Below are 57,671 nucleotides of genomic sequence, written 5' to 3'. Positions count from 1 at the left end.
TCATGACGCCGCCAAGCATGTCGGCGACGAGCCGCTGCTTCTGGCCGAACACGCGCCGGTGGCGGTGACGGCGAACCGCGCCGCCGGCGCGAAACTGCTGATCGAGGGGCATGGCTGCGACTTCCTGATCATGGACGACGGCTTCCAGTCGGCGCGCATCCATATCGACTATGCGCTGGTCGTGGTCGATGCCCGCTTCGGCGTTGGCAACGGCCGCGTCATTCCAGGCGGACCGCTCCGCGCCAAAATCGTCGACCAGCTGGTCTTCACCAGCGGCCTGCTGAAGATGGGCGAGGGGGCCGCCGCCGACGCCGTCGTGCGCCAGGCGGCGCGCGCCGGCCGGCCGATCTTCCTGGCCCATGTCGAGCCGGCGGATCCGTCACGCTTCGCCGGTGGCCGCTTCCTTGCCTTCGCCGGCATCGGCCATCCGGAGAAATTCTTCGACACGGTGCGGGGCGCGGGCGGCGAAGTCGCGCTTTCGCGCGCCTTTCCGGACCATCATTTCTACGCTCAGGACGAGCTTGCCGACCTTCTGGCGCTCGCCCGGCAGGAGGGGCTGCGCCTCGTTACCACGGCGAAGGACGCCGCGCGACTGCGCCACGGCGAAGTGCCCGCCGGTTTCCTCGATCAACTGGACGTGCTCGATATCGAGGCCGTGTTCGAACTTGATCACGTGCCCGAGCGCATCATCGACGAGACCCTCGACGCCTGGCGTCAGCGCAAGATGCGTGGCTGAGTTTTGCGCCGCCCTGGTTGAGCCTTGTCAGCGCTGGCAACGCCTCGCCAGGCGCCTTCGACACCACCCGATCGCGCAGCCGCGCACGGGCCACGAGCGGCAATCGAACCAAGCTCCTCAAGGATTTCTTGAAGCTCTTCAACGGCTGCTCTCGCCGCTGGCGAGACCGGGCGTGAAGGCGGGCCATGGACTCGCATGGCCTATCCCCGCTTGCGCAGTTCCGGGTGCATCTCGATCTCGCGGGCAAGCGAGACCGCCGCGTTCACATAGGGCTCCTGCCGGGCGACGCTCCAATATTTGAGTTCGTCGAGCGGAATGTTCTCGCCCGTCACCGCGCAGCGCACGAAAGAGCCTGGGCTGGTGACCTGGAAGTCGCCGTCGAGATAGCGAATCCGGGCTTCCCTGCCGCCCGGGCCTTCGAAACGGTTCATCATGAAAGGACGCTTGCGTTCATAGGGTTTCAATCGCCACAAATCGCTGGCAACGTCAAGCTTGACGCAATGCTCACGCAGTATGGCTCAGCGTCAAAATGGTTTCCGGAAGCCGGCATGGACATCACCTCCACCCGCTTGAACGCACTGATCGGCGAAGCGCTCACCCCGCAGCCGGTGCCGTCGCCCAAGGCCGATCCGGCGGTGGCGGCTTTGATCAAGACGATGGTCCAGCCGCAGGCGCCCTCGACAGGGCAGGCGGCGCAAATCGCGGCCCAGTCGCTGCAGAGCGCGCAGCCGCGCCCCGCCGCCCAGGTGCCGCAGCGCCTGTGGTCCTCCGAGGTCGAGGATGCTTACCGTGCCGTGATGGAGCCCGATGCCGTTGCCGACGATTCGCCGGCAAGACCCTCGACGGGGAGGACGGCGACGGATACCGATCAGGCCCCGCGCGGCTTCGGCTCACCGCAGGCAGCGGTTACAGACAATATTTCCAGGCCCGGGGTTGCGCCGGCGCCGTCCACTTTTGCGCCGGCCGTCGCTTCCGCCGCGGTGCTGGTGGCGGCCAACGCCAACGCACTTCAGCCGCGCGGCGCCTCCACACGTCCGGCAGGACACGCCCCGCGATCGGAACCCGCTCCGATATCCCTCTGGACGATCTCGGTGGTCACTGCCATCGTCTCGGCGGTGACGGCAACGATCATGGTGCTGCTGCTTCGCTGACATCGTCATGAAGGAAGGCTTCGAGCTTTTCCGGGGCAAGCCCCGCCTGTTCGGCAATGCGCCTGGCTAGGTCTGCCGCGGCGGCGCGCGGCCGGCCGACCGGGCGGTCCATCCAATAGGATACCGGATTGAGCGCGGCGCGCTCGTCGACGGCAACGATACGGCCGGATCCAAGCTGGTCGGCTGTCAGCGGCGGCCGCGCCAGCGCGATGCCCAGCCCATACGCCGCCGCGTCGAGCACCAGATTATAGTCTTCGAAACGCCTATCCTGCGGACGGGGGCGATAGTCTATATCCTGTGCCGCGAACCAGGCGCGCCAGGCGGAAGCATCGGAATCGTGGATCAGCGGGAATTTCAACAGTCGGGCAGGGTCGCCACGCCCGATCTCCTTCGCCAATTCCGGCGAGGCTATCGGGAAAATATGCTCCTCGAAGAGTTGCACCGAGACGCGGCCGGGGATGCGCCCGCGCCCGCAGCGCACGGACAGGTCGATGCCTTCGTCGGCGAGATCGGCCTGGCGGTTGTCGACATCGAGCACGATGCGCAGCCTGGTCGGATGGTTTTCCAGTGCCGCCATGCGCGGCATCAGCCACAGCCCGCTCACCGACGGGATCGAGGCCAGCCGCACCACGGCAGTGCCGCGCGGCTCGACCCAGCGGTCGGAATTGACCGAAATCAGCGCGAAAGCCTCTGTGGTTCGAAGATGCAGGCGATTGCCCTCAATGGTCAGTGTCACGCCGCGCGCATTGCGCTCGAACCCTTTCAGCCCCAGCCAGTCCTCGAGCTTGGCAATTTGGCGACTCACCGCGCCATGGGTGAGGTTGAGTTTCTCCGCCGCCGCAGAAAAACTCCCCGTACGCGCCGCGGCATCGAAGGCCCGCAAGGTTTCCAACGGCAATAGCTGGTCCAAGCTGTGATCCATGCTCACACCTGATCCTCGAATTGCTCGTTTGTCAATTTGCCGGCAATGGCGTTTTCTGCATCCATGGCACAAGAGGACGAGGTCACGGCAATGAGCGCTTACACCGGCACGTTGAATGAGACACAGCGCATGGACGGCACGGCGGTCATCGCCGTCGCGCTGACGGTGCTTGGCTGGGCCTCGGCTTTCCCCGCGATCCGTGCCGGCCTTGCCGCTTTCCAGCCGCTGGAACTCGGCGCGCTGCGCTTTGCCATCGCGGCGGTTCCGGCCGGCATATTTCTCGCGGTGAAGCGCCCGGCGCTGCCCAGGATTGACGAGCTGTGGCGGTTTGCCTTTGGCGGCGCCATCTTCGTCGCGCTCTACACCGCCATGCTCAATTTCGGCGAGCTGACCGTCTCGGCGGGCGCGGCCGGCTTCATCATCAATGTCAGCCCGATCTTCACGGCAATCATGGCCATGGCCCTGCTCGGCGAGCGCTTTTCCGGCATCGCCTGGCTGGGCACCGTCATCTCCTTCGCCGGCATTGGCATCATCGCGGTGGCCGACGGGCACGGCCTGCATTTCAACAACGGCGCGTTGCTGGTGCTGGGCTCCGCGCTCTGTTCTGCCGTCAACACCATCGTGCAAAAGCCGCTCTTCGCCCGCCATCATCCGCTGACGATCTCCGCTTCCAACATGGTGCTCGGCGCGCTTTGCCTGTCGCCGTTCCTGCCGGAAGCCTTTTCGCAGGCGGCTGTCGCCGACACTGCCGGGCTTGGCGCGGTCATCTATCTCGGCATCGTGCCCTCGTTGATCGCCTATGCCGCCTGGGCAACCGCCCTCTCGCGCCTGCCGGCCGCCCGCGCCTCGAACTTCCTCTATCTGGTCTCGCCGACCTCCGCGCTGATCGGTTTCTTCTGGCTGGGCGAAGTGCCGAGCCTGCTCGGTATCCTTGGCGGCGCGCTGGCGCTGGGCGGCGTGATCGTGGTGAATCTGAAGCGATAGATTGGCACCCGGCGCAGTTTCTCACCGCCGCCCGAACAACCTTTCGATATCGGCGAGCTTGAGCTCGATATAGGTCGGGCGGCCGTGGTTGCAGGTGCCGGAGCCGGGCGTCGCTTCCATCTGGCGCAGGAGCGCGTTCATCTCCTCGGCCTTGAGCAGCCGGCCCGAGCGGACGGAACCATGGCAGGCCATGGTCGCGGCGATCTTGTCCAGCCGCTCTTTGAGCGTCTCGACGGTGTCGTTGTCGGCGAGCTCGTCGGCAAGGTCGCGCACCAGTTGCTGCACGTTGGTTTCGCCGAGCATCGACGGCGTCTCGCGCACCGCCACCGCGCCGGGGCCGAAGCGTTCCAGGCCAAGCCCGAATTTCGCAAGCGTCTCGGAGTGCATCGCCAGCCGCTCGGCATCTTCTTCCGGCAGGTCGACGATCTCAGGCAGCAGAAGCATTTGTGAAGGCACGGCGCGCGAATGCAGCGCATTTTTCAGCGCCTCATAGACCAGCCGCTCATGCGCGGCATGCTGGTCCACGATGACGAGCGAATCCCTGGTCTGCGCGACGATATAATTCTCATGCACCTGCGCGCGTGCCGCGCCCAGCACCATGCCGAGCAGCGCTTCGGCCGGTTCGGCCATGCCGGCGCGGGCATCGGCGCTGGCGAGTTGGCCGGTGTTGAAGGCGGCTTGCTCCGTTTCCGCGAAGCCATTGAACCGCGGCCCCGGTTCACCATAGGTCATGTCGAGTGGCCGCTGACCCGAGCGCGACAGGTCGAAACCCGCCGAGGCCCGGTAGGCGGCTTCGTAACTGCGGTGGCCTCCGGCTGGACCCGGATGCGAATAGGGCGCCGCGCCCGGCCTGAAGGCCGCCATCATGCCGGCGGCGCCGGTGGTTGCGGCGCGGATACCGGCGCCGGCCAGCGCCTCGCGTATGGCCCCGACGATCAGGCCCCGCACCAGCCCGGGATCGCGGAACCGCACATCCGCCTTGGCCGGGTGGACATTGACGTCGACGGTCGAAGGATCGAGCGACAGGAAGAGCACGGTGACTGCGTGCCGGTCGCGCGGCAGCACGTCGGCGAAGGCGCCGCGGATCGCGCCGGCGATCAGCTTATCGCGCACCGGCCGTCCGTTGACATAGGCATATTGCTGGAGCGCGTTGGCCCGCGTGTAGGATGGGATCGAGACATGGCCGGCAAGATGCACGCCATCGCGCATGGCATCGATGGCGATGGCATTGTCCGGGAAGTCTTTACCCATCACCTGCGCGACCCGGGCGAGCCGGCCTTCCGGTGTGTCGCTGGTTGCCGGCAGTTCCAAGGTCGATCGATCTGAGCCGGTCAGCGTGAAGCGCACCGCCGGGAAGGCGATCGCGATCCGCTTCACGACGTCGCTGGTGGCCGAACTCTCGGCGCGCTCGCCTTTCATGAATTTGAGCCTGGCCGGCGTGGCGAAGAAGAGGTCGCGCACCTCGATCGTTGTGCCGCGGTTGGCCGCCGCCGGCTTCACCGCCGAGACCCTGCCGCCGTCGATGCCGATCTCTGCCGCGCTGTCGCCGAACGCCGTGCGCGAGCGGATAGACAGCCGTGCCACCGAACCGATCGAGGACAGCGCCTCGCCGCGGAAGCCGAGCGAACGGATATCGTGGATGTCGTCGGAGAGCTTCGAGGTGCAGTGCCGCGCGACCGCCAGAGCGAGTTCCTGTTCGGGAATTCCCGAGCCGTCATCGGTGACGCGGATGAGATTCAGCCCGCCGCCGGCGGTGACGATCTCCACGCGGGACGCACCGGCATCGAGCGCATTCTCGACCAGTTCCTTCACCACGCTCGCCGGACGTTCGATGACCTCGCCGGCGGCGATCTGGTTGATCATCGTTTCGGAAAGCTGACGAATGGGCATCCGGCGATTATAGGCGGATTCGAACGGGGTGGGGGAGGGGTAAGTTCACGCCTGGGCCACCAGCCAGTCCCTTACCCTGCGCGCATTGTCGCTGAGGTCGCGGTTCTTCGGCCAGATCACATGGAAGCCGATGCCGGTCCTCATCACATGATCCGTCACCGGCACCAGCAGTCCTGACGCCACAAGACGCTCGACCAGGTGCCGCCAGCCGAGCGAGATGCCTTGTCCTTCCATCACCGCCTGGATCACCAGCGCATAGTCGTTGATGCGCAGGCCGCGCTCGGCATTGCGCAGGCTGGTTCCGGCCGATGCGAACCATTCGTCCCAGGTCGGCGCCTCGCGATAAGGTTCTTCCAGATGGATCAGCCGGTGCGTCGCCAACTCCTCGACCGTCCGCGGCTTGCCGAATTTGGCGAGATAGCTCGGCCCCGCGACCGGAAAGATCTCTTCGTCGGAGAGCGATAGAGAATGATAGTCCGGCCAGTCGCGCGGCACGCCGCCGCGCACGCCGAGCGGAATCCCCTCGGCGATGATGTCGAGGTCGCGGTCGGCGGTCTGGATGCGCAGGTCGACGCCCGGCAGTTCGTCGCGGAACTGCTGCAGGCGCGGCATCATCCAGAACGAGCCGAAGGCTGTCGAGGCGGCCAAGGTCACATGACCCCCCGTCGCCTGCAGGCGAAGGTCCTCAGCGGACTTGCGGATATGCGAAAGACCGAGCGAAACATCCGCGTGGAAGCGTTCGCCGGCTTCCGTCAGAAGCACCTGCCGGTGGCGGCGCTGGAAGAGCTTTGCGCCAAGCTGCTCCTCCAGCCCGCGCACGGCGTAGGAGACGGCGGCCTGCGTCATGCCGAGCTCGCGTCCGGCGGCGGTGAAGCTGGACAGCCGGCCCGCAGCCTCGAAGACGATGAGGCTGCCAGCGGAGGGCAGGAGATGGCGCAGGTTTCGCATAAGCTGACCTTATACAAGAGATCAGGATTTTCCAGCATCACATCCATATTTCGTCTCGCTAAGTTGGTCGGGCGGGAAGAAGGAGCCTCCATGAACGCACCGGCCGTTGAACTGACCGAACAGACTCACCGCCGCGGCGGTGGTCGCCTTGGCCGGAAGGCATTGAGAAGCGCGCCGATCGCGTCTTTCCCAACCCTTGTGCGGAAGATCCCCGCCTATGAGATCGTGCCCGACGAGGCGGTGGAACTGATCCACGAGGAATCGCTGAAGATTCTCGAGGAAGTGGGCTGCGAATTCCGCGACGACGGCGCGATCGAGCTCTGGAAGGCGGCCGGCGCCGATGTCAGGCAAACGCGCGTCCGCATCGACCGCGCGCTGCTGATGGAGCTGGTCTCGAAGGTTCCGGCGGAATTCACGCTCCATGCGCGCAATCCCGAGCGCACCGTGCGGGTCGGCGGCAAGAATTCGATCTTCGTGCCGATGTATGGCGCGCCCTATGTCCGCGACCTCGACAACAAGCGCCGCTACGGCACGCTCGCCGACCTCAACAATTTCCACAAGATGGCCTACATGGCGCCGGCGCTGCATTCCTCGAGCTCGGTCATCTGCGAGCCGATGGAAATCGCGGTGCCGAAGCGGCACCTCCACATCATCCATTCGGCGCTGAAGCATTCCGACAAGCCCTTCATGGGCATCGTCACGTCCAAGGAGCGCGCCGAGGACACGATGGCGATGGCTGGCATCGTCTTCGGCGAGGAGTTCGTGCGCGACAACCCGGTGCTGGTTGCGATCACCAACTGCAATTCGCCGCTGGTGTGGGATGCCACCATGATCGACGCCATGCGGGTCTATGCGAGCCACAATCAGCCGCTGATCCTGGCGCCTTTCGCGCTGTGCGGCGCCTCGACCTCGGCCTCCGCCGTCGGCGCGGTGGCGCAGGTCAACGCCGAAGCGCTCGCCGGCGTGGCGCTGACCCAGCTCATCCGGCCCGGCTCGCCGCAGCTCTACGGTCAGTTCATGGTGACAGTCGACATGAAGACCGGCGCGCCGATGGGCGGCACGCCCGAGGCGGCACAGATGATGTATCTGATGGGGGCGCTGGCCAGGAAGTACAAGCTGCCATGGCGCACGTCCGGCTTCCATGTCGGCTCGAAGCTCAACGACGCGCAGGCGGGCTATGAGGCGAATATGCTGATGCATGCCGCGATCCTCTCCGGCGCCAACTACATCTGGCATTCGGCCGGTTGGCTGGAGGCGGGACTGACCTGCGGCTATTCGAAATTCGCCACCGACTGCGAGCAACTGGTCGGCTGGTACAAATATGCCGGCGGTGTGTCCTTCGACGATTTCAAGGATGCTATGGCGGCGATCCGCGAGGTCGGCCCGCAGGGTCATTTCCTCGGCACGCAGCACACGCTCGAGCATTTCGAGAGTGCCTTCTTTATGCCCACAATCATGGATTTCAATTCCTTCGAGCAATGGAGCGCCGAGGGCGCCAAGGACCACGATACGCGCGGACTCGAAAAGGCGCGCGCCATGCTGGCCGACTATCAGGAGCCGAAGCTCGATGAGGGCATCGCCGAGGGTCTCAAGGATTTGATCGCGCGGCGTGAGGAAAAACTGCCGGACAGCGTTACTTGATAGACCACAGTTCAAGCAGACGGGCGAAAAGACCCGATCAAACCAATGGGAGAAAGAAAATGACAATCTTCAGAAGCAATGGTGACCGGGTCCCGGCCGCGATCGAGGCGATGGCCGAGGAAGCGCGCGCGGGCCGTGTCGACCGCCGTGAATTCCTGGCGTTGGCCAGCGCCTTCGGCGCATCGACGGCTTTCGCCTATGGCATGCTCGGCCTTGCCGCGCCGACTAGGGCGCTGGCCGACGAGCCGAAGAAGGGCGGAACGCTGCATGTCGCGATGTCGGTCAAGGCGCAGAAGGATCCGCGCACCTATGACTGGACCGAGATGGCGAACGTCACCCGCTGCTGGCTGGAGCCCCTGGTTCGCTACACGCACCAGTTCACCTTTGAGCCCGTGCTGCTCGAAAGCTGGGACGTGAATGACGACGCCACCGAATACACGCTGCATCTGCGCAAGGGCGTCACCTGGAACAATGGCGATGCCTTCAATGCCGACGACGTGGTCGCCAATCTGAACCGCTGGTGCGACAAGGCGGCTTCCGGCAATTCCATGGCCGCCCGTGTCGGCGCGCTGATCGACACCAAGACCGGCAAGGCCAAGGATGGCGCAATCACCAAGGTCGACGACCACACGGTCAAGCTGAAGCTCGTCGAAGCCGACATCGCCATCATCCCGGGCCTCACCGACTATCCGGCGCTGGTCGTGCATCGCGACTTCGACAAGGACGGCGCCGACCCGATCAAGAAGCCGATCGGTACCGGAGCGTTCGAGCTTGTGTCCTATGCGGTCGGGTCGAAGGCGGTCGTCAAGCGTCGCGAGAACGGCAAGTGGTGGGGCGGTGAAGCGCCGCTCGACGGGGTGGAGTTCATCGACTACGGCACCGACTTCAACGCGACGCTGAACGCCTTCGATTCGGGCGAGATCGACCTCGATTTCGAGACGCCGGCCGATTTCATCGACCCGCTGGACAAGATGAATCTGGTGAAATCGGAGGTCGCGACGGCGACAACCCTCGTCGCCCGCACCAACATCACGCATAAGCCGTATGACGACAAACGGGTGCGCAACGCGTTGCAGATGGCGGTCGACAACAACCAGGTCATGCAACTCGGATACAACGGGCGCGGCACGGTCGGCGAGAACCATCACGTCGCCCCGATCCACCCCGAATACTATCCGCTGCCCAAGAAGCAGCGCGACGCCGCCGGCGCCAAGAAGCTGATGGCGGAGGCAGGCCAGGCCGATTTCGAGCATGAGCTGATCACCGTCGAGGACGAATGGCAGAAGAACACCGGCGACGCCATCGCCGGCCAGCTGCGCGACGCCGGCATCAAGGTGAAGCGCACTGTGCTGCCGGGTTCGACCTTCTGGAACGACTGGACGAAATATCCCTATTCCATGACCATCTGGTACATGCGCCCGCTCGGCGTCCAGGTGCTGGCGCTTGGCTACCGCACCGGTGAGGCCTGGAACGAGACGGCCTATTCCAATCCGGAGTTCGACGCCAAGCTCAAGGAGGCGCTGTCGCTCATCGACGTCGCCAAGCGCAAGGAGGTAATGAAGGACGTCGAGACGATCCTGCAGGACTCCGGCGTCATCATTCAGCCCTTCTGGCAGAAGCTTTACTGCCACATGAACAAGAAGGTGAAGAACTATTCGATGCACCAGACCTATGAAATGGACTTCCAGAACGTCTGGCTGGATGCCTGAGCACGCCTGGACTTCATGAGCCGCAAAAAAGGCGATATGCAGGATGCGTGGTGGCAAGCGTGCCGCCACGCACCGAACCCCGGAGATCCTGCATGAAGCTGATAGTGCTTGCCGCTGTCTTCTCGATCGCCTTGCCCGGCGCCGTGCTCGCCGGGCCAGCCTCCAACGCCGTGAAGTTCTTCTACGTGCCTTCGGTGAAGTTCGAGGGAGACGCCAAATTCCGCGACCGCTTCACCGAGCCGGTGACAAAGCTGTTCGAAGCCAACGACAAGGCGCAGAAGGAGAAGCCTGACGAGGTGTCCTGCATCGATTTCGATCCCGGCCTCGACGCTCAGGATTTCGACCAGAAGACCCTGTCGAAGACGCTGAAGCTCACAGAGGCCGTCAATGGCGACACCGCCGAGGTGACGGCTAACTTCAATCTTTTCCCGGAAGGCGATGACTCCAAACGCGAAATGGTGTGGTCGCTGAAGAAAGTGGACGGCAAGTGGAAGATCGCCGACATCAGCTCCAAGACCAGCGACTGGAAGCTCAGCGCGCTGGAATGTGGCGCCTCGACGGAGTGATGCCGTGCTTCGCCGTCTCGTCCTCGCGCTGGCGAGCTTGTCGATGCTGGCCGCGGGGCTGAGCGGCGGCGCCAATGCGCAGGGGCTCTTCGGCTCGCCGCCGCCGAAAGCCTCATCCGGCGACAACACGTCGTCGCCTGCGGTCGACACCTCGCCGCCTGCGGCGACAGCGCCGGACAGCAGCCCGGCCGAACCGGCGCCTGCCGCCCCTGTTCTGGCCGGGTCGCCGACGGCGGTGGTGAAGCCGTTCTACGATCATCTCGGGTTGGAGCTCGATCCGGCGCAGCGCAAGAACTTCACCGATCCGGCGAAAACCGTGCTCGACAAGAGCGATGCGCTGCGCGCCTCGGGCCAGGGCGAATGTCTCGACCCCAACATGGCGCTCGACAATGCCGACTATGACAAGCTCGCCATCGACAAGAGCCTGCGCACCATCGAGGCCGTCAACGGCGACGAGGCCAAGGTGGTCGTCGCCTTCGTCGTCGAGGGCCACCAGCACCGCCTGGAATGGAAGCTGAAGAAGGTCGGTGGCACCTGGAAGGTCTCCGACCTCCTGTCCGTCACCGGCGAATGGGCGCTGAGTCAGTATCAGTGCGAATGAAAGTGACTAAAGATCAGCGTCGGCGATCCTTCGCGCCCCCCTCTGGCCTGCCGGCCATCTCCCCCACTAGGGGGGAGATCAGATGTCACGCCGGCTTTCGCCAGTCTCCGACGTTGCAGGATAAGCGGGACACCGAAGCTGCCAATCTCCCTCCTCGTGGGGGAGATGTCCGGCAGGACAGAGAGGGGCGCTGTCCTGCCAGCCTTTTGCGAAAAATTTCAACCTCTCCCGCGATAGGGCGCGACGCCCGTGTCGGGCAGCCATACGTCCTTGGGCGGGGCGCCGGTCTGCCAAAAGACATCGATCGGGATGCCGCCGCGCGGGAACCAGTAGCCGCCGACGCGCAGCCAGAGCGGCTTCGTCGCTTCCACGATGCGGCGGCCGATCATCACGGTGCATTCCTCATGGAAGGCGCCATGATTGCGGAACGAGGTCATGAACAGCTTCAGCGACTTCGATTCGACCAGCGTCTTGTCGGGCGCGTAGTCGATGACGATGTGGGCGAAGTCGGGCTGGCCGGTGACCGGGCAGAGCGAGGTGAATTCGGGGCAGGTGAAGCGCACGATCGCCGGCGGGCCGTCGCCGCGCTGGAACGGCACGGTCTCCAGGACCGCCTGTTCGGGGCTCTGTGGCGTCTCGACGTGCTTGCCGAGCTGGGTGAGGTTCTTGGCATCGGTCATGGGCGGCTCCTTGCTGCCGTCCAAGGTCCGGACGGCAGCCAAACAAAGCGGAAATTGCGCCGCAACCTTTCGGAAGCGGCGGGTTTGGGTCGCTCAATAGCATCGGACCGAAAAGTGCGCAGCGGTTTTTGGACGAATCCGACGCGTGAAATGGAAGCGGGAGCGGCGCGCGACGCTCCCGTGCAATGTGAAACGACAGGAAGACGATGACCAGCAACGACCCGCTTCTCCAACCCTACCAGCTCAAGCACCTGACGCTGAAGAACCGGGTGATGTCGACCAGCCATGAGCCGGCCTATTCTGAGGACGGCATGCCGAAGGAGCGCTACCGGCTCTACCATGCCGAGAAGGCCAAGGGCGGCATGGCGCTCACCATGACGGCGGGCTCGGCTATCGTCTCGCGCGACAGCCCGGCCGCCTTCGGCAATCTGCATGTTTATGACGACCGTATCGTGCCCTGGCTCGCCGAACTGGCGGATGCCTGCCACGAGCATGACTGCAAGGTGATGATCCAGATTACCCATCTCGGCCGCCGCACCGGATGGAACAAGGCCGACTGGCTGCCGGTGCTGTCGGCTTCGCCCGTGCGCGAGCCGGCGCATCGCGCGTTTCCGAAGACTATCGAGGAGTGGGATATCGAGCGCATCGTCGCAGACTACGCCTCGGCCGCGCAGCGCTGTCAGGCGGCCGGCCTCGACGGCATCGAATTCGAATCCTACGGGCATCTGATGGATGGTTTCTGGTCGCCCTTGACCAATCATCGCGACGACGAGTTCGGCGGCTCGCTCGAGAACCGGCTGCGCTTCACCGACATGGTGCTCGACGCCGTGCGCGCGGCGGTCGGCAAAGAATTCATCGTCGGCATCCGCATGGTCGCCGACGAGGATCTCGAGAACGGCATCTCGAAGGAAGTCGGTGTCGAGATCGCCAGGCGGCTTGCCAATTCCGGCAAGGTCGACTTCCTCAACATTATCCGCGGCACGATCGAGACCGATGCGTCGCTGACCAAGGTCATCCCCGTGACCGGCATGCGGTCCTCGCCGCATCTCGATTTCGCCGGCGAGGTGAGGGCGGCGACCAAGTTCCCGACCTTCCATGCCGCGCGCATTTCCGATGTCGCCACTGCGCGCCATGCCATCGCCACCGGCAAGCTCGACATGGTCGGCATGACGCGCGCCCATATCGCCGATCCGCACATTGTGAAGAAGGTGATGGAAGGCCGCGAGCACGAGATCCGGCCATGCGTCGGCGCCACCTATTGCCTCGACCGCATCTATGAGGGCGGCGAGGCGCTGTGCGTTCACAACGCCGCGACCGGCCGCGAAGCGACCATTCCGCACATCATTGCCAAGAGCGAAGGACCGAAGAAGAAAGTCGTGGTGGTGGGCGCCGGCGCGGGTGGCCTTGAAGCCGCGCGCGTCGCGGCCGAACGCGGCCACCGAGTGACGGTGCTCGAAGCCTCCAGTCTGGCGGGCGGCCAGGTGAGGCTGGCGACCCAGAACCCACGCCGCAAGGAGCTGATCGGCATTATCGACTGGCGGTTGGCCGAGCTCGACCGCCTCGGCGTCGAGATCCGCTACGACACCTGGGCCGAGAAGGACGATGTGCTTGCGCTGGGACCGGATGTTGTGATCGTTGCGACCGGCGGCATGCCGCAGAACCCGCCGCTGACGGCCGGCGACAATCTCGTCACATCGAGCTGGGACATCATGGCAGGCTCCGTCAAGCCGGCCGAGAACGTGCTGCTCTATGACGACAATGGTGGCCATCAGGGCATGGGCGCCGCCGAGCTCATCGCCAACAGTGGCTCCAGGCTGGAACTGGTCTCGCCGGAGCGCTTCTTCGCGCCGGAAATGGGCGGCATGAACCACGTTCCTTATATGCGTTCCTTCCACGAGAAAGGCGTCACCGTCACTATCAACACAAGGCTGCGTTCGGTGCGGCGCGAGGGCAACCAGCTCGTCGCCGAGCTCGCCTCGGATTTCGCCGACGGCTGGCGCGGGGAAAGGCGTGTCGACCAGGTGGTGGTTGAGCATGGCACAGCACCGCTAGACGACCTCTATCTTGCGCTGAAACCACTGTCGAAGAATGGCGGCGCGGTCGACTATGAGCGTCTGGTGAAGGGCGGCGACATCTTCCCCGCGCGCAATGCTGAAGGCGGTTTCGTGCTGTTTCGCATCGGCGACGCGGTCGCCTCGCGCAACATCCACGCCGCCATCTATGACGGCATCCGGTTCGGGATAAGGATCTGACTGACAGGCCGCGGCGCGAAATCGCGGCGGCGGCAAAAGCGGCGGACAGGATCGCGGTATCGCTGCGGGGTAGGCACCCCAGCCAATCCTGCTGCGGCGCTCAAAATTCATTTGTATATGCTTGTATGTATAACCAATGATCGGTTAGTCTCGCGGGCGAGGGCAGGCCGGCAAGGCCAAGGAAGGATCGACATGCGCAATGCTTCCCTCTTCGACCTGTCGGGCAGGAAGGCGCTCGTCACCGGCGCCAGCCGCGGCATCGGGCGCGGCATCGCCGAGGCGCTGAGCGCCGCTGGTGCCGCTGTCGCCGTCACGGCGCGCAGCCTTGATTCTCTGGAGGAGACGACGGCGGCGATCCGGGCTGCCGGCGGGGTGGCGCATGCCATCGCCCTTGACGTCACAGACGTCGCCTGCTGCCGCGCCGCAACCGCCGAGGCCGCCAACCTGCTTGGCGGTCTCGATATCCTGGTCAACAATGCCGGCATGGAAGAGGTCAGGCCTTCGCTCGATGTCGATGAAGCGCTCTGGGACCGGATCGTCGACACCAACCTCAAGGGGGCTTTCTTCTGTGCCCAGGCCGGTGCCCGCCACATGCGCGATGCCAGACGGCCCGGCGCCATCATCAACCTGTGCTCGCTGACCTCGGAAGTCGGCATCCCCACGGCCGTGCCCTACGGTTCGTCGAAGTCGGGCCTGCTCGGCATGACACGGGCGCTGGCGGCGGAATGGGCGGGTCTCGGAATCAGGGTCAATGCGATTGCTCCAGGCTATTTCAGGACGGCGATGACCGAGGTGTTCTACGCCGACGAGGCGTGGCAGCAGTCGATGCTCGCCAAGATCCCGCAGCATCGCTTCGGCGACCTTTCGGATCTGCATGGCATCGCGGTGTTCCTGGCCTCGGACGCGTCGGCCTACATCACCGGGCAGTGCTTTCCGGTGGATGGCGGCTTTCTTGCCTCGATCTGAGGCAGTCTGCCGTGGCCGGCCCGCCGGAGGATGCAGAAAAATGCTGGCGAGCATTATACATACATGTATATACTTTTCTCGCATATCTGAGGAGCAGCCATGTCCGAAGTCAGCTTCCACGACCTCTCATCCGCCAGCGCCGAACAGCGGGCGAGCCTGCTGAAGCGCGCCGAAGCCGACCTTTCCGTTTTCGTCGAGCAAGTCCGCCCGATCCTCGAGGCGGTCAGGACAGAAGGCGACGCGGCCTTGCTCCGTTTCGTCAGGGATCTGGACAAGGCCGATGTGGCCGCGGGCAATCTTAAGGTTCCAGAAGGGGAGTTCGACGCTGCCTTCGGCAAGGTCGACAAGGATGTCGTCGACAGCATCCGCTTCGGTATCGCAAACATCAGGCATTTCCATGAGGAGCAGCGTCCCGAGACGATGTGGCTCAAGGAGGTCCGCCCCGGCGCCTATGCCGGCGACCGCTACACGCCGATCGCCTCCGTCGCGCTGTACGTCCCGCGGGGCAAGGGCGCCTTTCCGTCGGTGACCATGATGACCTCGGTTCCGGCCGTCATCGCCGGCGTGCCGCAGATCGCCATCGTGACGCCGCCGACCGCGGACGGTTCCGTCGATGCAGCGACGCTCGTCGCCGCCCGCCTAGCCGGGGTCGAGACCGTCTACAAATGTGGCGGGGCGCATGCCGTTGCGGCCGTCGCGTACGGCACCGAGACGGTGAAGCCCGCGCTCAAGATCGTCGGACCGGGCAGTCCCTGGGTGGTTGCGGCAAAGAGCCTGCTGTCCTCGATCATCGACACCGGTCTTCCAGCCGGTCCGTCGGAAGCGATCATATTCGCAGACGACAGCGTCGACGGCGGCCTCGCCGCGCTCGACCTTTTGATCGAGGCCGAGCACGGACCGGATTCCTCTGCCTATCTCGTGACGCACAGCCGCAAGGTCGCCGACGCCGCCGTGGCGGCACTTCCCGACCACTGGTCCCGTATGAGCGAGCAGCGGGTCGAGTTTTCGCGCGCGGTGCTGACCGGCAAGCGCGGCGGCATCGTGCTGACCGCCTCGTTGGAGGACAGCTACCGCTTCATCAACGACTATGCGCCCGAGCATCTGGAGATCCTGTCCAAGGAGCCGTTCGCGCATCTCGGCCACATTACCGAGGCGGCCGAGATCCTCATGGGGCCGCACACGCCGGTGACGCTCGCCAATTTCGTCCTCGGGCCGAATGCGGTGCTGCCGACCAGCCGCTGGGCACGCACTTACGGACCGCTTTCGGTGACGGATTTCCTCAAGCGCTCGTCGGTCGGCTATGTGACCTCGGCCGCCTATCCGGAGCTTGCCGGCCATGCCCGCAGGCTTGCCCGCTACGAGGGGTTCAGCTCGCATGAGAACGCGGTCTCGGAAATCCGCGACCGCTATCTCGGCGCCTGACGGGCCGGAGCGATGAAGGCCGCCAGACTTCATGGACCCGGCGACCTGCGTGTCGAGGATATCGCCGCGCCAGGCGCCCCCGAGGCGGGCTGGGTGAAGCTCAATGTCGACGCCGCCGGCATCTGCGGCTCCGACCTCCACAATTTCCGCACCGGACAATGGATAAGCCGCGCGCCGTCCACGGCCGGCCATGAGCTGACCGGCACGGTGGTGGCGGTCGGCGCGGGCGTCGACGCCGTCAGCCTGGGAGACCGGGTCGTCGCCGATTCCCGTTTCTGGTGCGGAGAATGCGTGCAATGCCGCGCAGGCAGGCGTCATCTGTGTGCCTCGCTGGGCTTCGTCGGCGAAGTATGCGACGGCGGCTTTGCCGAGGAGGCGGTGCTGCCGGCGCGCCTGCTGCATGTCATCGACGCCGCGCTCGACGAAAGGGTGGCGGCGATGGCCGAGCCGCTCGCAGTCGCACTGCACGCCGTGCGTCGCTTGCCGAAGACCGCGGGTTCGGTGCTTGTCGTCGGCTGCGGTACTATCGGCGGCCTGGCGGCACTGCTCTTGTCGCGGACGTTCTCAGGCAGGGTCCTGATCGCCGACCGTAACAAGGCCCGCTGCGAGCGTGTCGCCCGGGTGACCGGCGCCACCATCGTCGATCTCGACCGCGAGGTCATCGCCGCCGGAACCGCCGATGCGCCTTTGCTTGCGGCCGTCGAGGCGACCGGCAGCATCGCTGCGCTCAACCAGTTGCTGGGTGTTCTGGGCTCCGGCGCCACCGTGGCGCTGGTCGGCATTTTCCACGGCCGCCTCGACATCGACCCCAACATGCTGGTCGAGCGTGAGATCGCGTTGCTAGGATGCCACGCCTTTGCCGACGAGCTGCCCGACGCCATCGGGATGCTGGCGGAGCTGTCCGGATCGCTGATCAGCCTGATCGATCGCGAGATCGGCCTGGACGATATTCCCGCCGCTTATCAGCGTCTTTTGGCGGGGCAGGGCGATGGCTTGAAGACCATTATCCGGCTGCGGCAGCCTGCCGGCACCTGATTTCCGATGTTTGCCGGAAAGGACTTTTGAAATGAGTGCATTGCCCGATACGGCCAGCCCCCTCTACGAAAAGGTCAAGGAATATATCCTGACCAACATCGGAACCGGCAAGTGGAGCAAGGACCGCAAGCTGCCGTCCGAGAATGAATTCGTTGCGGCGCTCGGTGTGTCGCGCATGACCGTCCATCGCGCCTTACGGGAGTTGACATCGGCCGGCTTCCTGATCCGGCTGCAGGGCGTGGGGACGTTCATCGCGCCGCCCCGGCCGCAATCGACGCTGATCGAGATCAACAACATCGCGGCCGAGATCGTCGCGCGCGGCAACAGGCATCGCTCCGAGGTTCTCGTCCTCGAAAGGATCACTCCGACCAAGGAGCTCTCGCTGTCCTTCGAATTCGCCAGGCGCGCGTCGCTTTATCATTCGGTGGTCGTCAACTTCGAGAACGACCTGCCCGTGCAACTGGAAGAGCGCTTCGTCAATCCGAGCCTGATACCGGACTATGACAAGCAGGATTTCTCGAAAACGGCGACCTACGACTACTTAATGCAGAAGACCCCGGTGACCGAGGTCGAACATATCATTTCCGCGGTCCCGGCCGATGCCGAGACAGCGCGGCACCTCGCCATCGACATCGGCAGTTGCTGCCTTCTCCTGCATCGCCGGACATGGACGGGCGCGATCGTCGCCACCATCAGCAAGCTCACCTATGTCGGCAGCCGCTACTCGCTCGGCAGCCGCTATTCTCCGTCGCGCAGGGCCTGAAGCGGCCGGGACTATTCCCCTCGGCGCCAGTTGTGAGTGGAGCCCGCCCAGATGCTGCCAAGAACGCGGAAATCAGCCTCTCGAACTTGTATATGCATGTATGTATTTTAGCCTTGACATCCATCATCGCCGACGTTGAATATCGTTTCACTTCCGTCGACGTGGCAGGTAAGACGCCGAGGCACAGTGCCGCAAGAAGCAGAAGCCGCATTCTCACCGGACGGGACGTTTGGTTCAAAAAAGCGGTCTGAATCATCAAGGGGAACAAAGATGATGCGTAACCTCACAGGACAATTCCGTGCGCTGGTGTTGGCGGCCACCGTCGGCTTCGCCCCGCTGGCGCAAGCCGCCGATAAGGCGATTCCCACGACGCCCGAGGCTGGATCGTTCAAGATCGGCATCGAGCCGTGGCTGGGCTACGGCCAGTGGCATGTCGCCGAAGCCAAGGGCCTGTTCAAGGCAAGCGGTCTGTCGGACGTCCAGATCGTCAACTTCACCGAGGACAAGGACATCAACGCCGCCCTGGCGAGCGGCCAGCTCGACGCAGCGAACATCGCCACCCACACCGCCATGGGCATGGTTGCGGCCGGCCTGCCGGTCAAGATCGTGCTGCTGCTCGATGTCTCGATGACCGCCGACGCCATGATCGCCGGCAAGGACGTCAACTCTGTCGCCGATCTCAAGGGCAAGCAGGTCGCCTTCGAGGAAGGCACGACCAGTGACATCCTGCTGAAATACGCGCTGGCCAAGAACGGCATGTCGATCGCCGACGTCCAGCCGGTGCCGATGCCGGCCGCGGATGCCGGCAGCGCGCTGATCGCCGGCCGCGTCCCGGTCGCGGTCACCTACGAGCCTTATCTCACCACGGCCAGGGCGCAGAACAAGGACGTCAAGCTTCTCTTCACCGCCGGCGAGGATCCCGGCCTGATCAGCGACGTGTTGGTGGTGCGCGACGAGGTGATCAAGTCGCGTCCCGGCCAGGTGCTTGCCATGATCAAGGCCTGGGATGCGGCGCTCAAGGACTACAATGCCGACACGCCCGGCGGCCGCGCCATTATCTCCAAGGCGGTCGGCTCGAGCGTCGAGGACCTCAACACCGCCTTCGACGGCGTGCGCTACTATTCGCTTGCCGAGAACAAGGGCGCGCTGACGGGCGACTTTTCCACCAAGACGTTCGCCGACGTCGAGGCCGCCGCCAAGAATGCCGGACTGCTTCAGGCCGACGTGACGCCGGAGCAGATGATCGATCCGGCCTTCGTCAAGGCTGCGAAGTAGGCCGGGCGGTGGCGGTCGCCGAGATGCCTGACGAGCCTGCCGTCAAAGCGAGCCCGTCCGGCACGGCATCTGGGCCGGCAATGCGCCGCCGCCGATCCTCCGGGATCGGCGCGCCGATCGCGCGGTCCCGTTTCCTGATGATTGCGGTGGCCGTCTTCGCCGGTCTCGGCCTCGCCTGGTGGGCGGCGACAGGGCTCGACCTGGTCAAGCCGATCTTCCTGCCGTCCCCCGCCAGCGTGGCGACGCAACTCGGCAAGCTCTGGGCCGACGGCACGCTGTTCACCGACCTCGAGGCCTCGATCTACCGCATTTCGGTCGGCTTTCTCATCGCCTCGGTGCTCGCCATTCCAATCGGCGTGCTGATCGGCAGCTTCCGGACCTGGGAAGCGGCCATCGAGCCGCTGGTCGATTTCATTCGCTATATGCCGGTCGTCGCCTTCGTGCCGCTCTCCATCTTGTGGGCGGGGACAAGCGACGTCCAGAAATTCTTGATCATCTTCATCGGCACTTTCTTCCAGCAGGTGCTGATGATCATGGATAACGTCAAGCGCGTGCCGGCTGACTTCGTTGGCCTCGGCAGGACTCTCGGCCTGCCGGACCGCAAGATCCTGACGCGCATCGTGGTGCCCAGCGCCTTGCCGGGCATCTGGGATACGCTGCGCATCAGCCTGGGCTGGGCCTGGACCTGGCTCGTGCTGGCCGAACTCGTCGCGGCGACATCCGGCCTCGGCTATCGCATCACCGTCTCGCAGCGCTATTTCCAGACCAACACCATCATCGGCTACATCCTTCTGCTCGGCATTCTCGGCCTGATCACCGATCAGGTCATGAAAGCGCTTGGCAAGGTGCTGTTCCGCCAGGACAGCCGTTCATGACGAGGTCCGGCCGATGAATTCCCCCAAACTGCGGATCAAGGGGCTCCACAAGAGTTTCGGCACCGGAGCGCGGCGCACCGAAGTGCTACGCGACATCAACCTCGACCTCGCCGACAACGAGTTCGTGTCGCTGGTCGGCACGTCGGGCTGCGGCAAGAGCACGCTGCTGTCGATCGTCGCCGGACTGCAGGATTTCGACTCGGGCGAGCTTGACATCGACGGGTCGCCGATCCTGAAGCCAGGTCTCGATCGCGGCGTCGTCTTCCAGTCCTATACGCTGTTGCCCTGGCTGACGGCGCAGCAGAACATCGAGTTCGCGCTCAAGGCCGCCGGCCATGACCGCGCCACCTGCCGCAGGATCGCGCTCGAGCATCTCGACCTGGTCAAGCTTCCGCACTCGGCCAATCTCTATCCATCCGAACTTTCGGGTGGCATGAAGCAGCGCGTCGCCATTGCGCGCGCGCTTTCCTACCGCCCAAAGATGCTCTTGATGGACGAGCCCTTCGGTGCGCTCGATGCCCTGACCAGACATCAGATGCAGGAACTCCTGACCCAGATCTGGGAGGAGCACAGGCTGACCGTGCTTTTCGTCACCCACGACGTCGAAGAGGCTGTTTATCTGTCGGACCGCATTGTCGTGATGGGCATCGGCCCGGGGCGCATCATGCGGACTTTTGACGTCGACATCGAGCGCCCGCGCCGCGAAGAAGTCATGGAGAGCGCCGCCTTCATGGATCTGCAGCGCAATGTCCACAAGGCTATTCGCGAGGCGTCCAGGCGACCCGAAATGGTCTAGACCAGGCAATTGCTCTCGTCGTCCAGTCCGCCGGCCATGTGGGCGCGACGGACCGTTGCAAGGAGAGCCACCTGCCGCTTCGGTCCGTCGCGCGCCGCGCCCGGTCGGTTTCGCCGGCCGTGCGATGTCAAAACAGCTTGGCGGTGGCCATGCAAAACACGGTGACGACCAGCAATCCGCCCGCAATGCGTTCGCCTCGGGTCATCTTCGCCCGCAACTGGACCTGCGTCGCTTGATCGGCACTAGCCAACTGCCTGCTGGCGGAGGCCACAAGCGCGCCCTGCACGCCGGCCGCGATCAGCGCCGTCAAAATGCCGAGCGCCAGCGCCTTCTCCATCGGGCCGAACGCGCCCTGATGGAAGAAATACCAGAGCAGCAAGCCGGTCAGGAACACCAGGCCGGAGGCGCCGAGTTGTGGCCGGATGAAGCGCTCCGCCTTGATGTCGGGATCGCGGGCAACCGCAATGGTCGTGCCGGCCCAGAAAACGCCGGCCATCACGTGCAGGCCGATGACGACGATATAGAGATATTGCATGACCGTATTCCTCTCTGCCGCCCGCCACACGTCGCTGCCATGTCGCGACGCCATCAATTAGACAAAGTTAGATATCTAATGATTAGATGTCAATTCATGGAGCCGAGTTTCACCTTCTCATTGCATGCTCTACTGTCACGTCATGACACCGTTTGACCGCCCGCCCGTCGGCATGAATCTCGCCCGCACCTCGAAAGTGGTGGCGCAGGCCTTCGATGCCGCGCTGGTCGATGCTGGCGGCACGCTGCCGGTCTGGCTGACCCTGCTGTCGGTCAAGTCGAAGGAACTGGCCAACCAGCGCGAGCTTGCCGGCATGATCGGCATCCAGGGCGCGACGCTGACGCATCACCTAAACGCCATGGAAGCGCAGGGATTGCTGACGCGCCGCCGCGATCCCGAAAACCGCAGGGTCCACCAGGTGGCGCTGACCGAAGCCGGCGAGGCGCTGTTCGAAAAGCTCCGCCTTGCTGCCATCGCCTTTGACATGCGGCTGCGGGCCGGCATTCCCGATGATAGGCTGGCCGAATTCGCCGAGGTGCTTGCGATGCTCAGGCGGAACGCCGAGGCGCCTCAGTCGTAGCCCGCAATCGCGCCGAAGGCGTAGTGGCGCAGCCTGAGCGGCTCGATCAGCGCCGTCAGCTTCGCCTTGCCGTCGAAGGCGTCCTGGACCATTTCGTCATGCATGAGCAGGATCAGCTTGTTCGGCCTGGCGAAATGCGAACAGATGGTCGAGCTCGCTGACCAGATGGTCCACGCTCTGCACCGGCTTGCCGCTGTCCTCATGCATCCATTCGTGATCCCATCCGTATAGCCAGAATCCCGATGCTGCGACGAATCCGCAGTCCGGATCCTCTCGCCCAGCCTCCGCCAGCCCGAGCGAATTGTCGTCCTTCGAGTAATTGGGCAGCCGGAACACGTTGCGACCGGGCAGCCGTGCATAAACGGCCGGTTTCAGCCCTAGCACAACATAGGCCCGCAGCATGTCGGCGACCACGCCTTCGGTGTCGCCGTAGAAATGCCGGTAGTGATTATAGGCGTGGCTGTAGCTGTGGTTGCCGATCGTCACCAGCGGCATCGATTTCGCCCGCTGCAGCAGCGCCCGGCCGGTGCCGTCGCCTCGGCATGCATGCCGACCATGAACAAAGTCGCCGGCACCTGCTCGGCCTGGAGAACGTCGAGAATGTTGGCCGTACCGTTCTGCGGACCGTCGTCGAAAGTGAGGTAAATCGTATGATCGGCGGCAAAGGCGGGCCATGCGACAAGCAGCATGATCGGCAGGATATAACGAAGTGGCATTCGCAAAACCCGGTTGCGATCACGATAGGCCGCCTGGTTGGTTTGTTGGCGAAAGTGTTAGCCCAAGCTGCCCTGCAGCACTTTGAGCTTCGCCTTCTTCGGGCTGCGTGCCGCCAGCCATTCGCGCGCCTTGTCTTGCGGCATCGGGAAGGCGATGGAATAGCCCTGCACCTGGTCGCAGCCGATCGCCATCAGCGAGTCGAGCTCGGCCTCGGTCTCGGCGCCCTCGGCGACGATCGAGATGCCCAGCCCCCGGGCAAGCTCCGTGATGGCGCGCACGATCTTGCTGTTGTCACCGTTCTCGTTGATGTTCTGGACGAAGCGGCGGTCGATCTTCAGCCGGTCGATCTCGTTGGGGTTGACATGGCTTAGCGAAGCATAGCCCGTGCCGAAATCGTCCAGCTCCAGATGCACGCCGGCGGCGCGGATGTGGCGGAGCTTGGCGGCGATGCCCGTCTTCTCGTCGTCAAGGATGACGGACTCGACGATCTCCAGCGAAAGCTTCTGTGGCGCCAGTCCGGCGCGCTCCAGCGTGCCGAACAGGAACGTGTCGAAATCAGGCTCGCGCAGCTCCGTGCCCGAGACATTGACGGCGATGCGCCCGAAATCGATGCCGGCGCGGTCCCATTCGGCCGCCTCGTTGATCGCTTTGCTGATGACGATGCGGCCGATATCCGGCATGAAGCCGCATTTCTCGGCGACGGGAATGAACTCGCCGGGCGAGATCATGCCGCGGGTGGCGTGCTTCCAGCGCACCAGCGCCTCGATGCCGCCGATCTTGCCGCTGGTCAGCGACACCTGCGGCTGGAAATAGACCTCGAAGCTCCGGTCGGCGATCGCCGTGCGGATGTCCTGTTCGAGTTGCTTGCGGTAGTCGAGCTCGCGCCGCAGCTCCTCCGAGAAGAAGGAGAAATTGCCGCCGCCAAGCTTCTTGGCGGAATAGAGAGCTAGGTCGGCATGGACGAGCAGGTCCTGCGCATTATCGGCATCGACCGGATAGACCGCTATGCCGGCGCTGGCGCCAGGCATGATGGTCGTGCCCTGGAACGTGATAGGCTCGTTGATTTCGCCAAGGATGCGCTTGGCCAGCGCATGGATGTCCTCGGTGGTGCCGGCCCCGTTGAGGATCATGACGAACTCGTCGCCGCCGAGCCGCGCGCAGAGGTCCGACGCCCGGCAGGAATCGCGCATACGCTGCGCCGTTACCACCAGCACATAGTCGCCGGCGGCGTGTCCGAGCGTATCATTGATCTGCTTGAAGCGGTCGAGATCGAACTGGATCACCGCCAGGCGCTCCCGGCGCCGGTGCGCCCCCTTGATCAGGGTGTCGAAATGGTCGGTGAGGAAGGTGCGGTTGTGAAGACCGGTCAAGCCGTCATGCACGGCGATGAAGGCCATGGAATTGCGCGCGTCGACCAGCTCGCGCGTCTTGCGCAGGATGGCGTTGGACATAGGCCGGAAGATGAACAACGCCACCAGCACGATGACGCCGAGGGTGGCGAAGAACAGCGTGCGGTGCAGGTCGAGGATCTTGCTGGACTGCGCGTCGGCGAAGGCGCTGATGCGCTGGCCGAGCGCGGCGTAGCCCGACAGTGTCGCATTGGCGACGGCAGCATCGAGGCCGGCGCGTTCACCGCCGGCCTTGTAGCCGTCGCTCTGCATGCCGAGCTGCGACTCGAAGGACGAGACCAGCCGGTCGCCATTTGCGACGAGCCCGACCGAGAAATAATCGAGGTGGAACGGCTTGTTGAACAGCACATATTCGATCGACTTCGGATCGTTGCGTGCCGGCGACAACGGATCGGCGCCGGTCTCCTTGAGCAGCCGGTCGTAACTGGTTTCAAATTCGCCGGTCGCCTGCTTGAGCGCGGTGACCAGCGCCGGCTGCTTGTCGCGCGAGGCGGCGCCCGTAGCGCTTGCCAGGAAGACGATGCGCTGCGACAGCGCCTTCTGCGTCGAAACGATGTCGAGCAGGGCATCATTGTGCTGCTGCTGCGCCATCAACTGCTGCAGAAGAATGAAGGAGGCCACCACCATGGCGGCAATGATGGCGAGCGCCAGCCAGTAGCCGGTCTTGATGAGCAGGATCAGCTTGCGCGAAACGCTCTGCACTGGCTGCTGCGACATAATTTAAATGACCCTCCGGTCGACGGATTCCTGCCTTGGATGCGTGGCGGGAAAACGCTTGCCTTGAAAGGGTTAACAGCTCGGCAAGAGAGGCTGGACGCCATGATGGCGGCGCGACAAAGCTCGCAAGATGGTTATCATGTCCTTTCCGGCGCACAGCTTTTTGATCGCATTGCCGTCGCGCCGTTGCGAAGGATTGCCGTCCGGCTTTGGCGACGCCACAGAAGCGGTCGCTTTTGCGATGGATTTTTTGCAGCCATAGCGCGACAGTCCGGCCTCGAACCGAACAGGGCCGGACCCATGAGCAAAGCATTCCTTTCCCACATCGACAGCGAGCTCCAGGGCCTGAAATCGGCCGGGCTCTACAAATCCGAGCGGGTGATTTCCTCCATGCAGTCCGCCGAGATCGAGGTCGGCGGCGAAAAGGTGCTGAACTTCTGCGCCAACAACTATCTCGGCCTTGCCGACAGCCTGGACCTGCGCGACGCGGCAAAGCATGCGCTCGACCGCTACGGATACGGCATGGCTTCGGTGCGCTTCATCTGCGGCACGCAGGAAGAGCACAAGGAGCTCGAGGCGACGATCTCGTCCTTCCTCGGCATGGAGGACACCATCCTCTACTCTTCCTGTTTCGACGCCAATGGGGGCTTGTTCGAGACGCTGCTTGGAGAGGAGGACGCCATCATCTCCGACGCCTTGAACCACGCTTCTATCATTGACGGGGTCAGGCTCTCCAAGGCGAAACGCTTCCGCTACGCCAACAACGACATGGCCGATCTCGAGGCGCGGCTGAAGGAGGCGAAGGACTGCCGTTTCCGGCTGATCGCCACCGACGGCGTGTTCTCGATGGACGGCATCATCGCCAATTTGCGAGGCGTCTGCGATCTTGCCGAAAAGTACGACGCGATGGTCATGGTCGACGACAGCCACGCGGTCGGTTTCGTCGGCAGGAACGGCCGCGGCTCGGCCGAGCATTGCGGTGTCGAGGGCAGGGTGGACATCATCACCGGCACCCTAGGCAAGGCGCTGGGCGGGGCCTCCGGTGGCTACACGTCCGGCAAGAGGCAGGTGGTCGACTGGCTGCGCCAGCGCTCGCGGCCCTATCTCTTCTCCAACACGCTGATGCCGGCCATCGCCGGCGCTTCGATCAAGGTGTTCGACCTGGTCCGCAATGGCGACGCGCTGCGCCAGCGCCTATATGCCAATGCGGATCGCTTCCGCTCCAAGATGGGCAAGCTGGGCTTCACCCTGGCCGGCGCCGATCACCCGATCATCCCGGTGATGCTGGGCGACGCCGCCTTGGCGCAGGAGATGGCCGCGCGCATGCTGAAGCGCGGCATCTATGTCATTGGCTTCTCCTTCCCGGTGGTGCCGAAGGGCCAGGCGCGCATCCGCACGCAGATGTCGGCCGCCCATTCCAGCACCGACATCGATCGGGCGGTCGAGGCGTTTGGCGAGGTCGGCAGGGAGCTGGGTGTGATTTCGTGAACGGCTGGGGCTGAAAAACGGTCCCGGATCAAGCGATTCGAGGAAGAAAAGAATGTCCAACATGATGAAGGCGCTGGTGAAGGCCAAGGCCGAGCCGGGCATCTGGATGGAAGAGGTGCCGGTGCCGGAGATCGGTCCCAACGACGTGCTGATCAAGGTCAGGAAGACCGCGATCTGCGGCACCGACGTCCATATCTACAATTGGGATCAGTGGGCGCAAAAGACGGTGCCGGTGCCGATGGTGACCGGCCATGAATTCGTCGGCACCGTCGCCGACTACGGCGCCGCGGTCACCGAATATAAGGTCGGCCAGCGCGTCTCGGGCGAGGGCCACATCGTCTGCGGCCATTGCCGCAACTGCCGCGCGGGCAGGGGCCATCTTTGCCGCAACACCCTGGGCGTTGGCGTCAACCGCCCCGGTGCCTTCGGCGAATATATGGTTATCCCGCAGCACAATGTCGTACCGATCCCCGACGACGTTCCGGACGAGATCGCCGCCATCTTCGATCCGCTGGGAAATGCGGTTCACACCGCCCTGTCCTTCGACCTCGTCGGCGAGGACGTGCTGGTCACCGGCGCCGGCCCGATCGGCATCATGGGCGCGCTGGTGGCGCAATGCGTCGGCGCGCGAAAAGTCGTCATCACCGACATCAATCCGGTCCGGCTGGATCTGGCGCGCAAGCTTGGCGTGCAGCATGTGATCGACGCCTCGAAGGAGAAGCTGCGTGACGTCATGCCCTCGATCGGCATGAGCGAAGGGTTCGATGTCGGGCTGGAGATGTCGGGCGCCGCACCCGCCTTCCGCGACATGATCGACACCATGAACAATGGCGGCAAGATCGCCATTTTGGGCATCGCGCCCACCGGTTTCGAGATCGACTGGAACAAGGTCATCTTCAAGATGCTGCATCTGAAAGGCATCTACGGCCGCGAGATGTTCGAGACCTGGTACAAGATGATCGCGCTTGTGCAGGGACCATTGGACGTTTCCGGGCTGATCACGCACCGGATCGGCATCGACGATTTCCAGGTCGGTTTCGACGCGATGCGGAGCGGCAGCTCGGGCAAGGTGGTGATGGATTGGTAGGCTAGGAAGCGCCGCGATTCTTGACGCCCCTATCTGTCCCGCCCGCCTGTCAGCCTACTATCCTTCCAATGCCCTCTCCAGCGCCGTCACTCCGCGGACGATCGCTACGCGCTGTTCTTTGCCGAGTTTCGCCAGCAGTTCCCTTTCGAACGCCTTGGCCAGCGGTACCATCTCGCGATAGGCGGCGAGCCCCGCCTTGGTCAGCGCCAAGTGCTCGACCCGCCGATCTTTCTCGTCCGGCGTGCGCGTCAGCCAGCGGCGGCGCTCCAGCTCGGCCACGGCGCGCGAAACCTTGGTCTTGTGCATGGCTGACTGCTCGCCGAGCTCCGTCGCCGTCATCGTGCCGCGCTGAGCCAGCCCGGAGAGTGTGCGCCATTCCGGCCGCGTCAGGCCGTGTCGCTCCTTGTAGATCTTCGAAAATTCGCGGCTGACGGTATCGGCCAGCCGGTAGAGCCGGTACGGCAGGAAGCTTTCAAGATCGAGGATTTCGTATTCCATGGGCGCAGCGTCGTTGATAGTTACATTTTCGATGGTTACAAATGAAACCAGTTTGGTCAACATCGTCGGCGAGCCTTTGCCTAGCAGGGCCGAACCGGGATCAGGGAGGATCGGATGGGCTTTTCCTACATGCCGGGGTTCGGCAATGATTTCGAGACCGAGACGCTGCCCGGCTCGCTGCCGCAGGGCCGCAACTCCCCGCAGCGCCCGGCCTATGGGCTTTATGCCGAGCAGCTGTCCGGATCGCCTTTCACCGCGCCGCGCGGTACCAATGAGCGTTCCTGGCTCTACCGCATCCGCCCGAGCGTGAAACACACCGGCCGCTTCAAGGGCGCTAGCTACCCTTTGTGGAAGACAGGCCCCAATATCGGCGATCATGAGTTGGCGCTCGGCCAATACCGCTGGAACCCGACGCCGATGCCGAGCGAGCCGACGGACTTCATTTCCGGGATGCGCACCTTCACCACGGCCGGCGACGCGGTCGGCCAGTCCGGCATGGCCGCGCATGTCTATGTCGCCAACCGCTCGATGGTCGACGACCATTTCTTCAACGCAGACGGCGAATTGCTGATCGTGCCGCAGGTCGGCGCGCTGCGCTTCGTCACCGAGATGGGCGTGATCGAGCTTCGGCCCGGCGAGATCGCCGTGCTGCCGCGCGGACTCGTCTTCAAGGTCGAGCTCGCCGACAAGGAGGCGCGCGGCTATGTCTGCGAGAATTACGGCGCCAAGTTCACCATGCCGAACCGCGGCCCGATCGGCGCAAATTGCCTCGCTAATCCGCGCGACTTCAAGACGCCCTGCGCCTGGTTCGAGGAGAAGGAGACGCCGTGCCGGCTGATCGTCAAATGGTGCGGCACCTTCCATGTCACCGATCTCGGCCATTCGCCGCTCGACGTCGTCGCGTGGCACGGCAATTACGCGCCCTACAAATATGATCTGGCGACGTTTTCGCCGGTCGGCGCCATCCTGTTCGACCATCCCGATCCGTCGATCTTCACCGTGCTGACGGCCCCAAGCGGCGAGGAGGGCACCGCCAATGTCGACTTCGTCATCTTCCCGCCGCGCTGGCTGGTGGCGGAAAACACCTTTCGGCCGCCCTGGTACCACCGCAACATCATGAGCGAGTTCATGGGCCTGATTCACGGCCAGTACGACGCCAAGGAAGAAGGTTTTGTCCCCGGCGGGATCAGCCTGCACAACCAGATGCTGGCGCATGGGCCGGACGCGTCGGGTTTCGAGAAGGCGACGCGGGCCGACCTGAAGCCCGTCAAGCTCGACAACACCATGGCCTTCATGTTTGAGACGCGCTTTCCCCAGATGCTGACGCGCTATGCCGCCGAGCTCGGCACCTTGCAGGAGAACTACGTCGACTGCTGGGCCGACCTGAAGAAGCGCTTCAATGGCACGCCGGAGGGCGATTGGTCTTGAGCGCCGGCAAGGTGGTGGAACGTCTCGTCCTGCTCGGCTCCAAGGGCGGTCCGGCGATCCGGCCGGGCGGACCATGGCCGAGCTCCTCGCTGCTCGAGATCGGCGGACGAACCATTGTTGTCGATTGCGGGCTCGGCGTCACGCGCGCTCTGACCGATGCCGGGATCAGCCTCAAGGCGCTTGACCTGGTCTTCGTCACCCATCTCCACTCCGATCATGTGCTGGAGCTTGGACCGCTGATCCACACGGCTTGGACGGCGGGCCTCGCCACGCCGGTGACCGTCTATGGCCCCCCCGGCACCGGCCGTTATTGGCGGCATTTCTGCGAGGCGATGGAATTCGACATCGACATCCGTATCGTCGACGAGGGCCGGCCGGATATCAGGGGGTTGGTCTCAGTCGAGGAATTCGGCGAAGGATCGGTTGTGGAAGAGGGCGGCCTTACGGTGACGGCGTTGCGCGTTGACCATCCGCCGGTGACCGACTGTTTTGCGCTGCGTTTCGAGCATGGCGGCACAAGCGTGGCGTTCTCGGCCGACACGGCCTTCTTCCCGCCGCTGGCAGAGTTCGCGCGTAGCGCCGATATCCTCGTCCACGAAGCCATGCTGGAAGAAGGGGTGGAAAGGCTGGTCGCCCGGACCGGCAATGGCGCGCGGCTTCGCGAGCACCTCTTCGCCAGCCACAGCCTCGCCGAGGAAGCCGGTCGCATCGCCAGCGATGCTGGGGTGAAGAGACTGGTGCTCAATCACCTCATTCCCGCCGACGATCCAGCGATCGGCGACGCCGATTGGGTCGCCGCTGTCAGGAAAACTTGGCCGGGTGACTTGACGATCGCCCGCGACGGCCTTGTTGTACAACTAAGCGGCGCCAAAGCCGCGCGAGGAGAGGAAACCGCATGAAGCTTGCCACCTTGAAGAACGGGACGCGCGACGGGAAGCTGGTCGTGGTCTCGCGCGATCTGACGCGGTTCACCGATGCCTCCTTCCTGGTGTCGACGCTGCAGGCCGCGCTCGACGACTGGCGCCGCATTGCCCCGCATCTGGCGACGTTGGCGGAATCGCTCGAGACCAACGCGGTACCATCGGAGCGCTTCCATGAACACAATGCGCATTCGCCGCTGCCGCGGGCCTATCAGTGGGCGGACGGCTCTGCCTATGTGAACCATGTCGAGCTGGTGCGGAAGGCGCGCGGCGCCGAGATGCCGGCAAGCTTCTGGACCGATCCGCTGATCTACCAGGGCGGCTCGGATAGTTTTGTTCCGCCGCGCGATCCGATTCGCATGGCCGACGAAGCCTTCGGCATGGACATGGAGGCCGAGGTCGCCGTGATTATCGACGATGTGCCGATGGGCGCGAGCCTGGAAGAGGCGAGGGAGGCGATCCGCCTCGTCATGCTGGTCAACGACGTGACGCTGCGCGCCATCACCGGGCCGGAGCTGGCGAAAGGCTTCGGCTTCTTCCAGTCGAAACCGTCCTCGGCTTTCTCGCCGGTCGCGGTCACGCCCGACGAACTGGGCGATGCCTGGGATGGCGGCAAGGTCAGCTTGCCGCTGCTCGCCGATCTCAACGGCAAGCCCTTCGGCCGCGCTAACGCCGGCATTGACATGACCTTCGACTTCCCGGCGCTTATCACGCATGCCGCGAAGACCCGGACGCTCGCCGCCGGCACAATCATCGGCTCCGGCACCGTCTCCAACAAGCTGAATGGTGGCCCGGGCAAACCCGTCTCGGCCGGCGGCGCCGGCTATTCCTGCATCGCCGAATTGCGCATGATCGAGACCATCGAGAGCGGCGAACCGAAGACGCCCTTCCTGCGTTTCGGCGACACGGTGCGTATCGAGATGAAGGACAAAGCGGGCCATTCGATCTTCGGCGCCATCGAGCAGAAAGTCGAGAAATACGTCAAATAGACGCGAGCCGGGAGAGGAGGCCGAAACGGTGACCCTGCTCGAGCATCTGCGCCGCATGGCGCGCAACAATCTGTGGTCGAACGACCGGGTCTACCGCGCCGTGCTCGCGCTGCAGCCCGGCGAATTCGAGGCCGGGCGCGTCGGCTTTTTCCCATCGATCAGGGAGACGCTCAATCACATCCTCGCGGTCGATCTTCTCTATCTCGATTTCCTGACCGGTGGCGGTCTCGGCGCGGCGGCCTATGACGACTTCGCGCCGTTCGGCGATGCGGCAAGTCTGGTGGCTGCGCAGGCCGATTTCGACCGCAAGCTTGTCGCCTTCTGCGACGGTCTGTCGGAAGCCGATCTCGACCGCCGCGTCATCACCGACCGGCGCGACGACGGCAAGATCCCCGAACGCGTCGGCGACATCCTCGCCCACGTCTTCCTGCACGACATCCACCATCGCGGCCAGGTGCATGCGATGCTCTCCGGCACCTCGGTGGCGCCGCCGCAATTGGATGAGTTTCTGCTCGACTACGACATCAAGCTGAGAAAGGACGAGGTCGAGCGGCTGCGGCTGGAAAGTTAACCTAGCGCAACGTTGTACCTAGCAAAATGCGAGTCAGATGTCAGGATCGTCAGGTTCTCCATCTGGGCCTGTGCAATCAGCAGCCTATCGAACGGATCGCCATGGTGAGAAGGTAGATCGCCGACGGCGTGTGCATGCTGCAAGGTAACGGCGAGGGGCTGAAACCGCATTCTCGGAAGCAATGCCGGCAGGTCATCTGGCGCCTGAAGTTTTCCAATTGATCGTTTGAGGGCGATTTCCCAAACGCTTGCCGCGCTCGCGAACACCATGGCTTCCGAGTTCAGGATGGCGCGGTGTTGTTCGCTGAGACGTCTATCGTCCGAAATCGACCAGAGGATAATATGCGTATCGGCGAGAAACGGGCCTGTCGTCATTTGACGTACTCGTCCCATTCGGGACCGAGTTCGTCAAAGTCGTCCGCAATCCAGATCTTGCCCTTCAGGGCGCCGATACGCGGAAGCGGCTCGACCACCTCCGGAGGTACAATACGCGCGGCAACCTTGCCATGGCGCGTAAGCACGATCTCCTCGCCGGCTTCCGCGCGGCTTACGAGTTCCGACAATTTGGCCTTGGCTTCGGCGATGGAGACATTCATGGATGCGATCCAGTATGACCATAATTTAGGTCATAATTGTTCGTATCGCAAGCTATCCGAATCGGATTGTCTACGCCGCCTTGCCGCCCAGCTTGATCACGCCGCGCTTGATCTGGTCCTGCTCGATCGACTCGAACAGGGCGCGGAAATTGCCTTCGCCAAAGCCTTCGTCGCCTTTGCGCTGGATGAACTCGAAGAAGATCGGGCCGATCACGGTTTTCGAGAAGATCTGCAGCAGGATCTTGGTCATGCCGCCGTCGACCACGCCTTCGCCATCGATCAGGATGCCGTGCTTCTTCATGCGCTCGATCGGTTCGTCATGGCCATGCACGCGCTCATGCGACATCTCGTAATAGGTGTCGGGCGGGCCGGGCATGAACTTCAGCCCATTGTCTGCAAGCTTGTCGGTGGCCTCGTAGATCGCGTCCGTGCCGACGGCGATGTGCTGGATGCCCTCGCCGTTGTACCTCTTGAGGTACTCGGCGATCTGACTGGTCTCGTCCTTGGATTCGTTCAGCGGAATGCGGATCTTGCCGCAGGGCGAGGTAATGGCGCGGCTGACCAGGCCGGTGATCTTGCCGTCGATGTCGAAGAAATGGATCTGCTTGAAGCCGAACAGGTCGCGGTAGAAATCCCACCACTTGTCCATGTTGCCGCGATAGACATTGTGGGTGAGGTGATCCAGGAAATAGAAGCCGACGCCTTCGGGCTTGGGGTCGCGCTTGCCCAGCCACTCGAATTCGGCGTCATAGGCCGAGCCCTTGTCTCCATAGGATTCGATGAAGTAGAGCAGCGAGCCGCCGATGCCGACGATGGCCGGCACATCGAGCGCCTTGTCGGCGCCTTCATAGGGCGTTGCACCCTTCGAGACGGCATGGTCGAAAGCGTGCTTGGCATCGACCACGCGCCATGCCATCGAGGCGGCGCAGGGGCCGTGCTTCTCGACGAACTTCATCGCATGCGAGCCGGGTTCGGCATTGACGACGTAGTTGATGTCGCCCTGGCGCCAGACGGTGATGTCCTTGCTGCGATGCCTGGCCACAGCCGTATAGCCCATGCGGGTGAAAAGGTCGGCAAGCTTGGCGGGCTCCGTATGCGCAAACTCGACGAATTCGAAACCGTCGGTGCCGGCGGGATTTTGCTTGCTGATTTTCGCGGGCGGTGCGTCGTGCGGGAAGGGGCCCATGGCAGTCCTCCGAAAGCTGTGCGGCCGGGTTTGGCCATCTTCACCAAAATAGCGCGGAGCCGCCGCACGATGCTTGCATTCAACCGCCAAAAATGCGCATGATGTGCGTAAACTGTGCATGAATGGAGAGATATTTATGGATGATGCGCGCCTTGATCAATTTGACCGCAAGATATTGGCGCTTTTGCAGGACGATGCGCGCTTCACCAACAGTGATCTTTCGGAGCGCGTGAACCTCTCGCCTTCGCAATGCTCGCGTCGCCGTCAGCGGCTGGAGGACGATGGCTACATCAAGGGCTACCGCGCCGTGCTCGACCGCGATCGCCTCGGCTTCTCGCTGGTCAACGTCATCTCGGTGACCCTGGCGACCCACAACCGCGACAATGCCCGTCGCTTCGGCGAGCTGGTCGCCCGCCTCCCCGAGGTCCAGGAGGCGCACGCGCTCACCGGCGAGATGGACTATATCCTGAAGGTGGTGACGCCCGATCTCAAATCCCTGTCCGAGTTCGTCAACGGCGTTCTGCTGCCGCATGAATCCGTTCAGCACGTGAAGACGGCGATCGTGCTGGAGACGCTAAAGGAAACCGGCGCGCTGCCGATCTAAGTTGATCTTCAACCCCGCTGCTGGATCAACCCATAAAGGTTGGCGCTGCGCGCGCCGGAGCGGCAATAAGCGAACACGGGCCCTTCGAGGTCGTCGAGCGCCTGGGCCTGGTCCTCGACATTGTCCATGGTGAGCTGGCCGCTGATGACGGGAATATAGCGGAAAGCAAGCCCGGCGGCCTCGGCCGCGGCCTTGATGCTATCGGCCGAAGGTTGGCCCGGCTGTTCATTGTCCGGCCGGTTGCATATGACAGTTTTGAAACCTGCATCCTTGATGGCTGCGATATCCTGCGGCTGGATTTGGCCGGAGACCGAATAGTCGTCGCTGATCTGGCGGTATTCCATGGTGTTGTCCTCGCGATCTCTTTGGCGGCAGTCTTGCCACTCCGGGAGAGGGGCGGCAATCCGCATTGAAGGAATTCCCTGCCAAATAGCGACGGCCGATCGAAAAATCCAACCGGGCAGCTTCGCGCCCGGTTGGAGGCTCGATTGATCAACTACCCAGGATCGCGCCTTTGATCTGCGTGATGTTGTTGTGCATCATGTCGATATAGGTCGAGGCCGGGCCGTCCGATCCCGACAGCGCATCCGAATAGAGCGTGCCGCCGACCTTGATGCCGGTCTCGCCGGCAATCTGCTCGATCAGCCGCGGATTGGTGATGTTTTCCACGAAGATCGCCGCAGCCTTGTCCTGCTTCACCTGCTCGACCAGCTTGGCGACGTCGGCCGCGGAAGGCTCGGAATCGGTCGAGATGCCTTGCGGCGCCAGGAAGGTCAGGCCGTATGCGTGTTCGAAATAGCCGAAGGCGTCATGCGAGGTGATGACGACGCGCTTCGCCTGCGGGATCGACTGGATTGCAGCCCTCACTTCGCCTTCCAGCGCACTGAGTTTTTGGGTGTAGGCGACTGCGTTGTTTTTATAGTCGGTGCAGCCTGCGGCATCGGCCGCGCAGAAGGCATCGGTGATGTTCTTCACATAGATCTTGGCATTGGCGATCGACTGGAAGGCGTGCGGATCGGTGACCGTCTTGCCGCCGCTCGTGTCGGCGCCCTCGGCGGCATCGGCATCGGCGAATTCCGGCTTGAAATCGATCGGCGTCACGCCCTTGGTCAGCGTCACGATCGCGGCCTTGGTGGCGCTGGCGTCGACCAGGCGCTGCAGGAAACCCTCGAAATGCAACCCGTTGACCAGCACGACGTCGGCGCCTGCCATCGCCACCGCGTCGGCCGGGCTAGGCTCATAGACATGCGCGTCGCCATCCGGCCCGACAATGGTGGTGATGTTGACCCGGTCGCCGCCGACATTTTTCGCGAAATCGGCAATCACGGTGAAGCTCGCCACGACCTTGAGCGGCGCCGCGAAGGCAGAAGAGGTCGCGAAGGCGCTTAATGTTATAACACTCAAAGTCAGCGCGGCACGGAAGGATTTCATTGGAGACAGTCTCCTTGCTTGAAGATTCGTCAGGCGGTGCGGTGGCGGTGATGCACGATGCGGGCGCGCAGCACGCCGCGCGTGCCGAATAGGATCGAGCCGAAATAGACGACACCGGCCGAAAGGATGATCGCCGGGCCGGAGGGCAGCGAGGCGTGGTAGGATAGAAGGAGTCCGGCGATGCAGGAGGCAAAGCCGATCAGCACCGCCAGCACGCACATCGGTTCCACGCGCACGGTCCAGAAACGGGCGGCGGCGGCAGGCAGCATCATCAGCCCGACCGAGAGCAGCGTCCCCAGCGCCTGGAAGCCGCCGACGAGGTTGAGCACGACAAGGCCGAGGAAGATGAAATGCACCGGGCTGCCCATGCGGCTGACCGAGCGCAGGAACAACGGGTCGAGGCATTCGGCGACCAGCGCGCGCCAGAAGATGGCGAGGCTGGCGAGCGTCACCACGACGATGCCGCCGATCAGGACGAGCGCCTCATTATTGAGCGCCAGCACCGTGCCGAACAGCACATGCATTAGGTCAACGCTGGAGCCGCGGATCGAGACCATCAGCACGCCGACGGCAAGCGAGATCAGATAGAAGGCCGCCATCGAGGCGTCCTCGCGCTGGATGGTGAAGCGCGAGACGGCGCCCGCGCCGAGCGCGACGATGATGCCGGCGATCAGCCCGCCGACCGTCATCGGCAGGATCTCGAGCCCATAGAGCAGGAAGCCGGCCGCAGCGCCCGGCAGGATGGCATGCGCCATGGCGTCGCCTGACAGGCTCATGCGCCGCAGCATCAGGAAGACGCCGACCGGGCAAGCGCCGAGCGACAGCATCAGTGAGCCGAACAGCGCGCGCTGCATGAAGGCGAAATCGGCAAAGGGGGCGATGAGCAGGCCGTAGAGGAAGTCCATCACGCCGCCCTCGGTCCGGAGCCGTGCCGGTGATCATGCCCATGATCGAGATGGTCGTGATCATGGTCATGAGTATGATCATGCTCGCTCGGTTCACACCACGGTGCGTTTTCTTCCCATGCCTCATGAAAACGCCGTGCCTTGAGCAGATTTTCCGGCCGCAGCGTTTCCTTTGTGTCGCCCCAAGCCACCGGCTGACGCGCAAGCAACAGCGTCTCCGGGAAGTTCTGGCGCACGAGATCGAGATCGTGGACCACGACCATGATCGTGCGCTCCTCGCCATGCCAGCGCTTGATCAGCGCAATCAGGTCGCCGACGGTCTTGGCGTCGACTGCGTTGAAGGGCTCGTCGAGCAGGATGAGGTCGGCGTCCTGGAGCAGCACGCGGGCAAACAGCGTGCGCTGCAGCTGGCCGCCGGACAGCGTGTCAATCGGCCGCTTCTCGAAGCCGCCGAGCCCGACCGCCATCAACGCCTTGCTGACCGACTCGCGATCCTCTTTCGTATAGCGGCCAAGCATGCCGCGCTTCGGCCACAGGCCGAGCGAGACCAGATCGACGACGCGCGCCGGAAAGGAGCGGTCCAGCTCCGATTGCTGCGGCAGATAGGCGGTGCGGGCGCCCGGCATGTGGACCACCGCGCCTTCCATTGGCTTCAGCGCGCCCACGATGCCCTTCATCAGCGTCGACTTGCCCGAACCGTTTGCGCCGACCACCGCGGTCAGCGAGCCCTTGCGGACAATGCCGTTGAGATGGTGGATCGCCGGATGGCTGCCATAGCCGAGCGTCAGGTCGCGGAAGGTCAGGGAGGCATTGGTCATGAGACGTCGGTCCGCGAATTCGAGTATGCTGTCGATATGTGATGTTATTACATTAGTCAACACGCCGCCCTAGCGGAATTGTTTTACAAGCGGTCAACTCGCCGTGTACGCGGTGGGCGCGGATCGGACAAATGGCTCAATTGGTTTCGCCGCCCCGGCCTTGCCCGAAGCCGGCATGGACTCTAAACAGGCGCGACTCTGAAAAGGAAGGAACCCTGCAATGAGCATTCGTCGTATCGATGTCGGCCCGCGCATGAGCCAGATCGTCATCCACGGCAACACCGTCTATCTGGCCGGCCAGGTTGGCCAGCCCGGCGGCAATGTGGCGTCGCAGACGCGCGACATCCTGAAGACCATCGACGAATTGTTGGCCAAGGCCGGCACCGACAAGACCAAGATCGTCCAGGCGATCATCTGGTTGGCCGACATGGGCACCTTCGCCGAGATGAACGCCGAATGGGACAAATGGGTGCCGCAGGGCCACACCCCGGCCCGCGCCACCGGCGAAGCCAAGCTCGCCGGCCCCGAATATCTGGTGGAAATTATTATTACGGCGGCGATCTGAGGCGCCACTCCCCTCATCCGGCCGCTTCGCGGCCACCTTCTCACCCGGTGCGGAGAAGAGATTTGCGCCGGCGCTGACCGACTCCTTTTCCCGGCGGGGAGAGGTCAGCCGAGCGAAGCGGAGGGCTGGGTGAGGGGGGAGTCACCCTTGCGATGGCGTGAACCTTGCCACCAGCGTGTGGCTCTCCGCCGGATAGATGAAGCGCACATGCGTCACCGGGTGCTCGGCGCTCCAGGTGCGGCGTTCGACCACCAGGCAGGGCGCGCCCGCATCGATGTCGAGCGCGTCGGCGATATTCTCGTCGGCGGCCATGGCGCGGATGCGATGCTCGGCTTCGCTCCACGGCACGCGGCCGATAAGCCAGGGGCCAGGCGCGATGTCGAGAAATTCCTCCTCGCCCGCCTCGGCCACGGCTGAAAGGTTGATCAGCCGCTGCTCCAGGGCGAACGGCCGTTCGCCGGCAAAATGCAGGCTTTCCAGCGCAAGCACCGGACCCGGCGCGGAAAGTCCTAGCAGCGAACGGTCCTCGGCGCTGCTTCGCCGCTTGAGGCGCTTCAGCCGCTCATAGCGATAGGGCAGCCCGAGCGCCTCGACCTCGATCCGGATGTCGTGCAGTTCGAGCACTGCAGCTTGCGACTGCGGCTGGCGCACGAAACTGCCGGAGCGGCGCCGGCGTTCAATCAGTCCGGCCTTGGCTAGCTGCGACAGCGCTTTATTCACCGTCATGCGCGAGCAATTGTAGTGAGCCGTCAACTCGTGCTCGAATGGAATGCGATGTCCGGGCGCCCAGCCGCCGGACAAGATCTTTTCGCGGATGTCGGAAAGGATGCGCTGGTGCAGCGAAACGCTCTCACTGCTTTCGACATCATCTGTCTCGACCAAGCTCATCGAATGTTCCTGTTCAGCCTTGCGATAATGCGGCCATGACTTCGCGGAACCGCTTGGCAACGACCTCGCGCTTCGCATGCCTGCCGCCGCTGACCTGCTTCCTGCCATGCACCCAGACGCAGTCGACCTTGGTGCCATTGGCGAAGATCCAGGCGTCGAGGATCGCGTCGCCCGCCTTGCCTGCCAGCGATGGATGGTTTTGCTCGAGAGAGACGAGATCGGCAGCGCCGCCGGCGGCAATGCGCGACGGGCCGGCGCCGAGCGCCTGGCCGCCGCCGTCGAGTGAAGCGTCGAACAGCGCGCGTCCGGTGGAACCGCCGGCTCGGGCCAGCACGTTGCGGGCGCGATGGGCAAGGCGCTGCGAATATTCGAGCTGCCTCAGTTCGTCCGGCAGGCCGATCAGAACGTTGGAATCGGAGCCGACGCCGAAACGGCCGCCTTGCTCGATGAAAAGCGGGGCCGCGAAAGTGCCGTCGCCGAGATTGGCCTCGGTGATCGGGCAAAGCCCCACGATAGCACCAGCCGTAGCCATGTCGACCGTTTCGGCCTCCGTCATGTGGGTGGCATGGATTAGGCACCAGTGCTCGTCCACGTCGGCGTTGGCGAGCAGGAACTCGACCGGACGCTTGCCCGACCAGGCGACGCAATCCTCGACTTCCTTTACCTGCTCGGCGACATGGATGTGGATCGGACCGTTCGGTGACATGGCCGCGATTGAATTGAGCTCGTCCGGCGTTACAGCGCGCAGGCTATGCGGCGCGACACCGACGACGGCTTGCTCCAATGAACGAACGCCCTCGCGGGCTTTCTCAAGCAGGCGTTCAAAACGTCCGACATCATTGATGAATCGCCGCTGACCTTCGTTGGGAGGGGCGCCACCGAAGGCCGAATGGGCATAGAAGACAGGCAACAGCGTCAGGCCGATGCCGGTGCCAGCGGCGGCCGCCGCGATCCGCTCCGCCATCTCGGCGATATTGGCGTAAGGGTGCCCGTTTCGGTCGTGGTGGAGGTAGTGGAACTCGCCGACACGCGAGAAGCCGGCCTCCAGCATTTCGATGTAAAGCTGCGCCGCCACCGCCTCGACCTGGTCCGGTGTCATCGACAAAGCGAAGCGGTACATCACCTCGCGCCAGCTCCAGAAACTGTCGGCCGAAGGGCCGCGCAGTTCGGCCAGCCCCGCCATGCCGCGCTGGAACGCGTGGCTGTGCAGGTTGGGCATGCCCGGCACAACAATGGCATGGCGCTCGTCGCCCGGCTGCGCGGAAGAGCCGGCATCGACCTTGGAGATGCGGTCGCCGTCGAAAGCGATCCTGACATTGCTTTGCCAGCCCTCGGGCAGCAACGCCTGTTCCGCAAAGATTACCGTCACGTTCCTCTCCGAGTCTGAATTTCCGAGCGACATTATCACTTGCGCCGCGTTTCAATATGTATATACATAATCGCTATCCAAGCAAATGGAAAAGATGATGGGTGGAGCAAACGGGAAGAGCGGCCATCGGGTCTGGCGCAATGCGCGCCTGGCGACCATGGCCGAGGGCGCAACCGGTCTCGGTATCGTTGAAAAGGGTGCCGTCGCCGCGCGGGACGGGCTCATTGTTTATGCCGGACCCGAGGCCGATATGCCGGCTGCGGTTGGGGAGGGCGCCGAGAGCATCGATTGCGCTGGACGCTGGATCACGCCCGGCTTGATCGATTGCCACACGCATCTCGTCTACGCGGGAAACCGCGCCAACGAATTCGAGATGCGGCTGGCCGGCGCCACTTATGAGGAAGTGGCGCACGCCGGCGGCGGCATCGTCTCCTCGGTCAAGTCGCTGCGCGCCGCGAGCGAGGACGAGCTCGTCGCCCAGTCTCTGCCGCGCCTTGATGCGCTGATGGCCGAGGGTGTCACGACCGTCGAGGTCAAGTCAGGCTACGGCCTCGATGCCGACAACGAGAAAAAATCGCTGCGCGCCGCCCGCCGCTTGGCCGACGAGCGCTCCGTCACGGTGCGCACGACTTGCCTTGCCGCCCATGCGCTGCCGCCGGAAGCCAAGGGCGATAAGAACGCCTTCATCGATCTCGTCGCCAGCACGATCCTGCCGCAGGTCGCCGCCGAAAAGCTCGCCGACGCCGTCGACGGTTTCTGCGAAGGCATCGCTTTCTCGCCGGAGCAGATGGCGCGCGTCTTCGACAAGGCCAAGGCGCTCGGCCTGCCCGTCAAACTTCATGCCGACCAGCTTTCCAACCTGCATGGCGCGGCGCTTGCCGCCCGCTATGACGCGCTGTCGGCCGACCATCTCGAATACACGGACGAGGAGGGCGCCGCCGCGATGGCCAAGGCCGGCACCGTGGCGACCATCCTGCCCGGCGCCTACTACTTCATTCGCGAGACCAAGAAGCCGCCGCTCGACCTGTTCCGCCGTCATGGCGTGAAGATGGCTGTCGCCACCGACTCCAACCCCGGCACCTCGCCGCTCACCTCGCTGCTGCTCACCATGAACATGGCCGCGACGCTTTTCGGCATGACTGTCGACGAATGCCTCGCCGGCGTCACCCGCGAAGCCGCGCGTGCGCTGGGGCTCCTCGACAAGACCGGCACCCTGGAAGCCGGCAAATCGGCCGACCTCGCCATCTGGGACATCGCGCGCCCGGCCGAACTCGTTTACCGCATGGGCTTCAACCCGCTCCATGCCCGTATCTGGAGAGGACAATGACCGAACTGACCCTGACGCCCGGCAGCGCGACGCTTGCCGACTGGCGCGCCATCTATCGTGGCGCCGTGCCAAAGCTCGACGCCGCCTGTCGGCCGAAGATCCGGGACAGCGCCGAGGCGGTCGCCCGCATCCTCGCCAAGGGCGAGCCGGTCTATGGCATCAACACCGGCTTCGGCAAGCTCGCCAGCGTCCGCATCCCGGCTGACGACCTCGAAACGCTCCAGCGCAACATCGTTCTGTCGCATGCTGCCGGCGTCGGCGAGCCGATGCCTATCGCCGTGGTGCGGCTGATGATGGCGCTGAAGCTCGCCAGCCTTGCCCAGGGGGCCTCCGGCGTCCGTGCCGAGACCATCGAGCTGCTTCAAGGCATGCTTGCCAACGACGTCATTCCGGTTGTGCCGGCGCAGGGCTCCGTCGGCGCCTCGGGCGACCTCGCGCCGCTGTCGCATATGACGGCCGTGATGATCGGCGTCGGCGAATGCTTCACCCCGCACGGCCGGTTCCCGGCCAAGGTTGCCTTCGTCTCGCATGGGCTGGAGCCGGTGACGCTCGGCGCCAAGGAAGGCCTGGCGCTGCTCAACGGCACGCAATTCTCGACCGCCTTCGCGTTGGCTGGCCTGTTCGAGGCCGAGACGCTCTATCAGTCGGCGCTGGTTGCCGGCGCGCTGTCGACCGACGCAGCCAAGGGCTCCGACGCCCCCTTCGATCCGCGTATCCATCTGTTGCGCAAGCATCGCGGCCAGATCGAGACGGCGGATGCCTTGCGCAATCTGATGGCCGGCAGCGCCATCCGTGAATCGCACCGCGTCGGCGATGAGCGGGTGCAGGACCCTTATTGCCTGCGCTGCCAGCCGCAGGTGATGGGCGCCGCGCTCGACGTGCTGCGCAAGGCCGCCGACACGCTTGAGACCGAAGCCAACGGCGTCACCGACAATCCGCTGATCTTCGCCGAGGACGACACCGCGCTCTCCGGCGGCAATTTCCACGCCGAGCCGGTGGCCTTCGCCGCCGACATGATCGCGCTGGCCGTCTGCGAGATCGGCTCGCTGTCGGAGCGGCGCATCGCCATGCTGGTCGATCCGGCGCTGTCCGGCATGCCGGCCTTCCTGACGCCGAAGCCCGGCCTGAACTCGGGCTTCATGATCCCGCAGGTGACGGCGGCTGCGCTCGTTTCGGAAAACAAGCAGAAGGCCTATCCGGCGAGCGTCGATTCGATCCCGACCTCGGCCAACCAGGAAGATCACGTCTCCATGGCCGCTCACGGCGCGCGCCGTCTGCTCGGCATGATCGAGAATGCGACCGCCGTTGTCGGCATCGAATTGCTGGCCGCGGCGCAGGGGTGCGATTTCCACGCGCCGCTGGCTTCCAGCGAAGCGCTGGAGGCGGTGCGCAAGCTGGTCCGGGCCGAGGTGCCGCATCTCGACAATGACCGGCATTTCCATCCCGATATGGAAAAGGCGATCGCCATGGTGCGCAGCGGCGCCACCGTGAAGGCGGCGAGCGCGGTGGCGTTGCCGTCGATTGCCGGAGCGGCATGATGACCTCGCCCTCCTGGCTCACCGTCACCAAGGGTACGGCACCGCTGCTGGTCTCGATCCCGCACACCGGCATCGATCTTGCAGGACTGGACAGCCGGCTGGTCTCGACCTGGCTCGGCCGGCGCGACTGCGACTGGTGGATCGACAAGCTCTATGATTTTGCCGCCGACCTTGGCGCAACAATCGTGCACACCGCCATCTCGCGCACGGTCATCGACGTCAACCGCGATCCGTCCGGCGTTTCGCTCTATCCGGGCCAGGCGACGACGACTCTCTGCCCGACGGATACGTTCGACGGCGATCCGCTCTACAACATGGGCGACGAACCGACCCCGTCGGAGATCGACCAGCGCCGCGAGACCTATTTCGCGCCGTATCATGCCGCCTTGCAGACGGAGATCGACCGGCTGCGCGGCATGCACGAGAACATCGTGCTCTATGACTGCCATTCGATCCGCTCGGTGCTGCCGCGCCTTTTCGAAGGCACTCTGCCGGTCTTCAACCTCGGCACCAATGACGGCAGGAGCACCGATCCCTCGCTGCAGCAAAAAGTTGCCGAGATTCTCGCCGCGACCGGCGAGAGCTGGGTGGTCAACGGACGCTTCAAAGGCGGCTGGATCACGCGCAGCTTCGGCCAGCCGCAAAATGGCGTCCACGCGTTGCAGATGGAGCTCTCCAACCGCGGCTATATGCGCGAGCCGGCCGAGAAGGGTTCGCCGGAAAACTGGCCGGTGCCTTACGACCCAAGCTATGCCGCGCCGATCCGCGCCACGCTGAAAACCATCCTCGAAACCGCCATTGAATGGGCTGGGCGCTGACGCGCCGCCTTACTCGAAAGGGACAATGATGAACGATCCGCGCCACAACATCCGCGAAGTGCGTGCGCCCCGCGGCGACAAGCTCAATGCCCGCTATTGGACGACCGAGGCGCCGCTGCGCATGCTGATGAATAATCTCGACCCGGAGGTCGCCGAGAACCCCAACGAGCTGGTCGTCTATGGCGGCATCGGCCGGGCGGCGCGCACCTGGAACGATTTCGACCAAATCGTCGCTTCGCTGAAGACGCTGGGCGAGGACGAGACGCTGCTGGTGCAGTCTGGCAAGCCGGTCGGCGTCTTCAAGACCCATTCCAATGCCCCGCGCGTGCTCATTGCCAATTCCAACATCGTGCCGCATTGGGCGACCTGGGAGAAGTTCAACGAGCTCGATAGGAAGGGCCTGATGATGTACGGCCAGATGACGGCCGGCTCCTGGATCTATATCGGCACGCAGGGGATCGTGCAGGGCACCTACGAGACCTTCGTCGAGGCCGGCCGCCAGCACTACAATGGCCATCTCAAGGGCAAGTGGATCCTGACCGGCGGTCTCGGCGGCATGGGGGGCGCCCAGCCTCTGGCTGCCGTCATGGCCGGCGCCTGCTGCCTGGCCATCGAATGCAACCCGGACTCGATCGATTTCCGCCTGCGCACCCGCTACCTCGACGAGAAGGCCGAAACGCTCGACGAGGCGATGGAGATGATCAATCGCTGGACCAAGGCCGGCGAAGCAAAATCGGTCGGCCTGCTCGGGAACGCCGCCGAGATCGTGCCGGAGATGTTCAGGCGCGGCATCCGCCCTGATATCCTCACCGACCAGACCTCGGCGCATGATCCGATCAATGGCTACTTGCCCAAGGGCTGGACCATGGCCGAGTGGCGCGAGAAGCGCACGTCCGATCCGAAGGCGGTGGAGAAGGCGGCGCGCGCGTCGATGCGCGAGCATGTCGAGGCGATGGTGGCGTTCTGGAACGCCGGCGTGCCGACGCTCGACTACGGCAACAACATCCGCCAGGTCGCCAAGGACGAGGGGTTCGAGAGTGCTTTCGCTTTTCCGGGCTTCGTGCCGGCCTATATCCGTCCGCTGTTCTGCCGAGGCATCGGTCCGTTCCGTTGGGCCGCGCTCTCGGGCGATCCGGAGGATATCTACAAAACCGACGCCAAGGTGCGCGAGCTCACCCCCGGCAACACCCATCTGCACAACTGGCTGGACATGGCGCGCGAGCGCATCTCGTTCCAGGGCTTGCCGGCGCGCATCTGCTGGGTCGGCCTTGGCGACCGCCACCGCCTCGGCCTCGCCTTCAACGAGATGGTCGCCAAGGGCGAGCTCAAGGCTCCCGTGGTCATCGGCCGCGATCATCTCGATTCCGGCTCGGTTGCCTCGCCGAATCGCGAGACGGAAGCGATGAAGGACGGCTCAGATGCCATTTCCGACTGGCCGCTGCTCAACGCCCTGCTCAACACTGCCTCCGGCGCCACCTGGGTGTCTCTGCACCACGGCGGCGGCGTCGGCATGGGTTTTTCCCAGCATGCCGGCATGGTGATCGTCGCCGACGGCACGGCGGATGCCGCCAGGCGCCTGGAGCGCGTGCTGTGGAACGACCCCGCGACGGGCGTCATGCGCCATGCCGATGCCGGCTACGACATCGCCATCCAGTGCGCCAGGGAGCACCAGCTCAACCTGCCGGGCATATTGGGCTAGAGCATGATGCCGAAAAGTGTGAAACGGTTTTCGGACAACATCATGCTCCATACCAAGAAGACAGAGCCGGATGATTTCAGGTCGAATCGACTTGAAATCGTCCGGCTGTAAGCCATGCGCATCCTTCGTGCCGCCGATTACCGCGTCATGCCGTGGAAGAATGGCGGCGGCACGACCACCGAGATCGCCGTCTCGCCCGATGGCGCCGGGCTCGACGATTTCGACTGGCGCGTCTCCATGGCCCGCGTCGCAACCAGTGGGCCGTTCTCCAGCTTCACCGGCATAGACCGCACGCTGTCGGTGCTGGAAGGTGAAGGGGTTGTGCTAGACATCGCCGGCCGGCCACCCGAATGCCTTACGGCTGACTCGGCGCCGCTCGCCTTTGCGGGCGACGTGCCGACGAGCGCGGCGCTGATCGGCGGTCCGATCACCGATCTCAACGTCATGACCCGCCGTGGCCGCATGGCCCATGTCGTGGAGCGCCGGCCGCTCTCCGGTGAGAGTCGTATTTCGCCGCGCGCCGATACGACGCTGGTTCTGGCGGCCAACGCAGGCTTCACGTTTCTCACGGACGACGGGCCTAGCCTCGGACCGCTCGATACGCTGATCCTCGACCGCGACAGCCCGGAATTGCGGCTCCGGCCCCAGAGGCGGGGGCTGCTTTTCGTGATTGCGCTCGATCGCCTTGCCGCCAACCATTAACGGCTGTTGCCAAACATGATCGCGGCGCGGGCGAATTATCGCCCGGCCCCTTGCATGTATCACGAAAAAGCCTGAATCCTTGCCCTGATCCAACCGGGGGCGAAGAGCGAGGGGCGTTCGCCCGCAAGCTGTCGAAAGGGCACGCCCCTGTTGTGGTGCGCAGAACAAACTTTCGGCCGATCAGTCATGCAACCAATTGCAATTGAACCGGTTTTAGGGCCATTGCCGTGGCGGTGACGCCGCATTGCGCCCCCGCTTACGGAATTTTCAATGAACATTCAGACCAATCCCAACAAGATCGAACACACAAGCACCGGCTTCCCGTCCGTGACGGAAGCGCCGATACGCTCCAATTTCCTGCCTGAGGACCGGCTGCGCGCCTTGGGCGTCGCCTTAGCCAACGGCGAGGTCAAGGACCTGTTCGGCCTCGCCCCGTTCGAGTTCCAGGCCCGCATCCGCGACAGCGCCAAGAAGATCCTCGAAGTCTACCGCTCGACCAATGCCGCCCAGGCCAAGGGCGAGACCATCACGCCGGCCGCGCAATGGCTGCTCGACAACAATTACCTGGTCGAGGAGACGATCTTCCAGGTCAAGCGCGACCTGCCGCGCCGCTTCTATCGCCAGTTGCCGACGCTGACGCTCGGCGACGGCACGGTGCTGCCGCGCGCCTTCGTCGTTGCCTGGAGCTTTGTCGAGCATTCCGACAGCTCGGTCTCGGCCAACATGTTCAAGGCCATCGTTGAGGGCTTCCAGTCGGTCGAGCCGATGAAGATCGGCGAGCTCTGGGCGCTGCCCTCCCTGCTGCGCTTCGTGCTGATCGAGAACTTGCGCCGCATCGCCGTGCGTGTCGAGCGCACCAGGCAGATGCGCCAGACCGCCAACGAGGTCGCCGACCGGGTTCTGGCGACCGACGACAATGCCGACCGCACCAGGATCCTGTCGCACTACAGCGCGCATGCGCAGGACACCACTTTCGCCACCCAGTTGCTCTACCGTCTGCGCGACGGGTCGCAGAACGCCGGCCGGGCGCTGGAATGGCTGGAAGGCGAGCTCGAAAAGACCGGCTCCGACGCCGAGGAGATCATCATTTCCGAGCATCAGACGCTGTCCAGCGGCAACGTCACAACCGGCAATATCATCCGCGGCCTTCGCCTCATCAACGACGTCGACTGGACGGTCTGGTTCGAAGGCGTCAGCCGCATCGACACGCTGCTGCGTGAAAAGACCGATTTCGCCGACCTCGATTTCTTCTCGCGCGACCAGTATCGCACCGCGATCGAGCAGCTGGCGCGGCGCTCCGCGCTGTCCGAATATCGGGTGGCTGAAAAGGCGATCGAGCTTGCCGGCCACACCCCCGGCGTCACCGACGCATCCGGCGTGCCGGAAACGGCGGACCCGGACGTGCACACCGATGTCGGCTTCTTCCTCGTCGGGCCGCGCCGGCAAGAGCTGGAAAAGGCGATCGGCTATCGACCGCCTTTCTATGTGACATTCAAGCGCGCCTTTGCCAGCGCCGGCTGGCTGGGCATCGTGGTGCCGGTTTTTCTTCTGACGGCGCTGCTGCTGGTTCTGTCGGGGAGGGCGCTTGCCAATCTCGGCCTGTCGGTGGAATCGATCACGCTGATGCTGGCGCTGTTCGCCGTGCCGGCAAGCGAAGGCGCGCTGGCCTTCTTCAACACTGTCGTGGCGCTGTTCCTCAAACCCACCCGGCTTGTCGGCTACGACTACAACAAGCACGGCATCCCGGCCGAGGCGCGCACTCTGGTCGTGGTGCCCTCGCTGATCGGCTCCCGCGACGACGTCGAGGAAAACATCCGCAACATCGAGGTGCATCACCTCGCCAACACGGCCGAAGAAATCCATTTCGCGCTTTTGTCCGATTGGCCGGATTCCAAGACCGAGATCGACGCCGCCGACATCGAGATCCTGCAATATGCCCGCGACGAGATCGCCAGGCTCAACGCCCGCTATCCGTCGGAAGGCTCTCCGCGCTTTTATCTTCTGCATCGCCGCCGGCTCTTCAATCAGGCGCAGGGCTGCTGGATGGGCTGGGAGCGCAAGCGTGGCAAGCTGCACGAGCTGAACCTTCTCTTGCGCGGCGACAGCGACACCACTTTCCTGCCGCTCGACGTTCCGCTGCCGGAAAAGGTTGTCTACGTGATGACCCTCGACGCCGACACGCGCACGACGCGCGACGCGGTTTCTAGCCTGGTCGGCAAACTCGCCCATCCGCTCAACCGCCCGCATTTCGACCCGGTAAAGCGCGTCGTCACCGCGGGCTACACGATCCTGCAGCCGCGCATCACGGCGTCGCTGACCAGCGGCGACGACGCCTCCTTCTTCCAGCGCGTCTTCTCGGCCAATCGCGGCCTCGACCCCTATGTGTTCGCCGTCTCCGACGTCTATCAGGACGTCTTTGGCGACGGGTCCTTCACCGGCAAGGGCCTCTACCATCTCGACGCCTTCGAGGCGGCGCTGAAGAGCCGCATCGAGGAAAACACCATCCTCAGCCACGATCTGCTCGAAGGCGCGCTGTCGCGCGCGGCATTAGTCACCGACGTAGAGCTGGTCGAGGACTATCCGACCCGCTACTCGGTCGACGCCTCGCGCCACCATCGCTGGGCCCGCGGCGACTGGCAGCTGCTCGGCTACATCTTCGATCCGCGCTCCGGCGTGCCGGCGCTGTCGCGCTGGAAGATGGTCGACAATCTGCGCCGCTCGGTGACCCCGATCTTGTGGGTCATGGCCTGTGTTGCCGGCTGGACGCTGCTGCCCTTCACTCAGGCGGCGCAATGGCAGGCGCTTCTGATCCTGAGCCTGTTCATGGCGCCGACCTTCGACATCGTGAACGGCATTCTGCCAAAGAGCGGCGACCAGACGCCGCGCGGCCACTTCTCGGCGCTTGCGCGCGACACCGTGTTCGGCACGGCGCTGGTGGCGCTGAAGGTGCTCTTGATGGCGCATCTCGCCTGGATGATGGGCGATGCCATCATCCGCACCCTCTACCGCCTCTTCGTCAGCCGGCAGAACCTGCTCGAATGGCGCACCGCCTCGCAGGCGGCCAAGGGCGGGAACGATCTCGGCGCCTATTACGGCATGATGTATGGCGCGGTGATCATCGGCGTCGTCGGCCTGGCGATCCCGGTGCTGGCCGATTCCACCGGCGCTTTCGTCGCCTTCTTCTTCGCCATCTTCTGGATCGCTTCGCCCGCTGTCGCCTGCTGGATCAGCCGCTCGGCCGAGACCGAGGACAGGCTGCGCATATCGAGCGCCGACATCCAGGTGCTGCGCACCTTCGCGCGCCGCACATGGCACTATTTCGAGACCTTCGTCACGCCCGAGCAGCATCATCTGCCGCCGGACAATTTCCAGGAAAGCCCAGCACCGGTGGTGGCGCCGCGCACCTCGCCGACCAACATCGGCGTCTATCTGCTCTCGGTGGTTTCGGCGCGAGATTTCGGCTGGATCAGCCTGTCGGATGCCATCACTCGGATCGACGCCACGATGACGACGATCGAGAACATGCCGCGCGACCGCGGCCATCTCTACAACTGGTATGACACGACGACGCTGAAGCCGCTCTATCCGCTTTACATCTCGGCGGTCGACAGCGGCAATCTCGCCGGCCATCTGGTCGCTGTTGCCGCCTCCTGCGCCGAATGGGCCGAAGCGCCCTCCGTGCATCTGCAGGGCGATTTCGAAGGCATCATCGACACCGTCACCATCCTTGACGAAAGCCTGGAAGAGCTGCCGGACGACCGGCGGCAGTTGCGGCCGCTACGCCAGCGTCTGGCCGACCGCCTCGACGGCATGCGCCGCGCGGTTGCAACCATCAAGGCGCAGCCGGAGATGGCCTCGATCCGCACCATCAACCTTGCCGTGCTCGCCGGCGAGATCCGCAAGCTCGCCACCGCCATCCACACCGAGGCGGCGTCACCCAGGAGTGATGTCATCGCTGACTGGGCGGCCAGGCTGGAAGCGACTTGCGAGGCGCATGTGCACGATTCGCACAATGACGAGAGCGCCGTCGCCGCTCTGCGCGCCAAGCTGCTCGCTCTGCGCGAGCGCTGCCGCCGCTACGCCTTCGAGATGGATTTCTCGTTCCTCATGCGGCAGGAACGCAAGCTGCTGTCGATCGGCTACCGTGTCGAGGACCGCCAGCTCGACGAGAGCTGCTACGACCTTCTTGCCTCCGAGGCGCGGCTGACCAGCCTGTTCGCCATCGCCAAGGGCGACCTGCCGACCGAGCATTGGTTCCGTCTCGGACGCCCGATCGTCGAGATCGGATTCCAGGGCGCGCTCATGTCCTGGTCGGGCTCGATGTTCGAGTATCTGATGCCGCCGCTGGTGATGAAGGAGCCGCAGGGCTCGATTCTCAACCAGACCAGCAAGCTTATCATCAAGCGCCAGATCCAGTATGCTCGTTCCAAGAACGTGCCCTGGGGCATTTCGGAAGCGGCCTACAACGCCCGCGACCGTGAACTCACCTATCAGTATACCAATTTCGGTGTGCCCGGCCTCGGCCTCAAGCGCGGCCTTGGCCAGAACACTGTGATCGCGCCCTACGCGACGATCCTGGCCGCGCAGTTCAGCCCGCGCGAGGCGGTGCAGAACCTGCGGCGGCTGCGCTCGATCGGCGCGCTTGGCCGCCACGGTTTCTACGACGCCGTCGATTTCACGCCGCAGCGCGTGCCCGAAGGCTCCGACCATGCCGTGGTGCAGAATTACATGGCGCACCATTCCGGCATGTCGATCGCCGCCGTCGCCGACGCCATTTTCGAGGGCCGGCTGCGCGAGCGCTTCCACAGCGATCCGGTGATCGAGTCGGCCGAGCTTCTCCTGCAGGAGAAGGCGCCGCGCGACATTCCGACCGCGACGGTCAGGACGGAAGCCGACGAGCGATCCAAGGACGAGACCGAGACGGAGAGCCCGGACAGCCGGGTTATCCTTGATCCAATCAAGGCGCTGCGGGCGACCAATGTCATGTCGAACGGCCGCTATTCGGTCATGGTCACGGCGACCGGCTCCGGCTACAGCCGCTTCGGCGAGCTTGCCGTCACCCGCTGGCAGCCGGATCCGAGTGAGGATCGCCTCGGCTCCTATATCTTCCTGCGCGACACCGCGACCGGCGACTGGTGGTCCGCCACCGCCGAGCCGAAGCGCGCCGAGGGCGAGCGCGTCCAGACATTGTTTGCCGACGACAAGGCAAGCTTCACCAAATCGGTCGGCTCGCTGCGCTCCGAGGTCGAATGCATCGTCATTTCCGAAGGCAACGGCGAAGGCCGTCGCATCACCCTCTACAATGACGGCGCCACCGACCGGCATATCGAGGTGACGTCCTTTGCCGAGCTGGTGCTGGGCAACGAGGCCTCGGACAATGCCCATCCGGCATTCTCCAAGATGTTCGTCGAGACCGAGATCGCGCCGAACAACGGCGCGATCTTCGCCACGCGGCGCAAGCGCGACAAGAACGACCCCGACCTCACGATGGTGCATTTCGTCACCGACCCGTCGGGCCCGTCGCGCGATGCCGAGGCCGAGACCGACCGGCGCGCCTTCATCGGCCGTGGCCGCACCATCGTCGATGCCGTCGCCTTCGACCCCGGCGTCAGGCTGTCCGGCAATCAGGGCTTTACCCTCGACCCGGTCGCGGCGCTGCGCCGCCAGGTGCGCGTGCCGGCCAACAAGAAGATCTCGCTGACCTTCTGGACCGCTGTAGGCGCCAATCGCGCCGAACTCGACGAGGCGATCGCCCGGCTCGACCACCAGGAGAGCTTTGCCCGCCAGGCGATGCTGGCCTGGACGCGCAGCCAGGTGCAGACGCGCCATCTTGGCCTCAGCCTCACTGACGCGGCCAATGTGCAGAAGCTGGCCCGCTACCTGATCTATCCCGATCCGTTCCTGCGCCTGCCGGCGGAATCCATCGCCTCGGGCCTCGGTCGCCAGTCGAGCCTGTGGCCGACCAGCATCTCCGGCGATTTCCCGATCTTCCTCGTGCGCATCGGCGACGTCGCCGATCTCGAGATCGTCGCCCAGGCGCTGCGCTTCCAGGAGTACATGAGGGCGCGCGGCATGATGATCGACTTCGTCGTCGTCAACGAACAGGCCTCGTCCTATGTGCAGGACCTGCAGCGCGCGGTGGAGACGCTGTGCGAGAACAGCCGCCTGCGCGGCCGCGAGCTGGGGCCGCGCCAGCACATCTTCGCGGTGCGTCGTGACCTGATGGACGAGCCGACCTACAAGACCTTGCTGTCGGTCGCGCGGGTGGTCCTGCACACCCGCAACGGCACGATCTTCGACCAGCTCGAACGCGCCGAGACGGCGGCGCTGCAGGCCCGTGATGCCTTGCTGCAGGTGGAGGGCGGCTCGCCGCGCGAACCTGTTCCGCCGCTGCCCCTGCCAGTGCCGGCAAGCAAGGCTGGAACCGACATCGCAGCCGACGGCAGAGGCCTCAGTCTCTGGAACGGCTTTGGCGGTTTCGATGGCGACGGCCGCCACTATGTAACGCGGCTGACCGGACGGCGCTCGACGCCGCAGCCTTGGATCAACGTCATCTCCAATGCTTCCTTTGGCTTCCATGTTTCGGCCGAAGGCGCCGGTTTCACCTGGAGCCGCAACAGCCGCGACTACCAGCTGACGCCGTGGTCGAACGATCCGGTATCGAACCGGCCGGGCGAGGGCTTCTACATCTATGACCAGCTGAGCGGTAAGGCGTTCTCGCCGATGGCGGCCGTGGTGCGCGATCCGTCAATGGTCTACGAGACGTGGCACGGGCAGGGGTTCTCCACCTTCCGCTCGAAGCGCGGGCCGCTGTCGATGGACCTTACTCAGGTGGTGGATCCGAGGGATCCGGTGAAGATCACGCGGTTGCGCATCCAGAATGCCGGTCCGGCGCCGGCCCGGCTGCGCATTTACGCCTATGCCGAATGGGTGCTGGGCGGCCATCGCTCGCGCACGGCGGCGACCATCGTGCCCTCGCGCGATGCAGCAACGGGCGCGCTTCTGGCGCAGAACCCCTATGGCCTCGACTTCGGCGAGCGAGTCGCCTTCCTGGGGGCAAGCCACCCGATCCATTCGGTGACCGCCGACCGCTCCGAATTCATCGGCAGGCACGGCACGACCGAGTATCCGCAAGCCGTGCTGGGCGGGCTTGCGCTCTCCGGCCGCATCGAGGCGGGCGACGACCCTTGCGCGGTCGTCGCAAGCGACATCGACATTCCCGCCGGTGGCGACGTCACGCTGTCCTGGCTGCTCGGCGACGCGGCCACCCCCGCCGAGGCAAGCTCGCTGGTGCAGACCCATCGCGGCAAGGATTTCGACCAGCGCCTGGCCGACAATGAAAAAGCGTGGCGCGGCTTCCTCGACACCATCCAGGTCGAGACGCCGGACGAGGCGATGAACGCCATGGTCAATCACTGGCTGCCTTACCAGAGCCTGGCATGCCGCATCCGCGCGCGCTCAGCTTTCTACCAGGCGAGCGGCGCTTTCGGCTTCCGCGACCAGTTGCAGGACACGCTCGCCCTTCTGGCGCACGATCCGGAGCTGGCGCGCGACCAGATTCTCAATGCAGCGCGCCGGCAGTTCCCGGAAGGCGACGTGCAGCACTGGTGGCTGCCGCGCACCGATGCCGGCGTGCGCACCATGATCTCTGACGACGTGGTCTGGTTGGCGCATGCGACGGCCCGTTACATCGAGGTGACCGGCGACTTCGCGATCCTTAAGGAACAGTTGCCCTTCATCGACGGGCAGCAGCTCGGCGAAGGCGAGCATGACGCCTTCTTTACGCCGGAGATCACCAAGAACACCGCTTCGCTCTATGATCATTGCGGCCGCGCGCTCGATCTCGCGATCAAGCGCAGCAGCCCTGCCGGCCTGCCGCTGATCCTTGGCGGCGACTGGAACGACGGCATGAACCGTGTCGGCGAGGGCGGCAAGGGCGAGAGCGTGTGGCTGGGCTGGTTCCTCCTGAAGACGCTCACCGACTTCGCCGCTGTCGCCAAGGGGCAGGGCGACAGCAAGAGGGCACAGGCCTGGCTGAAGCACGCGGACGTGCTGAAGCGGGCCCTGGAAAGCACCGCCTGGGATGGCCAGTGGTACCGGCGCGGCAGTTTCGACGACGGCACGCCGCTCGGCTCGCACGATTCGGACGAGTGCAAGATCGACTCCATCGCCCAGTCCTGGAGCGTGCTGTCGGGCGAGGGCGATCCGGCGCGCTCGACCACGGCCATGGAGCAGGCGACCGGGATGCTGGTCGATGACGAGCTCAAGATCGTCAAGCTGTTCACGCCGCCCTTCTCGAAAAGCGAGAAGGACCCCGGCTACATCAAGAGCTACCCGCCGGGCGTTCGCGAGAATGGCGGCCAGTACACCCATGCCGCCACCTGGTTCGTGATCGCGCTCGCCGAAATGGGCCGCACCGACGAGGCCTATCGCTGCTTCTCGATGCTGAACCCGGTCAATCACGCTTCGGACGAAGCTGCGGCCGAACACTACCGTGTCGAGCCCTATGTCGTGGCCGCGGACATCTATTCCGGCGAAGGCAAGGGCGGCCGCGGCGGATGGACTTGGTACACGGGCTCGGCCGGCTGGCTTTACCGCGCCGCGGTGGAAGGCATCCTCGGCATCGAGCGGCGCGGCAAGGAGATCACGTTTAGGCCGAAGCTGCCCGGGCACTGGGACGGCTACGCCGCGACGCTCAAGATGTTCGGCGGTGAAATCAAGCTTCGCGTCATCCGCGACAAAAAGACCAAGTCGATCTCGCTAGAAGTCGACGGTTCGAAGAAAAAATCGGCCTCTTTCGAGCCGAAAGCCGGCGACAAGACTGAGGTCGTCGTCAGGATACCTGCGTAAAATCAAAGACTTGGCTTATCGGCCGCGCATCCCTAGGGTGCGCGGCCGATCGCCGTTTTTTACTTGGCGTCGTTCCCGCGCGCCGATGCCGCGCCTTCCTTTAGGGCAAGCTAAGCAAGCTGGCTGTGATTAAAAATGTGGCAGCGGGGGCGAAGTGCCATTATTTTGCCGCAAGGCTGACATTTCACCTTTTATCTCAAACCGTTAGGTGATCACGTCAGATTTCGTACCGTCGTCATCTTTTGTTCGCTAAATGGGAACGGAAGGGATAGACGACGCATTGTTTCGCGACACGTTAATCGATACGTGTCAGGAAATGGTGCGGTGCACAATACCGGCATTGAGCACAGAAAAGAGTTTGGCGGAGTAGCTGAAGTGTCACTTCTGCAGATCTACTTTAGAGCGCTGGGTTATCTGGCGGCCGACAAGAAGCGCGTCGCGCTGATTTGCGGCGCCAACGTCGCGCTCGCGGCGATCGCGATCCTCGAGCCGATCCTGCTGGGCAGGGTGATCGGTGCCATCTCCGAAAATGGGCCTGTGTTTTCGACACTCGCCGTATGGGCCGCACTCGGTGCTTTCAACGTCATCGCCTTCGTGCTGGTGGCGCGCGGCGCCGACCGCTTCGCCCACGCCCGCCGCTCGGAAGTGCTGTGCCAGTCCTTCGAACGCGTGATCACAATGCCGCTCGCCTGGCACCATCAGCGCGGCACGTCCAATTCGCTGCACACGCTGCTGCGTGCTGTCGAGACCCTGTTCAGCCTGTGGCTCGAATTCATGCGCGTGCATTTGTCGACGGCTATCGCGCTGGTGCTGCTGGTGCCGACCGCGCTTGCCATGGATATCCGCATGTCCGTCGTGCTGCTCGGCCTCGGCATTCTCTACGTCGGCATCGGCCGCATCGTCATGCGCCGCACCAAGTCGGGTCAGACCGCCGTCGAGCGCCACTACCACACCGTCTTTGCCCATGTGTCCGACTCGGTCAGCAACGTCGCCGTGCTGCAGAGCTACAACCGCATCGGGCATGAGACCGCGACGCTGAAGCGTTACGTCAAGGATCTGCTCGACGCGCAGAATCCTGTGCTCGACTGGTGGGCGATCGCCAATGCGCTGAACCGCCTGTCATCGACCATCTCGATGATGATCGTGCTGTCGATTGGCGCCTATCTCGTCACCCGTGGCCAGCTCCGCGTCGGCGACGTCGTCGCCTTCACCGGCTTTGCCGGGATGCTGATCGCTCGCCTCGACCAGATGTCGGCCTTCACCACCCAGATTTCCGAGGCCCGCGCCAAGCTGGAGGACTTCTATCGCCTTGAAGACTCGGCCGCCGAAGCCATAGAGCCGGACGGCTTGCGTGAGCTCACCAACGTCACCGGCCATGTGCGCTTCGAGGACGTCAGCTTCGAGTTTGCCAATTCCGGCCACGGCATTGAGGACGTCTCGTTCGAGGTCCAGGCAGGCCAGACGGTCGCCATTGTCGGCCCGACCGGCGCCGGCAAGACGACGCTGATCAATCTGCTGCAGCGGGTCTTCACACCGTCCAGCGGCCGTATCCTGATCGACGGCATCGACACTAAGACCGTGACCCGCAAGTCGCTGCGCCATTCCATCGCCACCGTCTTCCAGGACGCCGGCCTGCTCAACCGCTCGATCGAGGACAATATCCGCGTCGGCCGCGCCGATGCCAGCAATGACGAAGTGCACGCCGCGGCCAATGCCGCCGCCGCGCAGGACTTCATCCTGGCCAAGAGCAGCGGCTACGACACCGTCGTCGGCGAGCGCGGCGGCCAGCTGTCGGGAGGCGAACGCCAGCGTATCGCCATCGCCCGCGCCGTGCTCAAGGATGCGCCGATCCTGGTGCTCGACGAGGCGACCAGCGCGCTCGACGTCGAGACGGAGGATCGAGTCAAGGAAGCGATCGACGAGCTGCGCCGCAACCGCACCACCTTCATCATCGCCCACCGCCTGACCACGGTCCGCGACGCCGACCTCGTCGTCTTCATGGACAAGGGCAAGGTCGTCGAGATGGGCGGCTTCACCGAGTTGTCGCTGCGCAACGGCCGCTTCGCCGCCCTGCTGCGCGCCGGCGGCCTGCTCAATGATGAAGAGGTCCGCCGCCTCAGCCGTCCCGTGACGGAAGCGGCGTAAGGCTGTCCAGCCGATAGATGGGTAACACTTTGAACCGGATACATGGGTTACAGTTTTCCCCCTGAGTTGCTGTCCGCCGC

50 protein-coding genes (1 of these 50 running past the window's edge) are annotated in these 57,671 nt (G+C 64.3%); 31 read left to right on the top strand and 19 right to left on the bottom strand.

Features of this window, described 5'->3' with window-relative positions; all coding sequences use genetic code 11:
* On the top strand, positions 1-736 hold the 3' portion of the coding sequence (gene lpxK / locus P9272_RS24910; RefSeq protein ID WP_278162579.1) for a tetraacyldisaccharide 4'-kinase. Its footprint begins 293 nt before the window's first position; the window shows 736 of its 1,029 coding nt (coding positions 294-1,029); its start codon lies off the left edge, out of view; its stop codon occupies positions 734-736.
* Between the two features lie 200 nt (positions 737-936).
* On the opposite strand, the gene P9272_RS24905 is transcribed toward lpxK, so the two are convergent.
* A complete protein-coding gene (locus tag P9272_RS24905; protein ID WP_040986608.1) occupies positions 937-1,170 on the bottom strand; it encodes a DUF2093 domain-containing protein in 234 nt (77 codons plus the stop codon).
* A gap of 114 nt (positions 1,171-1,284) precedes the next feature.
* Here P9272_RS24905 and P9272_RS24900 point away from each other — a divergent pair, with 114 nt between their 5' ends.
* Entirely contained in the window at positions 1,285-1,887 is a 603-nt protein-coding gene (locus tag P9272_RS24900; protein ID WP_278162578.1) for a hypothetical protein, read from the top strand.
* Here the strand turns inward: P9272_RS24900 and P9272_RS24895 are convergent.
* Entirely contained in the window at positions 1,865-2,809 is a 945-nt protein-coding gene (locus P9272_RS24895; RefSeq protein WP_278162577.1) for a LysR substrate-binding domain-containing protein, read from the bottom strand. The two genes, P9272_RS24900 and P9272_RS24895, sit on opposite strands and share 23 nt — an antisense overlap.
* A gap of 90 nt (positions 2,810-2,899) precedes the next feature.
* Between P9272_RS24895 and P9272_RS24890 the strand changes: the two genes are divergently transcribed.
* Entirely contained in the window at positions 2,900-3,793 is an 894-nt protein-coding gene (locus P9272_RS24890; RefSeq protein WP_278162575.1) for a DMT family transporter, read from the top strand.
* A gap of 21 nt (positions 3,794-3,814) precedes the next feature.
* On the opposite strand, the gene mutL is transcribed toward P9272_RS24890, so the two are convergent.
* Complete coding sequence (gene mutL / locus P9272_RS24885) at positions 3,815-5,683, bottom strand: DNA mismatch repair endonuclease MutL (protein ID WP_278162574.1); 1,869 nt, start codon at positions 5,681-5,683, stop codon at positions 3,815-3,817.
* Positions 5,684-5,728: 45 nt separating this feature from the next.
* On the bottom strand, positions 5,729-6,631 hold the full coding sequence (locus P9272_RS24880) for a LysR substrate-binding domain-containing protein (RefSeq protein WP_278162573.1): 903 nt from the start codon (positions 6,629-6,631) through the stop codon (positions 5,729-5,731).
* A gap of 90 nt (positions 6,632-6,721) precedes the next feature.
* On the opposite strand from P9272_RS24880, the gene P9272_RS24875 reads away from it, so the two are divergent.
* The 4 genes from P9272_RS24875 to P9272_RS24860 all read left to right on the top strand — a co-directional run bounded on the left by P9272_RS24875 (position 6,722) and on the right by P9272_RS24860 (position 11,148).
* The gene (locus P9272_RS24875) at positions 6,722-8,272 is read left to right on the top strand and encodes a trimethylamine methyltransferase family protein (RefSeq protein WP_128259430.1); all 1,551 of its coding nucleotides are present in this window, start codon (positions 6,722-6,724) and stop codon (positions 8,270-8,272) included.
* Positions 8,273-8,331: 59 nt separating this feature from the next.
* Positions 8,332-9,981, top strand: a complete 1,650-nt coding sequence (locus P9272_RS24870; RefSeq protein WP_278162572.1) for an ABC transporter substrate-binding protein — start codon at positions 8,332-8,334, stop codon at positions 9,979-9,981.
* Between the two features lie 92 nt (positions 9,982-10,073).
* A complete protein-coding gene (locus P9272_RS24865) occupies positions 10,074-10,547 on the top strand; it encodes a DUF3828 domain-containing protein (protein ID WP_278162571.1) in 474 nt (157 codons plus the stop codon).
* A 4-nt stretch (positions 10,548-10,551) separates the two neighbouring features.
* Positions 10,552-11,148, top strand: a complete 597-nt coding sequence (locus P9272_RS24860; RefSeq protein ID WP_278162570.1) for a hypothetical protein — start codon at positions 10,552-10,554, stop codon at positions 11,146-11,148.
* A gap of 218 nt (positions 11,149-11,366) precedes the next feature.
* Here the strand turns inward: P9272_RS24860 and queF are convergent, their stop codons facing one another.
* The gene (gene queF / locus P9272_RS24855) at positions 11,367-11,828 is read right to left on the bottom strand and encodes a preQ(1) synthase (RefSeq protein ID WP_027168055.1); all 462 of its coding nucleotides are present in this window, start codon (positions 11,826-11,828) and stop codon (positions 11,367-11,369) included.
* Between the two features lie 206 nt (positions 11,829-12,034).
* On the opposite strand from queF, the gene P9272_RS24850 reads away from it, so the two are divergent.
* The 8 genes from P9272_RS24850 to P9272_RS24815 all read left to right on the top strand — a co-directional run bounded on the left by P9272_RS24850 (position 12,035) and on the right by P9272_RS24815 (position 21,212).
* A complete protein-coding gene (locus P9272_RS24850) occupies positions 12,035-14,080 on the top strand; it encodes an NADH:flavin oxidoreductase (protein WP_278162569.1) in 2,046 nt (681 codons plus the stop codon).
* 192 nt (positions 14,081-14,272) lie between these two features.
* Positions 14,273-15,046 carry a glucose 1-dehydrogenase gene (locus P9272_RS24845; protein ID WP_278162568.1) on the top strand — a complete coding sequence of 258 codons (774 nt, stop codon included), beginning with the start codon at positions 14,273-14,275 and terminating at the stop codon, positions 15,044-15,046.
* A 99-nt stretch (positions 15,047-15,145) separates the two neighbouring features.
* Positions 15,146-16,468, top strand: a complete 1,323-nt coding sequence (gene hisD, locus P9272_RS24840) for a histidinol dehydrogenase (protein WP_278162567.1) — start codon at positions 15,146-15,148, stop codon at positions 16,466-16,468.
* A 12-nt stretch (positions 16,469-16,480) separates the two neighbouring features.
* A complete protein-coding gene (locus tag P9272_RS24835; protein ID WP_278162566.1) occupies positions 16,481-17,503 on the top strand; it encodes an alcohol dehydrogenase catalytic domain-containing protein in 1,023 nt (340 codons plus the stop codon).
* Between the two features lie 31 nt (positions 17,504-17,534).
* Entirely contained in the window at positions 17,535-18,266 is a 732-nt protein-coding gene (gene hutC, locus P9272_RS24830) for a histidine utilization repressor (protein WP_278162565.1), read from the top strand.
* Between the two features lie 273 nt (positions 18,267-18,539).
* On the top strand, positions 18,540-19,541 hold the full coding sequence (locus P9272_RS24825) for an ABC transporter substrate-binding protein (protein ID WP_278162637.1): 1,002 nt from the start codon (positions 18,540-18,542) through the stop codon (positions 19,539-19,541).
* A gap of 80 nt (positions 19,542-19,621) precedes the next feature.
* Positions 19,622-20,416: an ABC transporter permease gene (locus tag P9272_RS24820; protein WP_128259479.1), complete on the top strand. Its 795-nt coding sequence runs from the start codon at positions 19,622-19,624 to the stop codon at positions 20,414-20,416.
* A gap of 13 nt (positions 20,417-20,429) precedes the next feature.
* Positions 20,430-21,212, top strand: a complete 783-nt coding sequence (locus P9272_RS24815) for an ABC transporter ATP-binding protein (RefSeq protein ID WP_278162564.1) — start codon at positions 20,430-20,432, stop codon at positions 21,210-21,212.
* Between the two features lie 127 nt (positions 21,213-21,339).
* Here the strand turns inward: P9272_RS24815 and P9272_RS24810 are convergent, their stop codons facing one another.
* Entirely contained in the window at positions 21,340-21,747 is a 408-nt protein-coding gene (locus tag P9272_RS24810; protein WP_278162563.1) for a hypothetical protein, read from the bottom strand.
* A gap of 142 nt (positions 21,748-21,889) precedes the next feature.
* Between P9272_RS24810 and P9272_RS24805 the strand changes: the two genes are divergently transcribed.
* Positions 21,890-22,327, top strand: coding sequence for a MarR family winged helix-turn-helix transcriptional regulator (locus tag P9272_RS24805; protein WP_278162562.1), 438 nt, complete (start codon positions 21,890-21,892; stop codon positions 22,325-22,327).
* Positions 22,328-22,423: 96 nt separating this feature from the next.
* On the opposite strand, the gene P9272_RS24800 is transcribed toward P9272_RS24805, so the two are convergent.
* The 3 genes from P9272_RS24800 to P9272_RS24790 are packed head-to-tail and all read right to left on the bottom strand — an operon-like array spanning position 22,424 to position 25,170.
* Positions 22,424-22,822 carry a hypothetical protein gene (locus P9272_RS24800; protein WP_278162561.1) on the bottom strand — a complete coding sequence of 133 codons (399 nt, stop codon included), beginning with the start codon at positions 22,820-22,822 and terminating at the stop codon, positions 22,424-22,426.
* Positions 22,810-23,043: a polysaccharide deacetylase family protein gene (locus P9272_RS24795; protein ID WP_278162560.1), complete on the bottom strand. Its 234-nt coding sequence runs from the start codon at positions 23,041-23,043 to the stop codon at positions 22,810-22,812. Before P9272_RS24795 ends, P9272_RS24800 begins: the two co-directional genes overlap by 13 nt.
* Positions 23,044-23,100: 57 nt before the next feature.
* The gene (locus P9272_RS24790; RefSeq protein ID WP_278162559.1) at positions 23,101-25,170 is read right to left on the bottom strand and encodes an EAL domain-containing protein; all 2,070 of its coding nucleotides are present in this window, start codon (positions 25,168-25,170) and stop codon (positions 23,101-23,103) included.
* A gap of 300 nt (positions 25,171-25,470) precedes the next feature.
* Between P9272_RS24790 and P9272_RS24785 the strand changes: the two genes are divergently transcribed.
* Positions 25,471-26,658, top strand: a complete 1,188-nt coding sequence (locus P9272_RS24785) for a glycine C-acetyltransferase (RefSeq protein ID WP_128259416.1) — start codon at positions 25,471-25,473, stop codon at positions 26,656-26,658.
* Positions 26,659-26,710: 52 nt separating this feature from the next.
* Positions 26,711-27,745 (top strand): L-threonine 3-dehydrogenase, encoded by a 1,035-nt coding sequence (gene tdh / locus P9272_RS24780; protein WP_128259415.1) that lies wholly within the window; start codon positions 26,711-26,713, stop codon positions 27,743-27,745.
* Between the two features lie 57 nt (positions 27,746-27,802).
* Here tdh and P9272_RS24775 read toward each other — a convergent pair whose 3' ends face one another.
* On the bottom strand, positions 27,803-28,243 hold the full coding sequence (locus tag P9272_RS24775; RefSeq protein WP_128259478.1) for a MarR family transcriptional regulator: 441 nt from the start codon (positions 28,241-28,243) through the stop codon (positions 27,803-27,805).
* A 114-nt stretch (positions 28,244-28,357) separates the two neighbouring features.
* On the opposite strand from P9272_RS24775, the gene hmgA reads away from it, so the two are divergent.
* Genes hmgA through P9272_RS24755 form a run of 4 tightly spaced genes read left to right on the top strand, consistent with a single transcriptional unit; the run spans position 28,358 to position 32,151 of the window.
* On the top strand, positions 28,358-29,671 hold the full coding sequence (gene hmgA, locus P9272_RS24770; RefSeq protein WP_128259414.1) for a homogentisate 1,2-dioxygenase: 1,314 nt from the start codon (positions 28,358-28,360) through the stop codon (positions 29,669-29,671).
* Positions 29,668-30,570 (top strand): MBL fold metallo-hydrolase, encoded by a 903-nt coding sequence (locus P9272_RS24765; protein ID WP_278162557.1) that lies wholly within the window; start codon positions 29,668-29,670, stop codon positions 30,568-30,570. The genes hmgA and P9272_RS24765 overlap by 4 nt, the downstream gene beginning before the upstream one ends.
* Positions 30,567-31,580, top strand: coding sequence for a fumarylacetoacetate hydrolase family protein (locus P9272_RS24760; RefSeq protein ID WP_278162556.1), 1,014 nt, complete (start codon positions 30,567-30,569; stop codon positions 31,578-31,580). The genes P9272_RS24765 and P9272_RS24760 overlap by 4 nt, the downstream gene beginning before the upstream one ends.
* Positions 31,581-31,608: 28 nt before the next feature.
* Positions 31,609-32,151, top strand: coding sequence for a DinB family protein (locus tag P9272_RS24755; RefSeq protein ID WP_128259411.1), 543 nt, complete (start codon positions 31,609-31,611; stop codon positions 32,149-32,151).
* Here P9272_RS24755 and P9272_RS24750 read toward each other — a convergent pair.
* The 3 genes from P9272_RS24750 to hppD form a co-directional block, all read right to left on the bottom strand.
* Entirely contained in the window at positions 32,148-32,525 is a 378-nt protein-coding gene (locus tag P9272_RS24750) for a type II toxin-antitoxin system VapC family toxin (protein WP_278162555.1), read from the bottom strand. The genes P9272_RS24755 and P9272_RS24750 overlap by 4 nt on opposite strands.
* Positions 32,522-32,746 carry a type II toxin-antitoxin system prevent-host-death family antitoxin gene (locus tag P9272_RS24745; RefSeq protein WP_128259409.1) on the bottom strand — a complete coding sequence of 75 codons (225 nt, stop codon included), beginning with the start codon at positions 32,744-32,746 and terminating at the stop codon, positions 32,522-32,524. The genes P9272_RS24750 and P9272_RS24745 overlap by 4 nt, the downstream gene beginning before the upstream one ends.
* A gap of 70 nt (positions 32,747-32,816) precedes the next feature.
* Positions 32,817-33,932 carry a 4-hydroxyphenylpyruvate dioxygenase gene (gene hppD, locus P9272_RS24740; RefSeq protein ID WP_278162554.1) on the bottom strand — a complete coding sequence of 372 codons (1,116 nt, stop codon included), beginning with the start codon at positions 33,930-33,932 and terminating at the stop codon, positions 32,817-32,819.
* Positions 33,933-34,068: 136 nt separating this feature from the next.
* Between hppD and P9272_RS24735 the strand changes: the two genes are divergently transcribed.
* Complete coding sequence (locus P9272_RS24735; protein WP_278162553.1) at positions 34,069-34,536, top strand: Lrp/AsnC family transcriptional regulator; 468 nt, start codon at positions 34,069-34,071, stop codon at positions 34,534-34,536.
* An 8-nt stretch (positions 34,537-34,544) separates the two neighbouring features.
* Here the strand turns inward: P9272_RS24735 and P9272_RS24730 are convergent, their stop codons facing one another.
* The 4 genes from P9272_RS24730 to aztA form a co-directional block, all read right to left on the bottom strand.
* Entirely contained in the window at positions 34,545-34,880 is a 336-nt protein-coding gene (locus P9272_RS24730; RefSeq protein ID WP_128259406.1) for a TIGR01244 family sulfur transferase, read from the bottom strand.
* Positions 34,881-35,028: 148 nt separating this feature from the next.
* Entirely contained in the window at positions 35,029-35,967 is a 939-nt protein-coding gene (aztC, locus tag P9272_RS24725; RefSeq protein WP_278162552.1) for a zinc ABC transporter substrate-binding protein AztC, read from the bottom strand.
* A 29-nt stretch (positions 35,968-35,996) separates the two neighbouring features.
* Positions 35,997-36,872 carry a zinc ABC transporter permease AztB gene (gene aztB / locus P9272_RS24720; RefSeq protein WP_128259404.1) on the bottom strand — a complete coding sequence of 292 codons (876 nt, stop codon included), beginning with the start codon at positions 36,870-36,872 and terminating at the stop codon, positions 35,997-35,999.
* On the bottom strand, positions 36,872-37,690 hold the full coding sequence (gene aztA / locus P9272_RS24715; protein WP_128259403.1) for a zinc ABC transporter ATP-binding protein AztA: 819 nt from the start codon (positions 37,688-37,690) through the stop codon (positions 36,872-36,874). Before aztA ends, aztB begins: the two co-directional genes overlap by 1 nt.
* 220 nt (positions 37,691-37,910) lie before the next feature.
* Here aztA and P9272_RS24710 point away from each other — a divergent pair, with 220 nt between their 5' ends.
* Positions 37,911-38,255: a RidA family protein gene (locus tag P9272_RS24710; RefSeq protein WP_128259402.1), complete on the top strand. Its 345-nt coding sequence runs from the start codon at positions 37,911-37,913 to the stop codon at positions 38,253-38,255.
* Between the two features lie 141 nt (positions 38,256-38,396).
* On the opposite strand, the gene hutC (P9272_RS24705) is transcribed toward P9272_RS24710, so the two are convergent.
* Together hutC (P9272_RS24705) and P9272_RS24700 are read right to left on the bottom strand one after the other, a co-directional pair.
* Entirely contained in the window at positions 38,397-39,143 is a 747-nt protein-coding gene (hutC, locus tag P9272_RS24705; protein ID WP_278162550.1) for a histidine utilization repressor, read from the bottom strand.
* A gap of 13 nt (positions 39,144-39,156) precedes the next feature.
* Positions 39,157-40,512 carry a formimidoylglutamate deiminase gene (locus tag P9272_RS24700; RefSeq protein ID WP_278162549.1) on the bottom strand — a complete coding sequence of 452 codons (1,356 nt, stop codon included), beginning with the start codon at positions 40,510-40,512 and terminating at the stop codon, positions 39,157-39,159.
* Positions 40,513-40,609: 97 nt separating this feature from the next.
* Between P9272_RS24700 and hutI the strand changes: the two genes are divergently transcribed.
* The 7 genes from hutI to P9272_RS24665 all read left to right on the top strand — a co-directional run bounded on the left by hutI (position 40,610) and on the right by P9272_RS24665 (position 57,591).
* Positions 40,610-41,839 (top strand): imidazolonepropionase, encoded by a 1,230-nt coding sequence (gene hutI, locus P9272_RS24695; protein ID WP_278162548.1) that lies wholly within the window; start codon positions 40,610-40,612, stop codon positions 41,837-41,839.
* Positions 41,836-43,377: a histidine ammonia-lyase gene (hutH, locus tag P9272_RS24690; protein ID WP_128259398.1), complete on the top strand. Its 1,542-nt coding sequence runs from the start codon at positions 41,836-41,838 to the stop codon at positions 43,375-43,377. The genes hutI and hutH overlap by 4 nt, the downstream gene beginning before the upstream one ends.
* Positions 43,377-44,195, top strand: coding sequence for an N-formylglutamate deformylase (gene hutG, locus P9272_RS24685; RefSeq protein ID WP_128259397.1), 819 nt, complete (start codon positions 43,377-43,379; stop codon positions 44,193-44,195). The genes hutH and hutG overlap by 1 nt, the downstream gene beginning before the upstream one ends.
* 25 nt (positions 44,196-44,220) lie before the next feature.
* Positions 44,221-45,894, top strand: a complete 1,674-nt coding sequence (hutU, locus tag P9272_RS24680) for a urocanate hydratase (RefSeq protein WP_278162547.1) — start codon at positions 44,221-44,223, stop codon at positions 45,892-45,894.
* 114 nt (positions 45,895-46,008) lie between these two features.
* Positions 46,009-46,596 carry a HutD family protein gene (locus tag P9272_RS24675; RefSeq protein WP_278162546.1) on the top strand — a complete coding sequence of 196 codons (588 nt, stop codon included), beginning with the start codon at positions 46,009-46,011 and terminating at the stop codon, positions 46,594-46,596.
* Positions 46,597-46,866: 270 nt separating this feature from the next.
* Entirely contained in the window at positions 46,867-55,446 is an 8,580-nt protein-coding gene (locus tag P9272_RS24670; RefSeq protein WP_278162545.1) for a glucoamylase family protein, read from the top strand.
* A gap of 375 nt (positions 55,447-55,821) precedes the next feature.
* A complete protein-coding gene (locus tag P9272_RS24665; RefSeq protein WP_278162544.1) occupies positions 55,822-57,591 on the top strand; it encodes a glucan ABC transporter ATP-binding protein/ permease in 1,770 nt (589 codons plus the stop codon).
* The last annotated feature ends 80 nt before the right edge of the window (positions 57,592-57,671 follow it).

It is taken from the genome of Mesorhizobium sp. WSM4976 (assembly GCF_029625685.1).
Classification (GTDB): Bacteria; Pseudomonadota; Alphaproteobacteria; order Rhizobiales; family Rhizobiaceae; genus Mesorhizobium.
The sequence above is the reverse complement of the archived record's forward strand: the minus strand, read 5'-3'. Positions and strand labels throughout refer to the sequence as shown.

Bases quoted from the DNA above. Each gene is read 5' to 3' on its own strand.
- P9272_RS24905 (WP_040986608.1), bottom strand. From the start codon at position 1,170: ATGATGAACCGTTTCGAAGGCCCGGGCGGCAGGGAAGCCCGGATTCGC.
- P9272_RS24900 (WP_278162578.1), top strand. From the start codon at position 1,285: ATGGACATCACCTCCACCCGCTTGAACGCACTGATCGGCGAAGCGCTC.
- P9272_RS24895 (WP_278162577.1), bottom strand. From the start codon at position 2,809: ATGGATCACAGCTTGGACCAGCTATTGCCGTTGGAAACCTTGCGGGCC.
- P9272_RS24890 (WP_278162575.1), top strand. From the start codon at position 2,900: ATGAGCGCTTACACCGGCACGTTGAATGAGACACAGCGCATGGACGGC.
- mutL (WP_278162574.1), bottom strand. From the start codon at position 5,683: ATGCCCATTCGTCAGCTTTCCGAAACGATGATCAACCAGATCGCCGCC.
- P9272_RS24880 (WP_278162573.1), bottom strand. From the start codon at position 6,631: ATGCGAAACCTGCGCCATCTCCTGCCCTCCGCTGGCAGCCTCATCGTC.
- P9272_RS24875 (WP_128259430.1), top strand. From the start codon at position 6,722: ATGAACGCACCGGCCGTTGAACTGACCGAACAGACTCACCGCCGCGGC.
- P9272_RS24870 (WP_278162572.1), top strand. From the start codon at position 8,332: ATGACAATCTTCAGAAGCAATGGTGACCGGGTCCCGGCCGCGATCGAG.
- P9272_RS24865 (WP_278162571.1), top strand. From the start codon at position 10,074: ATGAAGCTGATAGTGCTTGCCGCTGTCTTCTCGATCGCCTTGCCCGGC.
- queF (WP_027168055.1), bottom strand. From the start codon at position 11,828: ATGACCGATGCCAAGAACCTCACCCAGCTCGGCAAGCACGTCGAGACG.
- P9272_RS24850 (WP_278162569.1), top strand. From the start codon at position 12,035: ATGACCAGCAACGACCCGCTTCTCCAACCCTACCAGCTCAAGCACCTG.
- P9272_RS24845 (WP_278162568.1), top strand. From the start codon at position 14,273: ATGCGCAATGCTTCCCTCTTCGACCTGTCGGGCAGGAAGGCGCTCGTC.
- hisD (WP_278162567.1), top strand. From the start codon at position 15,146: ATGTCCGAAGTCAGCTTCCACGACCTCTCATCCGCCAGCGCCGAACAG.
- P9272_RS24835 (WP_278162566.1), top strand. From the start codon at position 16,481: ATGAAGGCCGCCAGACTTCATGGACCCGGCGACCTGCGTGTCGAGGAT.
- hutC (WP_278162565.1), top strand. From the start codon at position 17,535: ATGAGTGCATTGCCCGATACGGCCAGCCCCCTCTACGAAAAGGTCAAG.
- P9272_RS24825 (WP_278162637.1), top strand. From the start codon at position 18,540: ATGCGTAACCTCACAGGACAATTCCGTGCGCTGGTGTTGGCGGCCACC.
- P9272_RS24820 (WP_128259479.1), top strand. From the start codon at position 19,622: ATGCGCCGCCGCCGATCCTCCGGGATCGGCGCGCCGATCGCGCGGTCC.
- P9272_RS24815 (WP_278162564.1), top strand. From the start codon at position 20,430: ATGAATTCCCCCAAACTGCGGATCAAGGGGCTCCACAAGAGTTTCGGC.
- P9272_RS24810 (WP_278162563.1), bottom strand. From the start codon at position 21,747: ATGCAATATCTCTATATCGTCGTCATCGGCCTGCACGTGATGGCCGGC.
- P9272_RS24805 (WP_278162562.1), top strand. From the start codon at position 21,890: ATGACACCGTTTGACCGCCCGCCCGTCGGCATGAATCTCGCCCGCACC.
- P9272_RS24800 (WP_278162561.1), bottom strand. From the start codon at position 22,822: ATGCCGCTGGTGACGATCGGCAACCACAGCTACAGCCACGCCTATAAT.
- P9272_RS24795 (WP_278162560.1), bottom strand. From the start codon at position 23,043: ATGCCACTTCGTTATATCCTGCCGATCATGCTGCTTGTCGCATGGCCC.
- P9272_RS24790 (WP_278162559.1), bottom strand. From the start codon at position 25,170: ATGTCGCAGCAGCCAGTGCAGAGCGTTTCGCGCAAGCTGATCCTGCTC.
- P9272_RS24785 (WP_128259416.1), top strand. From the start codon at position 25,471: ATGAGCAAAGCATTCCTTTCCCACATCGACAGCGAGCTCCAGGGCCTG.
- tdh (WP_128259415.1), top strand. From the start codon at position 26,711: ATGTCCAACATGATGAAGGCGCTGGTGAAGGCCAAGGCCGAGCCGGGC.
- P9272_RS24775 (WP_128259478.1), bottom strand. From the start codon at position 28,243: ATGGAATACGAAATCCTCGATCTTGAAAGCTTCCTGCCGTACCGGCTC.
- hmgA (WP_128259414.1), top strand. From the start codon at position 28,358: ATGGGCTTTTCCTACATGCCGGGGTTCGGCAATGATTTCGAGACCGAG.
- P9272_RS24760 (WP_278162556.1), top strand. From the start codon at position 30,567: ATGAAGCTTGCCACCTTGAAGAACGGGACGCGCGACGGGAAGCTGGTC.
- P9272_RS24750 (WP_278162555.1), bottom strand. From the start codon at position 32,525: ATGACGACAGGCCCGTTTCTCGCCGATACGCATATTATCCTCTGGTCG.
- P9272_RS24745 (WP_128259409.1), bottom strand. From the start codon at position 32,746: ATGAATGTCTCCATCGCCGAAGCCAAGGCCAAATTGTCGGAACTCGTA.
- hppD (WP_278162554.1), bottom strand. From the start codon at position 33,932: ATGGGCCCCTTCCCGCACGACGCACCGCCCGCGAAAATCAGCAAGCAA.
- P9272_RS24735 (WP_278162553.1), top strand. From the start codon at position 34,069: ATGGATGATGCGCGCCTTGATCAATTTGACCGCAAGATATTGGCGCTT.
- P9272_RS24730 (WP_128259406.1), bottom strand. From the start codon at position 34,880: ATGGAATACCGCCAGATCAGCGACGACTATTCGGTCTCCGGCCAAATC.
- aztC (WP_278162552.1), bottom strand. From the start codon at position 35,967: ATGAAATCCTTCCGTGCCGCGCTGACTTTGAGTGTTATAACATTAAGC.
- aztB (WP_128259404.1), bottom strand. From the start codon at position 36,872: ATGGACTTCCTCTACGGCCTGCTCATCGCCCCCTTTGCCGATTTCGCC.
- aztA (WP_128259403.1), bottom strand. From the start codon at position 37,690: ATGACCAATGCCTCCCTGACCTTCCGCGACCTGACGCTCGGCTATGGC.
- P9272_RS24710 (WP_128259402.1), top strand. From the start codon at position 37,911: ATGAGCATTCGTCGTATCGATGTCGGCCCGCGCATGAGCCAGATCGTC.
- hutC (WP_278162550.1), bottom strand. From the start codon at position 39,143: ATGAGCTTGGTCGAGACAGATGATGTCGAAAGCAGTGAGAGCGTTTCG.
- hutI (WP_278162548.1), top strand. From the start codon at position 40,610: ATGGGTGGAGCAAACGGGAAGAGCGGCCATCGGGTCTGGCGCAATGCG.
- hutH (WP_128259398.1), top strand. From the start codon at position 41,836: ATGACCGAACTGACCCTGACGCCCGGCAGCGCGACGCTTGCCGACTGG.
- hutG (WP_128259397.1), top strand. From the start codon at position 43,377: ATGACCTCGCCCTCCTGGCTCACCGTCACCAAGGGTACGGCACCGCTG.
- hutU (WP_278162547.1), top strand. From the start codon at position 44,221: ATGATGAACGATCCGCGCCACAACATCCGCGAAGTGCGTGCGCCCCGC.
- P9272_RS24675 (WP_278162546.1), top strand. From the start codon at position 46,009: ATGCGCATCCTTCGTGCCGCCGATTACCGCGTCATGCCGTGGAAGAAT.
- P9272_RS24670 (WP_278162545.1), top strand. From the start codon at position 46,867: ATGAACATTCAGACCAATCCCAACAAGATCGAACACACAAGCACCGGC.